The organism is Erysipelatoclostridium sp. MSK.23.31, assembly GCF_019125875.1.
GTDB classification, from domain to species: Bacteria; Bacillota_I; Bacilli_A; order Erysipelotrichales; family Coprobacillaceae; genus Thomasclavelia; species Thomasclavelia ramosa.
Genome location: NZ_JAHOCB010000029.1, coordinates 1 through 48,428 on the forward strand (window position 1 = coordinate 1; position 48,428 = coordinate 48,428).

General features: G+C 30.9%; 43 protein-coding genes and 1 pseudogene. 34 read left to right on the top strand and 10 right to left on the bottom strand.

Features of this window, described 5'->3' with window-relative positions; all coding sequences use genetic code 11:
• Positions 1 to 83 precede the first annotated feature (83 nt).
• Positions 84 to 2,000, bottom strand: a complete 1,917-nt coding sequence (locus KSU54_RS12545) for a BglG family transcription antiterminator (RefSeq protein ID WP_217746685.1) — start codon at positions 1,998 to 2,000, stop codon at positions 84 to 86.
• A gap of 194 nt (positions 2,001 to 2,194) precedes the next feature.
• Between KSU54_RS12545 and KSU54_RS12550 the strand changes: the two genes are divergently transcribed.
• From KSU54_RS12550 to KSU54_RS12570, 5 genes are all read left to right on the top strand, one after another.
• Positions 2,195 to 2,518, top strand: coding sequence for a PTS lactose transporter subunit IIB (locus KSU54_RS12550; protein WP_008792651.1), 324 nt, complete (start codon positions 2,195 to 2,197; stop codon positions 2,516 to 2,518).
• A gap of 23 nt (positions 2,519 to 2,541) precedes the next feature.
• Positions 2,542 to 3,828: a PTS sugar transporter subunit IIC gene (locus KSU54_RS12555; RefSeq protein WP_003539405.1), complete on the top strand. Its 1,287-nt coding sequence runs from the start codon at positions 2,542 to 2,544 to the stop codon at positions 3,826 to 3,828.
• 41 nt (positions 3,829 to 3,869) lie between these two features.
• Positions 3,870 to 4,211: a PTS lactose/cellobiose transporter subunit IIA gene (locus KSU54_RS12560; RefSeq protein ID WP_003539406.1), complete on the top strand. Its 342-nt coding sequence runs from the start codon at positions 3,870 to 3,872 to the stop codon at positions 4,209 to 4,211.
• Positions 4,212 to 4,213: 2 nt separating this feature from the next.
• Entirely contained in the window at positions 4,214 to 5,665 is a 1,452-nt protein-coding gene (locus KSU54_RS12565) for a glycoside hydrolase family 1 protein (RefSeq protein WP_008792654.1), read from the top strand.
• A gap of 1,052 nt (positions 5,666 to 6,717) precedes the next feature.
• On the top strand, positions 6,718 to 6,993 hold the full coding sequence (locus tag KSU54_RS12570) for a PTS glucose transporter subunit IIA (RefSeq protein ID WP_009008885.1): 276 nt from the start codon (positions 6,718 to 6,720) through the stop codon (positions 6,991 to 6,993).
• A 33-nt stretch (positions 6,994 to 7,026) separates the two neighbouring features.
• Here KSU54_RS12570 and KSU54_RS12575 read toward each other — a convergent pair whose 3' ends face one another.
• Positions 7,027 to 7,764 carry a NifB/NifX family molybdenum-iron cluster-binding protein gene (locus KSU54_RS12575; RefSeq protein WP_008792656.1) on the bottom strand — a complete coding sequence of 246 codons (738 nt, stop codon included), beginning with the start codon at positions 7,762 to 7,764 and terminating at the stop codon, positions 7,027 to 7,029.
• Positions 7,765 to 7,909: 145 nt separating this feature from the next.
• On the opposite strand from KSU54_RS12575, the gene KSU54_RS12580 reads away from it, so the two are divergent.
• The 3 genes from KSU54_RS12580 to KSU54_RS12590 are packed head-to-tail and all read left to right on the top strand — an operon-like array spanning position 7,910 to position 10,625.
• On the top strand, positions 7,910 to 8,401 hold the full coding sequence (locus KSU54_RS12580) for a GNAT family N-acetyltransferase (RefSeq protein WP_117792620.1): 492 nt from the start codon (positions 7,910 to 7,912) through the stop codon (positions 8,399 to 8,401).
• Positions 8,394 to 8,939: an RNA 2'-phosphotransferase gene (locus tag KSU54_RS12585; RefSeq protein ID WP_003539419.1), complete on the top strand. Its 546-nt coding sequence runs from the start codon at positions 8,394 to 8,396 to the stop codon at positions 8,937 to 8,939. Before KSU54_RS12580 ends, KSU54_RS12585 begins: the two co-directional genes overlap by 8 nt.
• A 60-nt stretch (positions 8,940 to 8,999) precedes the next feature.
• A complete protein-coding gene (locus tag KSU54_RS12590; protein ID WP_008792657.1) occupies positions 9,000 to 10,625 on the top strand; it encodes a family 1 glycosylhydrolase in 1,626 nt (541 codons plus the stop codon).
• A 36-nt stretch (positions 10,626 to 10,661) separates the two neighbouring features.
• On the opposite strand, the pseudogene KSU54_RS12595 reads toward KSU54_RS12590, so the two are convergent.
• Positions 10,662 to 11,039: pseudogene (locus tag KSU54_RS12595) on the bottom strand (flavin reductase); the annotation flags it as partial.
• 21 nt (positions 11,040 to 11,060) lie between these two features.
• Positions 11,061 to 11,198 carry a hypothetical protein gene (locus KSU54_RS12600; RefSeq protein ID WP_199414800.1) on the bottom strand — a complete coding sequence of 46 codons (138 nt, stop codon included), beginning with the start codon at positions 11,196 to 11,198 and terminating at the stop codon, positions 11,061 to 11,063.
• A 104-nt stretch (positions 11,199 to 11,302) separates the two neighbouring features.
• On the opposite strand from KSU54_RS12600, the gene KSU54_RS12605 reads away from it, so the two are divergent.
• The 14 genes from KSU54_RS12605 (at position 11,303) to KSU54_RS12670 (ending at position 24,937) form a co-directional block, all read left to right on the top strand.
• On the top strand, positions 11,303 to 11,635 hold the full coding sequence (locus KSU54_RS12605; protein WP_003539425.1) for a winged helix-turn-helix transcriptional regulator: 333 nt from the start codon (positions 11,303 to 11,305) through the stop codon (positions 11,633 to 11,635).
• A complete protein-coding gene (locus tag KSU54_RS12610) occupies positions 11,628 to 12,446 on the top strand; it encodes a MerR family transcriptional regulator (protein WP_008792658.1) in 819 nt (272 codons plus the stop codon). The genes KSU54_RS12605 and KSU54_RS12610 overlap by 8 nt, the downstream gene beginning before the upstream one ends.
• Positions 12,447 to 12,490: 44 nt before the next feature.
• Positions 12,491 to 12,946: a hypothetical protein gene (locus KSU54_RS12615; protein WP_003539427.1), complete on the top strand. Its 456-nt coding sequence runs from the start codon at positions 12,491 to 12,493 to the stop codon at positions 12,944 to 12,946.
• A gap of 99 nt (positions 12,947 to 13,045) precedes the next feature.
• Positions 13,046 to 15,160 carry a glycerophosphodiester phosphodiesterase family protein gene (locus KSU54_RS12620; RefSeq protein ID WP_003539428.1) on the top strand — a complete coding sequence of 705 codons (2,115 nt, stop codon included), beginning with the start codon at positions 13,046 to 13,048 and terminating at the stop codon, positions 15,158 to 15,160.
• Between the two features lie 105 nt (positions 15,161 to 15,265).
• A complete protein-coding gene (locus tag KSU54_RS12625; protein WP_003539430.1) occupies positions 15,266 to 15,937 on the top strand; it encodes a response regulator transcription factor in 672 nt (223 codons plus the stop codon).
• Complete coding sequence (locus KSU54_RS12630; RefSeq protein WP_117792618.1) at positions 15,930 to 16,928, top strand: sensor histidine kinase; 999 nt, start codon at positions 15,930 to 15,932, stop codon at positions 16,926 to 16,928. Before KSU54_RS12625 ends, KSU54_RS12630 begins: the two co-directional genes overlap by 8 nt.
• A gap of 94 nt (positions 16,929 to 17,022) precedes the next feature.
• Positions 17,023 to 17,778, top strand: a complete 756-nt coding sequence (locus tag KSU54_RS12635; RefSeq protein ID WP_117792616.1) for an ABC transporter ATP-binding protein — start codon at positions 17,023 to 17,025, stop codon at positions 17,776 to 17,778.
• Positions 17,779 to 17,902: 124 nt separating this feature from the next.
• Complete coding sequence (locus KSU54_RS12640) at positions 17,903 to 19,681, top strand: FtsX-like permease family protein (protein ID WP_226814498.1); 1,779 nt, start codon at positions 17,903 to 17,905, stop codon at positions 19,679 to 19,681.
• A gap of 240 nt (positions 19,682 to 19,921) precedes the next feature.
• Positions 19,922 to 20,374, top strand: a complete 453-nt coding sequence (gene mscL, locus KSU54_RS12645) for a large conductance mechanosensitive channel protein MscL (protein WP_008792661.1) — start codon at positions 19,922 to 19,924, stop codon at positions 20,372 to 20,374.
• 12 nt (positions 20,375 to 20,386) lie between these two features.
• Positions 20,387 to 22,783 (top strand): ATP-binding cassette domain-containing protein, encoded by a 2,397-nt coding sequence (locus KSU54_RS12650; protein ID WP_117792614.1) that lies wholly within the window; start codon positions 20,387 to 20,389, stop codon positions 22,781 to 22,783.
• A gap of 104 nt (positions 22,784 to 22,887) precedes the next feature.
• The gene (locus tag KSU54_RS12655) at positions 22,888 to 23,400 is read left to right on the top strand and encodes a TetR/AcrR family transcriptional regulator (protein WP_003539436.1); all 513 of its coding nucleotides are present in this window, start codon (positions 22,888 to 22,890) and stop codon (positions 23,398 to 23,400) included.
• 1 nt (position 23,401) lies between these two features.
• Positions 23,402 to 24,175, top strand: coding sequence for a ZIP family metal transporter (locus KSU54_RS12660; protein WP_217751464.1), 774 nt, complete (start codon positions 23,402 to 23,404; stop codon positions 24,173 to 24,175).
• A 77-nt stretch (positions 24,176 to 24,252) separates the two neighbouring features.
• A complete protein-coding gene (locus KSU54_RS12665; protein ID WP_003539438.1) occupies positions 24,253 to 24,429 on the top strand; it encodes a hypothetical protein in 177 nt (58 codons plus the stop codon).
• 334 nt (positions 24,430 to 24,763) lie between these two features.
• A complete protein-coding gene (locus tag KSU54_RS12670) occupies positions 24,764 to 24,937 on the top strand; it encodes a hypothetical protein (protein WP_003539439.1) in 174 nt (57 codons plus the stop codon).
• A 27-nt stretch (positions 24,938 to 24,964) separates the two neighbouring features.
• Here the strand turns inward: KSU54_RS12670 and KSU54_RS12675 are convergent, their stop codons facing one another.
• Positions 24,965 to 26,131 (bottom strand): O-antigen ligase family protein, encoded by a 1,167-nt coding sequence (locus KSU54_RS12675; RefSeq protein WP_003539441.1) that lies wholly within the window; start codon positions 26,129 to 26,131, stop codon positions 24,965 to 24,967.
• Between the two features lie 64 nt (positions 26,132 to 26,195).
• On the opposite strand from KSU54_RS12675, the gene KSU54_RS12680 reads away from it, so the two are divergent.
• Positions 26,196 to 27,131: a TRM11 family SAM-dependent methyltransferase gene (locus tag KSU54_RS12680; RefSeq protein WP_003539443.1), complete on the top strand. Its 936-nt coding sequence runs from the start codon at positions 26,196 to 26,198 to the stop codon at positions 27,129 to 27,131.
• Positions 27,132 to 27,153: 22 nt separating this feature from the next.
• On the opposite strand, the gene KSU54_RS12685 is transcribed toward KSU54_RS12680, so the two are convergent.
• The gene (locus KSU54_RS12685; RefSeq protein ID WP_003539445.1) at positions 27,154 to 28,737 is read right to left on the bottom strand and encodes a putative polysaccharide biosynthesis protein; all 1,584 of its coding nucleotides are present in this window, start codon (positions 28,735 to 28,737) and stop codon (positions 27,154 to 27,156) included.
• 244 nt (positions 28,738 to 28,981) lie between these two features.
• Here KSU54_RS12685 and KSU54_RS12690 point away from each other — a divergent pair, with 244 nt between their 5' ends.
• The 9 genes from KSU54_RS12690 (at position 28,982) to KSU54_RS12730 (ending at position 42,279) form a co-directional block, all read left to right on the top strand.
• Positions 28,982 to 29,809, top strand: coding sequence for a MerR family transcriptional regulator (locus KSU54_RS12690; protein WP_003539447.1), 828 nt, complete (start codon positions 28,982 to 28,984; stop codon positions 29,807 to 29,809).
• 85 nt (positions 29,810 to 29,894) lie between these two features.
• Positions 29,895 to 31,613, top strand: coding sequence for an ABC transporter ATP-binding protein (locus KSU54_RS12695; protein ID WP_003539449.1), 1,719 nt, complete (start codon positions 29,895 to 29,897; stop codon positions 31,611 to 31,613).
• A complete protein-coding gene (locus tag KSU54_RS12700; protein WP_003539453.1) occupies positions 31,606 to 33,342 on the top strand; it encodes an ABC transporter ATP-binding protein in 1,737 nt (578 codons plus the stop codon). The genes KSU54_RS12695 and KSU54_RS12700 overlap by 8 nt, the downstream gene beginning before the upstream one ends.
• A 357-nt stretch (positions 33,343 to 33,699) precedes the next feature.
• Positions 33,700 to 36,333 carry a PRD domain-containing protein gene (locus tag KSU54_RS12705; protein ID WP_040434434.1) on the top strand — a complete coding sequence of 878 codons (2,634 nt, stop codon included), beginning with the start codon at positions 33,700 to 33,702 and terminating at the stop codon, positions 36,331 to 36,333.
• Between the two features lie 19 nt (positions 36,334 to 36,352).
• Complete coding sequence (locus KSU54_RS12710) at positions 36,353 to 36,661, top strand: PTS lactose/cellobiose transporter subunit IIA (protein WP_003539455.1); 309 nt, start codon at positions 36,353 to 36,355, stop codon at positions 36,659 to 36,661.
• Between the two features lie 21 nt (positions 36,662 to 36,682).
• Entirely contained in the window at positions 36,683 to 38,329 is a 1,647-nt protein-coding gene (locus KSU54_RS12715; protein ID WP_003539457.1) for a lactose-specific PTS transporter subunit EIIC, read from the top strand.
• Positions 38,330 to 38,331: 2 nt separating this feature from the next.
• Positions 38,332 to 39,744 carry a 6-phospho-beta-galactosidase gene (gene lacG / locus KSU54_RS12720; RefSeq protein WP_003539459.1) on the top strand — a complete coding sequence of 471 codons (1,413 nt, stop codon included), beginning with the start codon at positions 38,332 to 38,334 and terminating at the stop codon, positions 39,742 to 39,744.
• Positions 39,734 to 40,396 carry an HAD family hydrolase gene (locus KSU54_RS12725; protein ID WP_003539461.1) on the top strand — a complete coding sequence of 221 codons (663 nt, stop codon included), beginning with the start codon at positions 39,734 to 39,736 and terminating at the stop codon, positions 40,394 to 40,396. The genes lacG and KSU54_RS12725 overlap by 11 nt, the downstream gene beginning before the upstream one ends.
• 173 nt (positions 40,397 to 40,569) lie before the next feature.
• Positions 40,570 to 42,279: a carbon starvation CstA family protein gene (locus tag KSU54_RS12730; protein ID WP_003539465.1), complete on the top strand. Its 1,710-nt coding sequence runs from the start codon at positions 40,570 to 40,572 to the stop codon at positions 42,277 to 42,279.
• A gap of 35 nt (positions 42,280 to 42,314) precedes the next feature.
• Here the strand turns inward: KSU54_RS12730 and KSU54_RS12735 are convergent, their stop codons facing one another.
• The 4 genes from KSU54_RS12735 to KSU54_RS12750 form a co-directional block, all read right to left on the bottom strand.
• Positions 42,315 to 44,201 (bottom strand): alpha/beta hydrolase family esterase, encoded by a 1,887-nt coding sequence (locus tag KSU54_RS12735; protein WP_003539466.1) that lies wholly within the window; start codon positions 44,199 to 44,201, stop codon positions 42,315 to 42,317.
• Positions 44,202 to 44,334: 133 nt separating this feature from the next.
• Positions 44,335 to 45,129, bottom strand: a complete 795-nt coding sequence (locus KSU54_RS12740) for a MurR/RpiR family transcriptional regulator (RefSeq protein ID WP_003539475.1) — start codon at positions 45,127 to 45,129, stop codon at positions 44,335 to 44,337.
• Between the two features lie 503 nt (positions 45,130 to 45,632).
• Complete coding sequence (locus KSU54_RS12745; protein WP_003539479.1) at positions 45,633 to 46,106, bottom strand: phosphatase PAP2 family protein; 474 nt, start codon at positions 46,104 to 46,106, stop codon at positions 45,633 to 45,635.
• A gap of 9 nt (positions 46,107 to 46,115) precedes the next feature.
• Complete coding sequence (locus KSU54_RS12750) at positions 46,116 to 46,340, bottom strand: Smr/MutS family protein (protein ID WP_003539481.1); 225 nt, start codon at positions 46,338 to 46,340, stop codon at positions 46,116 to 46,118.
• A 117-nt stretch (positions 46,341 to 46,457) separates the two neighbouring features.
• On the opposite strand from KSU54_RS12750, the gene ychF reads away from it, so the two are divergent.
• Both ychF and srtB read left to right on the top strand, forming a co-directional pair.
• The gene (ychF, locus tag KSU54_RS12755) at positions 46,458 to 47,558 is read left to right on the top strand and encodes a redox-regulated ATPase YchF (protein ID WP_003539483.1); all 1,101 of its coding nucleotides are present in this window, start codon (positions 46,458 to 46,460) and stop codon (positions 47,556 to 47,558) included.
• On the top strand, positions 47,558 to 48,361 hold the full coding sequence (gene srtB, locus KSU54_RS12760; RefSeq protein WP_003539485.1) for a class B sortase: 804 nt from the start codon (positions 47,558 to 47,560) through the stop codon (positions 48,359 to 48,361). Before ychF ends, srtB begins: the two co-directional genes overlap by 1 nt.
• Positions 48,362 to 48,428 lie beyond the last annotated feature (67 nt).

Consider the following 48,428-nt stretch of genomic DNA (forward strand, 5'->3'; position numbering starts at 1 on the left):
CGAATAAAGATTTCTGGCCTGAATTGAAATAAGATGTTAAAACTATTTAAAAAGATACTAGTGTGTTGATACTGGTATCTTTTTTATCGTTCATTGAATTTTAAATAGTTTTTTATAACGATATCTTTAAAATCATTAAAGTTCTTACATTTTTTTATTTCTGATATTACAATTGGTTCATTAAATAATAATACTAGAGATTCATACAATGCATGAAAATGTTTGTTATCTATTTTATTAAAAGCAATCATAAAAACTACATTGACAAAATGCTGGTTTCCCCAGTCAATTCCTTTATGACTAATTACCACTCCTATACTAGTTTTATAAGCGCTCATTTTCATAGGATGTGGAATGGCAATATTCATAAAAGCTGTAGAACTTGCTGTTTCTCTTTTCCATATCTCTTCTTTAAAGTTTTCTTCTACATAGCCTAGATTAATCATTCGTTCTGCTAGTTCGTTAATAACAGCGGATTTACTAATATCTTCATTCATTGAATAAAAAAGTTTTTCATTAAAATAAAAATTAAGATTATTAGTAAGAATTTGACTTTTTTTAGTGTTCTCTATTCTAATGATTGCATCTAAAATCTTATTTTTCTCATAGCTCATTGGGAATGGTGGTAATAATACGGTAAAGTAGTTTGTAGATTCTAAAACAGGAACAGTAGTGATAAGAAGATCAAAATTATTCCCTAGGATCTCATTTTCAAATGAAATTGATTTTTGAATAGTTAATTGATCTCCAAAATCCATCATAATTTTTTTGTGTAAAGTACTAGTGATATTTAAATATTCAGGACATAATAGGAGACAGGATACTTTTGTTTCTTCTTTTTTTTGTCTTTCTATCTCTGTTCCTACATGTAAAGCAATGAAGGCTATTTCATCCTCATTGACGTTTTCATGAAATGATAATGTCAGCTGATAAGCAATAAACGTTGAGATATCATATATAGTTGGGCATGATATTTTAATAGAATCAAGCATTGGATTTTTAAGAAGATTGTTTTTTATTAATCTATTTTTAAGGTTTTTTAGATGTAGCATAAAAGGAGTTATAAAATTATCGGAGTCAAGATTAATAAAGAAAAGTTCATCAACATTTTTTATGATATTTTTGGTAATTTGAATAATTTCATCTGATACTAATAAAGAAACATTTTCGTTTTCATTATTTATATAATTTGCATTATTTTTAAAGAGAATATAGATTTCAAGTATTTCTGATGAATTAAAAGAGACATTAAAGACTTGTTCTAAGGCTAGGCATAGTTCTTTAGCTATTTTTTCATCATTTTTATTAGTAACTTGAATTAATTCATTATTGTTGATAATGTGATTACCATGGTTGATTCGACTAACCATAATAGTTACATGCAAAATAAAATTAACACAAGAAAAATCGTTAAGATAGTAGTGATGCTGTTTGCAAATATCTTTGATTAGGGTGCAGGCATCATCAAGATCATAATCTGGGAAACTTTCTTGTAGCAAAGTTAAGACAAGAAAATTTCCGCTTACTTCTTCTGACATCACATGGCTAATTAGTTTACGTTTATTTTGTTCAGAACCTCCAACATGAAGTTTATTATTTTCACTAGAAAAAGTAATTTTAAAATTTGCAAATGAAGTATTCATTTTATAAATATCTTTTTTTAAAGTACTATAGCTAATGAATAATTCCTCACATAAATCAAAAATATCAATATAGTCCTGCTTTTCTAAAAGCGTCTTTTTTATGATATAAATACATCTGCTTTCATAGTCCTGAGGAATATCGTCTTTATATTGAAGTAGTGAGTTAGCTTTTACTTTATCGATGACATAACCACGATTGCTAGAAGAAATCAAGCTAGGATAATTCATGTTTAATTCGGCAATATATGATTTAATTGTTCGAATAGAGAGATTTAATGCTTTTGAAAGAATATTTGCTGTAACTTTTTCATTATGAGTATATAAATAATTGATCAATTCTTCTTGCTTCCTTCTCATGCTCTCATCCTTCCCTAGTTGTTGTTTTCTATATTATAATAGTTTTAATTTTTATTTAAAACTAGAATTTTGCACAGTGCAAAATACTTATTTGCACTGTGCAGAATGTTAGTTGAGTAGATATGAACAAAATGATTAAATATAAGCGTAAAGTTTAAGAACTTGCAGACAAATAAGAAATGGAGGAAATAAAAATGGCACAAGCACATATTTATCTTTGTTGTGGAGGAGGGCTCTCTTCAGGATTTTTAGCTCAAAAAGCTCGAGCAGCTGCAAAAAAAGGTAAAATAGATGCAACTATTGAAGCAAAGAGTGAAAGCGAAGTCACACAATATTTGCCAAAAATGGATATTCTTTGCATTGGACCGCATTATGAATTTAGGCTGAATGCTTTTAAAGATATGGCAGCCCCATATAATATTCCTGTAATTGTTATTCCTGAAGAAATTTATTCAATGTTAGATGGAAAAGCATTACTTGAATTAGCATTATTAGAAATAGAAGAGTTTTATAAATAAAATATATAACAGGAGAGAGAAAAATGAAAGGAATTATGAATTGGTTTACTAATAAATTAGCACCAGGGATGCAAAAAGTTTTCAGTAATCCTTGGATTGCAGCAGTGGCGAGCGCAATGCAGAAAATCTTGCCGTTTATTTTGGTAGGATCAGTTATTTCAATTTACAATGTATTTGTACGTTACATTCCATCACTACCGGACTTGAGTTTTGTTAATACATTTAGCTTTGGAATGATGTCATTGATAGTAGCTTTTATGGTTACTTATTTTGGGATGGTGGAACTGGATCATCCTAAATATACAATAACTGCAGGGTTAACTTCAGTGACTGTATTTTTAATGGCCTTATGTCCAACCATGGCAACCTTATTAAAAAATGCAACAACTGGGAAAACTGAACTTACTTTTACAGATATTAATTTTTTAGGTGGATCAGGTTTATTTATTGCGATTATTGTAGGATTAGTTGTAATGTTGATTTTCCATTTATATGCAAAGTTACATATTTTGGAAGATAGTGCTACAATGCCGGATTTTGTTTGTGAATGGATAAATAATATTGTTCCAATGACAATTATCTATTTAATATTTGGAGTAACTGTATTTACAATAGGTTTTGATTTAGTAGAATTTATTAATTTAATATTCCAGCCGATTGTTAATTTAGGACAATCTTTACTGGGATTTGTTGTTATTTGTTTTTTATACGTATTGTTATATTCAGTAGGTATTTCAGCTTGGTCGTTAAATGCTATTGTTAAACCAATTTTAATGGCGGGAATTGCAGCCAATGCTGAGATGGCATTGGCTGGAGGAAGTCCAATTTATATTGTGACAACAGAAACGATTTTTACAACGGCCTTAATCGCAATGGGGGGCTTAGGTGGAACATTACCATTAAATTTTCTAATGTTATTTAAATGTAAATCTAAAAAATTAAAAACAATGGGGAAAATCTGTATTGGACCGTCAATATTTAATATTAATGAGCCACTTGTTTATGGGGCGCCAATTGTCTTTAACCCGTTACTAATGATTCCAATGTGGATAAATTCAATTATTGGTCCATTAATTATCTGGTTTGTAATGAAAGCTGGTATGCTAAATATTCCAGCCGGAGTTAATAATATTTCTCGTATTCCTGCGCCGATTTGCACCTGGTTAACTACTGATGATTTCCGAGCGTTTATATGGTTCCTTGTACTATTTATTATTTATGGATTGATCTGGTATCCATTTTTAATGAGATATGATAATCAGCTTGTTAAAGAAGAACATGAAAAAGAATTATTAAAGAAAGAATTTTGATTAACGTAACCAATTAGTCATATAGTGTGGAGGAATAATAAATGGATGAAAATAGTCTTTTAATACCAGTTGCGATGAAAATCATTATGAATTCAGGCAATGCAAGAACAAAAGCAAATGAAGCATTGGAGGCACTCAGTATCTTTGATTTTTCAAATGCACATAAGAAAATTGTGGAGGCAAGGGAGGATATAAAAAAAGCACATCAAGAACAAACAGAAATAATTCAAAAAGAGGCTGCAGGTGAACATTATAAAACATGTTTATTATTTACCCATGCTCAAGATACTCTTATGACAATCATGAGTGAGGTTAATTTGACAGAAAAAATGATAATATTATTTGAATCTTTTTACCAAATACAGGGTCATAAGGAGAATTAAATATGCTACTAACAGAAAAATACAAAAAACAAATATATTATCAATTTCCTAAAGATTTTTTATGGGGCGTGGCAATGAGCGCAAAACAGGCTGAGGGGGCTGATGATAGAGCATTGACAGTTGCTGATTTGCAAAATTATGATCCAAATGATAAAGCAAAGGTGAAAGGAGATTTATCTAAAGCGGAGATTTTAGACCGTCTCAATTATCCAGAAAGATATAATTTTCCTAAAAAAATAGGAATTGAATTTTATCATCGTTATAAAGAGGATTTGATATTGCTTAAGGAAATGGGGATTACTTGTTTTCGGTTTTCAATAAGTTGGGCAAGAGTATTTCCAAATGGAATAGATGGTGAACCTAGTGAGCAAGGATTAAAATATTATGATAAAATATTTAATTTGTTAAAAGAAATGGGGATAGTGCCTATTGTTACATTATATCATGATGATATGCCAATTGATTTAGCTTTAAAATATAATGGTTTTTTAAATGAAAAAGTTGTGACAGCATTCATAAAATATGCAACTTTGATTATGCAAAGATATAAGGATAAAGTAACATATTGGATACCTGTTAATCAGATTAATTTAACACGGGTAGGTCTCAGTTCGTTAGGAATTGTAAAAGATACAGTGACACAATTGGAACAAAAGAAATATCAAGCTATTCATAATAAATTTGTTGTCTGTGCAAAAATAAAAGAGATTGGAAGTAAAATAAATAATAACTTTAAATTTGGGTGTATGCTAGCTGATTTTTTAGTAACACCAATGACTTGTAAGCCTAAGGATGTTGTTTTTTCAACTGAAAAAAATCAAATGACAATGTATTTTTATGCAGATGTACAATTAAGGGGAGAATATCCTGGATATGCAATAAGTTATTTTAGTCATAATCATATCGCCGTAGAGATAAAAGAAACTGATCTAGTATTAATAAAAGAAAATACTTTAGATTTTTTAGCGATTAGTTATTATAATTCTAATGTTGTCAGTCATGAAAAGAATACTTTAGCTATTGGCGATTCCCAATTAAATCCTTATCTGGAGACTAATCCATGGGGATGGACAATTAATCCTCTTGGTCTATATGATTGTTTTCTTAAATATTGGGATCGTTATCAAAAACCATTAATGATTGCTGAAAATGGAATTGGTCAAATTGAAAGGTTAGATAATGATACAATACACGACGATTATCGAATTGATTATATTAGAGAACATATTATTGCTTTGAATAAAGCAATCACACGAGGTGTCAAGGTTTTTGCTTATTGTGCCTGGTCGCCAATTGATATGGTTTCTTCAGGAACAAGTGAAATGAAAAAAAGATATGGATTTATTTATAATGATCAAGATGATTATGGAGTAGGCAGTCATAAAAGATATAAAAAAGATTCATATATATGGTATCAAAATGTTATTAAAAGTAATGGTTTAAAATTAGAATAGTTTATATAAAACTATGGTTTTTTAAAGAAACTATAGTTTTATTTTGATAATTAATTTGAAAAAGATTCCATTGTAAGATGCAATTACTAAAGAGACAGGAGGCGATGATCAATGGATTTTATTTTTAATATCAATCTAAAAAAGAATTTATTAACTAAAATGAATTAAAGCCGTGTGAATTGATTTGTAAAGGTTTAACAAAGATTTAAAGATTATCGCTAACAGAAATATTAACTGAAGAAAGTTACTAAAACAATAATTTTGTTAAAAGTAGGATATTCAGGTTATGCAGAATTTAAATATGATTGCGTTAAATATGTAAATAGCTTAAATAATGCTAAAGATACCGTTAATAAAGAGAATAATAAGATTGAAAAAATATATTGATACAATCGAATTGATGCATTATACCTTAATGATAAAATGATGAGAAAGTTAGCCGTTTTAGTAAAATAAACAAGAAGAGTTCGCTGTGTTGGAGAGGTTAATAGCCCGATAACCTGTTTGCAATTGATTTAATTGCTAATAAAGAAGATCTATTTTTAATGATTTCAGTTACTGGTAAAAGCGATACAATAAGGTCTTTAAAAGGTTATCACAGTCTGCACAATATAATAAACCATGAAATATATTTTTATAAATCTTTCGTTTTCGTTTTGAACGAACTTCCTTGCTTTCTAATTTTGCTTGATAAATACAGAATATCTTTTCGTCTATAATTATTTCATGATGATGTTTAAAGATTTTTCATTTCTCTTTTGGAAGTTTTTGATACTCACCTCTAGTTTTGAAATATTCCCTTTTATGAAGAATTAAATTTCTAAGATAAGTTGCATTCATTAAAATTCTACACATATAGGGATTATTCCATACATCAGTATACTTACTTTTATCATCTATTTCATTCTTTAAACTAAATTCATGTAAAGAAAGAGATGGTGTTGGAATGTTTCTCTTGTTAAAGTGTGAGCAATTTGTAAGGTACCATAGCCATCTCCATCAATTTGAAAGGTATGTTTTACAACATTAGCATTAACTGGATTAGTCACTAATTGAGCGCTTTTTTCACTTTACGGTACCCCAAAGGTGGTGTTGAATTATTAATTTACGTGGGAATTAATGCAGTTCAATTAAATGGCGAGGGCTTTATTGCACGTATTGGTCAAGGACAATTACTATTGGAATTTGACATGGATAAGATCAAGGCTGCGGGATATTCATTAGAAACACCTGTCTTAATAACAAATCATACTGATTTAAAAGAGATAAAAAATACTAATGAAGCGGTGGTTTCTAATGATGTAGAATTAATTAAAGTTGAATTTTAAAAAGATGAGACTATAGTTTTTAGTCTCATCTTTTTAATGACAACATTTATTATCGTGTTCATGACAAGCGTGATGACCATCATCATGGTGATTACAGGCTGTGTTAGGATCGTAATGCAACTCACCCTTTAGATAGTCGATTACTGCTTCATCACTACTGCCAATGACCCCAGGAATGATTTCGATTCCTAATGATGTGAGGATATTTCGTGCACCTCCGCCAATTCCACCACAAATCAATACATCAATGTTAAGATTTTTTAGAATTTCTGCTAAGGCTGAATGACCCTGACCGTTAGTACTTTCTATTTGACTAGAGATAATTTCTTGATTCTCAATGTCGTATACTTTAAACTCTTTACTCTTTCCAAAATGTTGAAAAATATTACCATCTTCATAAGTTACTGCTATTTTCATTCTGTTATCCTCCATTTTTCTTTTATTTTTAATTGTACAAGATGAAGTGCAATTGACTAAGTGAGCTTTGTCACAAAGAGAGTAGTTACCACCTTCAATTTTTAAAGAATAGCCCCGGACAATGCTTTGAGCAAGCTTATAACGTGCTTGTTCATAAATACTCTGAACGGTTGTTCGGGCAACATCCATTTGTTTAGCACATTCTTGTTGTGTGAGTCCTTCAAGATCCATTAATCTAATTGTTTCATATTCGTCGATTGATAGGACTACTGTTTTTGTAGCTGACGGGTTTGGACCAAAATATGCATATCTAGGTAATCTGCATACTTTTCTTTTTCGACATGGTCTTGGCATAGCTTCACCACCTTTATTATTGACATATGTCAATAACATTATAAGCTAATATTATAAAAATAGCAATAATTAACCACTATCCAATGATTCTTTATTAATTTTATAATAAGTGATATACTCTAAACGAGTAAAGGAGGTTTTAACAATGATAATACGTAAAGCAACAATTAAAGATTTAAAAGCAATTACAGCTGTTGAAGCCACTTGTTTTCCACCTGCAGAAGCAGCTAGTCGGAGTAATTTAAAAAAACGTTTGAAAACTTATCCGAATCATTTTTGGCTATTGGAAGATGAAGGAAAATTGATTAGTTTTATTAACGGAATGGTAACAAATGAAACAACGATCAATGATATTATGTTTGAAGATGCTAGCTTACATGATGAAGCAGGAGAATGGCAGGCAATTTTTGGAGTAAATACAATTCCTGAATATCGTCAACAAGGGTTAGCTGCCAAAGTCATGCAGGTGGTAATTGATGATGCCCGTATGGCAGGACGAAAAGGATGTATTCTTACTTGCAAGGATAAATTATTGCATTATTATGAGAAGTTTGGATTTAAAAATTGTGGGATTTCTCAGTCAATGCATGGTGGTGCTATCTGGTATGATATGCGTTTAGAGTTTGAACATGAATGATTTAGTAAATCTTGGTAAGTTTATTAGTTTGATTTTACGACATAAACCGGAACTAATTGGATTAAAGCTAGATTATCATGGATGGGCAAAGGTTGATGAGTTGTTGTTAGGAATTAATAATAGTGGTCGTTTTATTAATCGAACATTATTAGATGAGATTGTCATGACAAATAATAAACAGCGATATCAATATAATGAAGATCATACAAAAATTCGAGCTAACCAAGGTCATTCAATCAAAGTAGATATTGAATTAATTGAAAAGATTCCACCAGAATATCTTTATCATGGAACGGCATTTAAATATTTGAATAAGATAGAGCAAGAAGGGATTAAAAAAATGAAACGTTTATATGTTCATTTATCGAAAGATATTGAAACAGCATTTAAAGTCGGAAGTAGACATGGTAAAGCAATTGTTTTAGTTATTGATACAAAGGCAATGTGTGAAGATGGCTGTAAATTTTATTATTCCCAAAATGGTGTGTGGTTAACTGAGGACATTGATTATAAATATGTAATGGAAGTAATTAAGTGATGGTTAATACCATTGCTTTTTATTTTCTATGTTATAATAATAAGTATGAGGTGGAAAACGATGAAAGAAAACTTTTTATGGGGTGGTGCTTTGGCTGCGAGTCAGTGCGAAGGTGCGTATAATCTCGATGGTAAGGGATTAAGTGTTAGTGATGTAATGCTTGCAGGAAGTAAGACTAAAAAACGAAAACGGACTGATGGGATTGTTGCTGGAGAATATTATCCAAGTCATGAAGCAATTAATTTTTATCATTACTATAAAGATGATTTACAATATTTTAAAGAAATGGGCTTTAATTGTTTGCGAGTGTCAATTGCTTGGTCACGTATCTATCCTAATGGTGATGAGCTAGAGCCGAATGAAAAAGGGTTGCAGTTTTATGATCAATTATTTGATGAGATGTTGAAACTAGATATTGAACCAGTGGTCACATTATCGCATTATGAAATGCCTTATTATTTAAGCAGGCAGTACAATGGCTTTTTTGATCGGCGGTGTGTTGATTATTTTGAACGTTTTGCTATTACATGTTTCAAAAGATATTCTGCTAAAGTCAAATATTGGCTAACTTTTAACGAGATTAATGGAATGATCACCAATCCTTATACTGGAGGTGGTGTGATTGCAAAAATTGATAATAATTATTTACAAACCGTTTTGACTGCATGTCATCATATGTTCTTAGCAGGAGCAAAAGCGGTTAAAGCTTGTCATGAGATTATTCCTTCTGCTCAAATTGGCTGTATGATTGCCTTCTTATGTGGTTATAGCGCTACATGTAAACCCGATGATGTAATGTTTAATCATAATTTTATGGATGTAAATATGTTTTTTACCGATGTTCAGGTACGAGGGAGATATTCAAATAAAGCATTGACATGGATGTCACGTTATGGAATTGAATTACCAGTCATAGATGGTGATGAAAAAATCTTAGAACAAGGAAAAGTTGATTATATTGGTTTTAGTTATTACCAGAGTATTACGATGTCAAGTGATATTTTAGATAATCTTGGAAGTGGCGGAAATCTTTTTAGTGGAGCTAAAAACTCATATATTAAAGTAAGCGAATGGGGCTGGCCGATTGATCCTAAGGGACTTAGAGTTTCTTTGAATTACTTATATGATCGTTATCAAATTCCGTTATTTATCGTAGAAAATGGACTAGGAGCAGTCGATGAAATTAGTGACGATCATCAAATTCATGATAATTACCGAATTGATTATTTGACGCAACATGTTCGAGAAATGAAAAAAGCAGTAGACTTAGATGGAGTTGAGTTGCTTGGGTACACTTGGTGGAGTCCGATTGATATTGTAAGCTATTCAACTGGCGAAATGAAAAAACGTTATGGATTTATTTACGTAGATAAAGATAATGATGGAAATGGTACTTTAAAACGTTATATTAAAGATTCATTTTATGTATATCAGGAAATTATAAGAACAAATGGTGAGTGTGTTGATGAAAAAAAACGTTATACTTTAAATAGTCAATTAAAGGATGTTTTGGAAATAAAAGGGCTTAGAGAAATTATTAAATTAGTTAGTGAAGGAAAAGTTACTGACCTTCAATTAAAACTAGGGGGACGCTTAAAAATAAATCAATTACTTGATAAATTTGATGTTAATGATAATAATCAAAGATTGATTATAGATTTACTGAATCGTTTAGAGGCTAAATAATGAAAATGTCCGGAATAATTAACCGGACTTTTCTATTTATTCAATAATATAAGCATTAATGATTTGGCCATAATAAGCCGTGTGTAAATCTTTATTTGCTCCATAGAATGAACTATCAACATCTTGAGGATAAAAACGTTCTAAATTGTTTGGAGTAATTGCATTTTTATCTTGTACTTGTTGATAGACAATTTTACACTCAAGTGTCAAAGGAAGTTCTTTAATACCTGGAACTGATATTTTATCAGGATCTTCTAAAGTAGGCCCAAGTTCTTTAACTTTATCAATATCTCTTCCTGATTTCGTACCGCAAACCCCTAAGATTTTCTTATCAAAAGCACCTAAAGGAATATTGATTGTAAATTCAGGATTTTTTTCTATCTGTTCTTTAGTGAAACGATGTTCTCTTACAAAAACAGTAAATAATTCTGTTGCTCATTCAATTCCTAAGGTTCCCCAGGAAATTGTAATACTATTGACTTTATCATCAACTTTAGCTGTTAAAAGAACGCCAGTTTGAACAGCTTCCATAATTTCTTTAGCATAATCAAATACATTTATTTGTTTTTTCATCTAATTAGCCTCCTTGTTATTTTAATAACTATATGATAAATTAGAACTAAATTAATAACAAGTATACACTTTTAAGTAAGATACTATCTAAAAGGAGAGTAAAAATGAACGATGAAGTAAATGTAAGACCATTTGCATATGCAATGTCTTTGATCGATGGCAAATGGAAAATGCACATATTATTTTGGTTATGGAAAAAACAAGTACTACGATATAGTGAGTTAAAACGTGCATTAGGAACAATTACACATAAAATGCTAAGCACTCAGTTAAAAGAATTGGAAAAGGACGACTTGATCATTCGCAATGAGTATCCGCAAGTCCCGCCTAAAGTTGAATATTCATTGTCTCCACGTGGTTTAACATTGATGCCGGTGTTAGAATGTTTATGCAAGTGGGGACATGAACACATTAATGATGGAGATAATCATGGATAAAGAATATTATTCGATAGGTGAGATTGCAGAAATTTGTAATATTCCGATACGGACCTTACGTTACTATGATGAAATCGGGCTATTAGTCCCTGAAAAAAGGGATATTGAATCAAGCTATCGTTATTACGCTAGACATCAGATATTACAAGCTAATATTATTAATCAATTTAAGATTCAGGGGTATTCAATTAAAGAGATTAAACATCAGCTTGCAAATAATTCCGTTTCTTTGAGTGAAGAAACCTTGAATCAAAAACATGCTGAATTAAAAAAAACAATAGCTGAATTAAATAAATTAGAGAAACGTTTAGGATTCTTTTTGGAGTGTCTAAAGTATCAAGATCATCAGTTGCATTTACAATTAAAGGAAATACCGGAAATTTATATTGCTTATGTTCGTCAACAAGGTTTAGCAGACCAAGAAGCCTTTATGCGTCGATTTAGTGAATTAAATACTTTATGTCGTAAGAATAATTTAGAGCCGATAGGAAATATAATGGCGCGTTATTATGACGATTATCAACAATATGATCCCGATTGTGCTGATGTTGAAGTTTCTATTCAAATTGATTTAAATCATGAAATTGGTGGAGTAGTTAGAAAAGAACCTGGTTATTTATGTGTTTCTGCTCTTCATTATGGGCCTTATCGAGATGAATATAAGACTTATACTCTTATGATGGAATGGATGAAAAAAAATAATTTAGTAATGTGTGGACCAGCATTAGAATATTATTTAATAGATCCTATCTTTACTAATGATGAAAATGAATTTGTGACTGAATTAAGAATTCCTGTAAAAAGCATTTGACTCTCTAGTTACTAGAGGCTTTATAATAAATTTGAGGTGATTAGATGATACATTTAGTATATTTAGACAATAAAGAAAAAGTCTTAGAAAAGATTATGAGTGGCAAAAAAACAATGATAATTCGAGGAGCAGCAGGACGCAAGATTCCTCATAGTAGAGTATTCAATGACGAAGTATTATATTTCATGGAAAAAGGAACTAAAAAAATAACAGCAAAAGCAAGAGTAGTTAACGTTTTAAATTTTATTAAATTAAGTGAAGATGAAATAAATGAAATATTATTAAAGTATCAAGATAAATTAGATTTAACGCCAAAACAACAAGTTCGCTGGCATAAAAAATGTTTGTGTTTAGTTGAATTTACAGATGTAGAAGCAATTAAACCACTAGATTTTGATCATCAGGGGAATATGGATGATTGGTTGATTCTTGATAGAATTGAAGATGTTGTAGTAGGAACGAGTATCCCCTACAACTATAATAATGCTAGATTTAAGTAAACTGCCGGAAGGGTAGTTTTTTTTAAGAAAATTTTTAAGGATTATTAATAACAATAAATTGGTAATAATGATAGAATAAGTCATATTGGGGGTGTAAAAATGAAAGATAAATTAAAAAACTTTAAACATCTCTTTTTTAAAATCCTAAAATTTGAGATTTTCTATAAATTTGCAATATTCCTAATTATCAGTCCATTGATTAATAAAATTCTTCAAATATATTTAAATAATAATTCCAGCGGAGCTGCATTTAACCAATACATATTATTTAATTTCTTAAATCTTGAAGGGATTACAGTTGTTTTAATTATTATGATGATGGCAGTAATTGCAATTGGATATGAATTTAGTGTACTGATCAATATGATTACTTTAAATAAGCAAAATAAAGATTTTCGAATTTATGAGGTAATGAAAACCTCGTTATTAAATTTGAGTTGTTTAAAGCATCCTAGTAGTATTTTAACAGGAATATTCTTTTTATTTATTTTACCATTAGTGCATCTTGGTTATATAAACTCATTGATACCAAGTTTAAAAATTCCTAATTTTATTTTTGGAGAATTGAGCTTAACTTTTCAAGGGAATATTTTAATATGTTTAATCTATGGATTGTATTTTGGAATTTATGGATTAATGTTTTTTGTACCGGTTTTAATGATTTTAAAAAAAGAAAATATTATTAAAGCCTTTAAAGAAAATATAAAGTTCCATAAATTATTGACATTAAAAGAACGTATTTCATTAATTGGAATAATGGGTATTTGGATCGTTCTTGAGAATGGATTAATTCAAATATTACCAGATGCTTTAATAAAAAATGCGGATTTTAATCGTTATTTTTTAAAGAATTTAATTATTTCTTCGAGATTTAGAATTTATTTATTGGAATACATCATATATACATTAATAATCATGGTTTTGATGATTGTTTTCTATCAATATTTAATAGGTGTTATGGGTAAGCACGAGCCTGAACTATTGAAAGTAAAGGTGGATTTAGAATTTAATCGCTTATTTGACCGAACTTTATTAAAAGCACAAATTCATGGTAATCGTTTTTTTCAAAGCTTGGATAAATATTTTTTTGAAACACATTTTTATCAAAAGTATCGTGGGATGATCAACCTTGTTTTTTGGCCCTGTATGTTTATCTTGATTACTTATCTTTTTCCTAATTCAATATATATTTTATCAGCTATCTTAATTGTTGTTTTGTTGATGTATTTTGCTGCTAGTATTATTATTCGTTATGAAAAAAGAAAAAATGGTCAGGAATTTGAAGATGATAGTGGTTTGCTGTTTTTGCCTTATCGCTTAATTAAACGAACTTTAAATAATTCTCGCTTATATAATCATCATCCTAGAATGGTTACAGCACTCTTAGCTTTTATTTCTGTTTGTCTAGTAGGAATGTATTTAGAACAACCGTTGATGCTCCATCATCCATGGGTAATCGGTCATCGTGGTTCAATTTACGGGGTTGAAAATACAGATGGAGCTATCATGACAGCAGCTGATAAAGGAGCGGATTATGCAGAAATTGATGTGCAATTATCTAAAGACGGGGTTCCTGTTGTGATTCATGATGCAGATTTGTCGCGATTGGCACATAAAGATGAAAAAGTAAAAAATATGACTGCTAAACAATTAAGTGAAACCTTGGTTTATCATAACGAATACACTGATAAAATTCCGACGCTAGATCATTTGATTAAAAAGTTAAAAAAGAATAGCACTAAAATGGGACTTTTGATTGAGTTAAAAGTTGAGGGCGGTAATGGAGAAAAACTAGCTAAAAAAATTATTGATGTTATAGAGAAAAATGATTATCAAAAGCAGGCTATCTACATGTCGCTTGATTTAGATACTGTTCAATATCTTCAAAGTCAGCGTCCTGAATGGTGGATTGGATATTGTATTTATGGTAGTGCTGGAGATATTGAAGGATCATTATGGAACCAAGGTATCGACTTTTTGGCGATAGAAGAAAATCGAGCTACAGTGAGTTTTGTAGAAAAGGCTAATCGTAATTGGGTTCCTGTTTATGTATGGACAGTAGATGATGAAAGTAGGATGATACAGTATCTTGAACTTGGGGTTAGTGGAATCATTACTAATTATCCTAATCGGGGGAGAAAAGCAGTCGATAAATTCAAAGAGAATAATTATCAGTATTATTATCATCATGGGTCAGGATATCCTGATAGTTAAAACTAGATTGCGATCTAGTTTTTTTCTAACAGTTTTGTAAGGTTGGTTAAATTACTAGGCTATCTTAAGAGGCGATAGTATAATGAATAAAAGGAGTTGAAGAGAATGAAAATCATGATAGTTGAAGATGATTTGATCTTGGCGCGTGAATTGCAATTATTATGTGTTAAGTGGAATTTTCAGGCAAAGTATCTTGAGGATTTTAAGCATGTAGATCAAGTATATTGTACATATCAGCCGGATTTGATTTTATTAGATATTAATTTGCCTTTTTATGATGGTTTTTACTGGTGTCAAAAGATAAGGGAAAATTCCACAGTACCAATATTATTTATTTCTAGTCGAGAGCAAAATGCTGATAAAATTCTGGCACTGTCAGCTGGAGGCGATGATTATATTGAAAAACCATTTGATTTAGAATTGCTGTTGGTGAAAATAAAAGCAATATTGAGAAGAACTTATGAATATAAACATTTGGAAAAAGAATATCTTGATGAGGATACCTCTTATGATATTGTGAGGGGGCGATTTGTATATCAAAATAAAGTTTTAGAATTGACTAAATCAGAAGGTAAGATAATGTCGACACTATTAGGGCAACGAGGCAACTGGGTAACCAGGGAACAGTTGATGATGACATTGTGGAATACTGATGAATTTGTTACTGATGCGACTTTATCGGTTCATATTTCACGTCTACGAAATAAATTAAAGGAATTAACGAATGGAAAAGATATTATTAAGACGAAAAAGGGAGTAGGTTATTATATTGATTAATTATTTAAAAGAGAAATTACGGCCTATTGTAGGTGGAATGTTAGTTTTAGTATTTATTAATATTTATTTTTTATATTTGTGTGGTAGTCGCTTATATTTAAGTGATCTGGTTTATTTGGATGTTATTTTAATTTTTATTGGGATTACGATCTTTATTTATGGAAATGTGAAATACCGAGCAGTTGAAAAAATAATGAAAACTAATAATTTTTTGACCACAAAGGAATTAAAAAGCTATTTATCGTTGCAAGCACTTAGTGTTATTGAGCAAAACGATTTATATTATCATGAAGAAATTAATCACTTAAGTACTCAAATACAAGAATTATCGGATTATATTTCTAGATGGTCACATGAAGCTAAGTTGCCGATTGCTTCAATGCGCTTAATGAATGAACGTAATCAAGATCTAGTTTTAAAAAAACAAATGCGTTTAACTATTGAACAAATTCAATTATTATTAAATACAATGTTAATGTCTAGTAAGCTTAGAAATCCTGTGAATGATATTAAAATAGAGAAAGTTTTTTTATCTCAAGTTATTAAGGAAGCGATAAAACATCAATCTTATTTCTTAATTAATGATCATTTTAAAATTAATTTAAAGGTAGAGAATGAGTATGTTTATAGTGATCGGCGCTGGTTAACATATATGCTGGACCAGTTCATTACCAACTCGATTAAATATAAACAAACAGAACCAAATTTGACTTTTTATATTAGAGAAGATCATGATGGATTAGAACTTATTGTTGAAGATAATGGAATCGGAATTGCACCGGAAGATGTTCCGTATATATTTGACCGTGGCTTTATCGGTCATAATCTTCGTGATGGAGACTATCGCTCAACGGGAATGGGTTTATATTTTGTTAAAGAGATAGCAGAGAAGTTAGGTATTAAAGTTATCTATGATAATACTTTTTGCTCAGGAAGCCGCTTTAAATTACAATTTGAAGATAATGCAGAATATTTCATGCTAGATTACTAAAATGTAAGATTATAGAGCTAACTGTTAGATAAGCGTTAGGATTTTTTCTTGATTAGTTGGTAAACTTTAGTTGTAATCTAAGGAGGAATTAAAAATGAGAAAGATTGTAGAAATAAAAAATCTCGTTAAAAGTTATGGTGGTAAAGATTATCATACTAAAGTATTAAAAAATATTAATTTAGACATTTATGAAAATGATTTTATTGCAATTATGGGACCTTCTGGAGCAGGTAAATCGACTTTATTAAATATGTTATCAACTTTAGATAAACCAACTCGTGGTGAAATCATTATTGATGGTGAGGATATTACAAAGGTTAATAATAAGCGGTTGTCGAAAATTAGACAGGAGAAAATTGGTTTTATTTTTCAAGATTATAATTTATTAGATAATATGACTTTACAGGATAATATTGCTTTACCGTTGAGTTTAAATGGAAAGAGAAGCCGTGAAATTATTGAAAAGACTAAACAGATGGCCTCTTTATTTGGATTAAGTGAACATTTAAATAAATATCCTTATCAATTATCAGGGGGACAAAAGCAGCGTGGTGCCAGTGCACGAGCATTGATTACTAATCCACGGATTATTTTTGCTGATGAACCGACAGGAGCATTAGATTCTAAGTCAAGTAAAGATTTATTAATTTCTTTGAAAAAAGCGAATGAGTCAGGCAATGCAACGATTTTAATGGTAACTCATGATGCTTATAGTGCCAGCTATGCTAAACAGGTTTATATGCTTAGTGATGGAGCAATTAAATGTCGCTTAAATCATAGTGGTGAGCGACAAAAGTTTTATGATGAAATTTTAAGCTTACTAGCTTCGATGGGAAGTGAACAAGAATGAGTTTATTTAAATTAGCTTATTCAAATTTTAAACGCAGTGTCAAAAATTATGTTGCTTTGATTATTTCTTTATCGTTTTCAATTTTTACGTTTTTTAATTTTCAAAATATTGTTTTTCTAATGCGATGGATGTTTTAAAAGAAAAAAACAGTGATTATATTGCAATTATTATTCAAGTTATTTCTATTGTTTTAATAATTTTTGTCTTCTTTTTTATCTGGTATGCGACAAATGTTTTTTTATCACAGCGTAAAAAAGAAATTGGAATTTTTACTTTTATGGGACTGGATAATGTAAAAATTGGTAAGATGTATGTAATTGAAGTTGCGATGATTGGACTTTTATCATTAATTATTGGCCTAGGGAGTGGAGCGCTTTTTTCTAAACTTTTTACAATGTTGTTATTACGCTTATCAGATATAAGCGTGGATGTTTCATTTAGTTTTAGTATTATTCCTGTATTACTGACAATCGCTTTATTTGTCACGATTTTTGCTATTATGATTATTAAAGGCTATATTAACATTTTAAGAAGCAGTGTTTTAGATATGTTATCAGCATCAAAACAAAATGAATTACGTGAAGAAAAAATAATTATTACTTTATTAAAAGTGGTAATTGGGGTAGTTTTGATTTGTGGTGGCTATTATGCTGCGATGATGGTTGGTGATATGTCTTCGTTTATCTATATATTTTATGCAGTAGTTTTGGTTGTTGCTGGAATCTATTTTCTATATAATGGGGTAATTCCGTTTGTAATTAAAAAGTTAGCTCAAAACAAAAGTTATCTATATCAAAAAGAACGCTCATTGTGGGTCAATAATTTAGCATTTCGTTTAAAAAAGAATTATCGTGCTTATGCAATGGTAACGATTTTAATGATTTGTTCGGTTACCGTTTTAGCAACCTCATTTGCAATGAAACAACGCTACGATAATATCAGTCATTTTAGAGGTACTTATACTTATACTGTGATGGCAAATAAAGCTCTTGATGGCAAACAAATTGCTCAAAAAATCAGTAGTAATAATGAGCTCAACTATCATAATAGTCTAAACTATATTGCCTTAAATGCAGATATGGTTAAAAGTAAATATCTATATAATCAGTATGGTGTAGTTTCATATAGCCAGTTAAAAAAAGCCGCAAAAGAGGCTAAAATTAAATTTGATATACCAAAATTAGATGATCAGCAAGTAGTTAATTTGACGAGATTATATTTACTTGATATCTCAGATCCTGAAATTAATCCGGTGATAGAAATTGCAGGTGAAAAATATCAAATTGTTGATGAAACTGCAACATCATATTTAGGATTATTGCAAGAAAATATTAGTACCTATATTGTTAGTGATAACACATATGAAAAGTTAAGAAATTTTGGACAAGAGTTTTATATGTATAACTATCAAATAAAAGATCCTAATAATTATCAAGCATCGATTGATTATTTAAATAGTTTGGTAAAAGATGGACCTGTAGATTATGTGAGTTATTTAGCCAATGATCCTAATGGTGGGGATATTGCTTGGGTTCGAGTAATGTACTCTATTTGTATTTTCTTGTTTTTAGTATTCATTTTAGCTAGTGGAAGTATCATTTTTATGAAATTGAGTAATGAGGCTTTTGAGGATCGAGAGAGATATAATGTTCTAAAAAAACTAGGAATCAGTAAACGAACATTGAGTAGGTCAATTAGAAATGAGATACGTTTTGCTTATTATTGTCCTTTTGTTTTGATGGTACTGTCCTCATATTTTTCTGTTCATGCGCTAGCTAATGTTATGAAGACAGAACTATACACTGTAAATATTGTTAGTGCTATCGTTATTTTAGTAATCTTTTATATAATCTATACTATTTCAGTATTAATGTTTAAAAAGAAAGTATTGAGTGATCATTAAATAAAAGCAGGATGAAGTTTAATTTGTCCTGTTATTTTTTACTAATAAAGCACTTGCAGCAAGCAAGAAAAGAAGATACAAGTAAATTATATTTGGCTATTGAATTGTAGAAATAAAACTAGGGGTTTAATTACATAATTATTATATTTAATAATTATGTTGATAAGCTATTAAGAAAAAACGTTGAAATAATAGAAATATGGTATAATTAAACATATTAACTTGTTAGGAGGTTAAATGATGAAAAAAAAATCAGGTATTATTGAGGAATTTAAGAAGTTTATAACTCGAGGAAATGTTATGGACATGGCTGTAGGGGTCATTGTTGGTGGTGCTTTTACAACAATCGTAACTTCACTTAATAATGATATTATTTCACCGATTTTAGGGATTTTTGGCGGAGTTGATTTTTCTGATTTAAAACTTGTCATGGGGAGTGGTGAAAATGCTCCAGTTTTAAAGTATGGAAGTTTTTTAACGGCGGTGATTAATTTCTTAATTATAGCAATGATTATTTTCTTAATTGTTCGTGCAATGAATAAAATTAATGAAAGTATCAAAGCTAAATTGACTGACAAGGAAGAAGTGCTGGTTGAAACAACAAAAGTATGCCCTTATTGTAGAGAAAAAGTTGCGAAAGAGGCAACCCGCTGTCCTCATTGTACTTCTATTCTAGAAGAAAAAGTTGATTAAGCAGGAGTTGACATGAAAGATATTATAATTAAAAATGCGTATCATGGTAATTTAAAGAATCTTGATTTGACGATTCCTCGGAATAAATTAGTCGTAATCACTGGTTTATCCGGGTCAGGTAAATCAACTTTAGCAATTGATGTTCTTTATCAAGAATGTCAGCGACAGTATTTAGAAGCAATTTCTTTTCAAGGAATTAATAAACCAGGAGTCGAAGTAATAAGAAATGTTTCACCAGCAGTTGTAATTACACAGGATGAAAAAAATAATAATCCTCGTTCTTCACTGGGAACAGTAACAGATATTTACACTGATATTCGAATGATTTATGAAAAGCTAGGAGTTCGTAAATGTCCCCACTGTGGTAAAATGATTGATGCATCATACTGTCATGAAGAATTAGTTCGAGCTGATAATGATTTTACTGTTTATATGTACTGTAATTATTGTCATTATAAGATGGAAAAATTAACAAGATCACATTTTTCTTTTAATAGTGAAAAAGGTGCCTGTCCAACTTGCTTTGGATTAGGTAAAACATTAATACTTAATTTAGATAAAGTACTTGAGCCAAACTTATCTCTTCGCGAGGGTGCAGTTGCATTTTGGCATCATCGTTATAAAGAATATCAAATCGAACAATTAGAAAAAGTATATCGAGAACTGGGGCTTTCAGTGACTCCGGAAACAAAAGTGATTGATTTTAATCAGCAGCAAAGAGTGATCTTATTATATGGAACTGAATCAAAACAGTTTAAGGAACTTTTTGGTAAAATAAAAATAAGTAAGTTTGAAGGAATTATAACTAATTTATGGCGTCGGGTTGAAGAAAAGAAAAATCAAAGTAAAGAAATAAGCAGTTATTTCGATGAACAGGTATGTTCTGATTGTCATGGTGAAAAGCTTAATTCATTAAGTCGTCAAATTACAGTGAATAAAACAGTTATTACAGCAACAACAAAAATGCCTTTGACGGAATTACTACATTGGCTTGAGCAGCTGGAAGCTACTGTTTCAGGACTACAAAAAGAAGCTGTCCAACAATATATAATTGATTTAAAAACAAAAATTCAAAGAATCATTAATGTTGGTTTAGGATATTTGCATTTAGATCGTCAAACAATGACTTTATCTGGCGGTGAGAAACAAAGAATTAAATTGGCAGCGGCTTTACAAAGTCAGTTAACGGGGATAATTTATATTTTTGATGAACCAACAATGGGATTACATCCTAAAGATACAGCAGGAATTATTAATGTTTTAAAGGAATTGCGAGATCAAGAGAATACGGTGATTGTAATTGAACATGATTTAGATGTAATTAAAGCAGCAGATTATTTAATTGACCTTGGACCTGGTGCAGGAAAGCATGGTGGTCAAATTCTTGCATTAGGAACTTATCACGAGTTGCAAAATAATCCTAGTTCAATAACTGGACAATATTTTGTTAATAAAAAGAAATGTAAAAGAGTATATCGAACAAGTAATCGATATTTTGAGGTGAAAAATGCTCATGTTCATAATTTGAAAAATATTGATGTAACTTTTTTAGTTGATTGTTTAAATGTTGTTACCGGTGTATCAGGGTCTGGTAAAAGTACTTTGGTGTTTGCTGTATTAGCTAAACAGCATTATCGATATTTTGATGATATTATTGCTGTCAGACAAGAAAGTATTACGACGACAAGGCGCTCTAATATTGCTACATATACAGGAATTTATGATGAAATTAGAAAGCTTTTTGGAAGTTTAGAAGCAACTAAAGAAATGGGTTTTACGGCTAAACATTTTTCTTTTAACAGCCAAGGAGGACGTTGTGAAAATTGTGAAGGATTAGGAACTGTTACTAGCAACATGTTATTTTTTAAAGATGTTGAGGTTGTCTGTCCAGTTTGTCAAGGAAAACGTTTCATTCCTGAAATCCTTGCATTAAAATATCATGAACATTCAATTGATGATGTGCTTCATTTATCAGTTGATGAAGGGGTCGGTTTTTTTAGTGATTGTCCCAAAATAATTAAAACTTTAAAAATGCTGCAAGATGTTGGTTTAGGGTATTTAGAATTAGGACAAGTTTTAACAACGCTGTCGGGTGGTGAAAAACAGCGTTTAAAATTGGCAACGACATTACTAACAAACATAAATAAACATAATCTTTATTTAATTGATGAACCAACAATTGGCTTACATCCTCTGGATATTGAGCATTTGCTACTTTTGCTTGATCGTATTGTTGATAGTGGTAATACAGTAGTAATCGTTGAACATAATCAGCAGATTATCAATGCTGCTGACTGGATCGTTGATCTGGGGCCAGCGGGAGGAAATGATGGTGGTTATGTAATTGCTGCTGGGACACCAAATGATATAAAGGGTAATGAGAATTCAATAATTGGTGAATTTTTGTAAGAACTTCTACGAAGTTCTTATTTTTATGCATATTATTTGCTTATGCAATAGCTCTGAGGTAGAATAATGTCGAAATATAACAGTGTTATATTTTGGAGGTGACTATGACTACACAAGAAAAAATTATAAATGTTGCGACTCAGGAGTTTTTAAATAGTGGGTATCTTGGTGCATCGCTAAGAAAAATTGCCAAAGCGGCTCATGTAACAACTGGAGCAATGTATGGATATTATAAAAATAAAGAGGCACTTTTTAATGATATTGTTGAAGAAGTGTCTGAGGAATTTAAAAATGATTATTTGGTTGAGGGAATTAATCTTGAGACGATTGATTACATTTATCAAAATTTTGAAGTTTTTAAATTAATCATTTGCTGTAGTAAAGGAACTCGTTATGAAGAATATTTAGATTGTTTAGTAAATGAAAAAACGAAGCAATTTAATGAACATGGTTTTGATGATAAATTATCACATATTATTAATCATTCATATTTATTTGGTGTTTTTGAAATTGTCCGTCATCAAATGACTGAGAAACAAGCTGAGGATTTTGTCAGTGATTTACAAGAATTTTATCAGGCGGGCTGGAATAAGTTATTAGAAAGAAAGGAAATATAATATGGAAACATTAATTGGAATATTGATTCCGTTTATTGGAACGACGGCAGGGGCAGCGTGTGTCTATTTTATGAAAAATAAAATGAACGATTTAGTTCAGAAAGTATTATTAGGATTTGCTTCGGGAGTAATGATTGCAGCTTCTGTTTGGTCACTATTGATTCCGGCGATGGATATGTCAAGTGATTTGGGAAAAATGGCGTTTGTTCCTGCAGCAGTAGGTTTTCTATTAGGAATAGCTTTTTTGCTTTTACTTGATCGTAATGTACCTCATATGCATTTGGATAATGAAGAAGAGGGTCCTAAAAGTCAATTGAAAAAATCAACAATGTTAGTCTTAGCATTAACTTTGCATAACATCCCAGAAGGAATGGCAGTTGGAGTTATTTTTGCGGGATTGGCATCTGGAAGTCAGGGAGTAACTTATGCGGGAGCTTTAGCTTTATCGCTGGGAATTGCAATTCAAAACTTTCCTGAAGGAGCAATTATTTCAATGCCGTTAAAAAGTTCTGGGTTATCAAAGAACAAATCATTTATATATGGGATGCTATCAGGTATTGTTGAACCGATTGGTGCAGGATTAACTATTTTGATGGCTTCATTAGTAGTACCGATTTTACCATATCTATTAGCATTTGCGGCAGGAGCCATGGTTTATGTAGTTGTTGAGGAACTTATTCCGGAGGCTTCACAAGGGCATCATAGTAATATTGCAACTATTGGTTTTGCTATTGGGTTTGTCGTGATGATGATGTTAGATGTCGCCTTAGGTTAATCTTTACATAATCTTAAGCACAGTTGTATAGTTTCGTTTCTGTAATTAAGTAAAATGAGGTTAAAGAGGTGACAGAAATGAAAAAGAGATTAGGGTTAGGTTTGGGAATGTTTTTAATAACAATTTTATCTAATTTGTCAGGAGTTATGGCTTATAGTGGTAATAGTAATTTACCGGGAAGTGCAATAATTATTGTTTTTGTACCGGTAATGTTAGGAATTATCTATTTAGCTAGTAAGGGTGAGGTTAAATAACTAAAACTTTACATAGAATTAAAGCAGGGATGATATAATTTTAAATGAGAATATTAGATAATTTAGCTATGGTATAGATGGATTGGTTATAAAATAATGCTAAGTCCTTTATGCACACTATAAAATTTTGATTAAAAGACTAATCATATCTTATACCTGCTCTATTTGAATAACTTTCCCTATGTATATGAAAGATGAGGCAATAGCCTCATTTTTCATATTTCATAAATTCCAAAATTTAACATTTTGTTAACAAATTGATGATATTATTAGTCTACAAAATAAGTATTATAAAGATAAGGATAAACATATATTTAGTAAGGAGGCGGTTTTAATGAACAAATTAGCTTTAGTTGCGATAAGTTTATTTGTAGTTGTAGAAATTCTAGTTGGAGATTGCGTAGTCCAGGGAATTCCTCTTTGGGTAGTTGGTTTAATTGGTTTTAGCCTAATTTGGATGGGAATAATTTGTGTAAAAGAAAAAGTCCAAATCAAAGACTGGTATTAAAAAAAGGAAATTATGATTTCCTTTTTTTTATTTATGTTTAAACATTTCAAATGATGAAGCAATTAATAAAAATAGCATACCTGTGTGTACCCAGAAAATTGTATAATCAAGAACACCATGTAATAGAATAACTGCAATGCATGAAATTACAAGGGCGACATAACGGAGATTTAGCTTTTCTTGATAGACCTTAAATAATCTTTTACAATTATCAAACATATAAGGAACAAGAGTAGCAACGCCAACGACACCAAATGATAAAATCGGATCAAGATAGACGCTGTGAGCATGTTGAGTGACATGACCACCATACTGTTTAAAAATCATCATATATGTCATTGGGCCTTGACCAAAGAGCGGATGGGCTTTGATTCCTTCAATTGCAGCATGCCAGATCTTTGTTCTTACAGTAAAGTTATCAACTAGTTTTTCAATTCTTGGGAACTGTTCAGGATTAAAGATAAAATAAATACCACCAATGATACAAAGTAGCCCAATTAAACTGCAAATCCGGTAATTTTTATTGATGATCAAGAATACTAACATTGCTCCAGCGGTTGCAACAAAAGCGGTACGACATCCAGTCATATATAATAAAAAGAAATTAAGGCAGGCAACGATAAAATAATAAAGCTGTTTTTTGACATTTTTAGTACCAAATATTTTATATCCAATCATCATGATGGTAAATTCAATCATCATGGCATAGTAATTAGCATTGAAGAAAACAGAATTAAGACGATTTTCACGTCTGCTAAATACTTTTAAAGTAAAATGATCATAACCTAAACGATCGAGAATTTGAATTTGTTCAAATAGTCCATAAATGGCCCATAGAATCGATAATGCAATTAACATATCTAAAATAAATTCAAAAGTATCTTCATTGATATATTGTCGATAATATAACATTAGTGAAACAAAGATAAAGATAAGTGCGACACATCCTACACCAATCCAATTTTGATAAATTAAAGAAATAGCTAATGTTAAAAGCATAAAAATTATTAAATATTTAGATTTTGGGGTACTTTTAAACGCATTTATAATTTTTTTAGTGTACAATAGGTATAATGTTTCAAGTAATAAAAAAGGTACACAAATATAAAATGGGGTAGATAAACTAAGGGCGGTAGCAATAATCATTAATTGTTCCTTAGTAAAACGTTCTTTTAATGAATTGATAAATTTCATAATAGACCTCCAAGTACTGTTACTATAGCATAAATATAAAATAGACACAAACAAAGGAGATATAATGAAAAAGTATTTATATGTTTTTAACTATCCCCCAGAAGATAAAGAATTATGTGCTTTAGAATTTAGAACATTATTTAAAGATGAATTTAAGAGTAAATATTATTTATCAAATAAAGATTATAGTGTCGATAAAAGTGTTTTTGTAAAAGCAAAGCTCGATCTTTGGGGAATAGATGCTGATTTTAATAAACTAATCGAAAAAGTGGCTGCGCTGCATAAAGATTACCAGAATTTTAAAGTAATATATTTAAAAAATGAAGTTACTCATGTTGACTATCAAGAAAGTTTACTTAGGTGTAAAGATATTTCTTGGGGTATTGCAGGAAGTGTTAATATGTCTAGACCGCAACATACTATCGCGATTACAAAATTAGAAGATCAATGGCTTTGCGGTTATTATCATCATGGTGTTCCGTCTTGGCAAAAACACGATGATAAACCTAATACTTTTTCTAATTCTTTAGATATCCGGTTAGCTCGAACTTTAGTTAATTTAGCAGCTGGAGATAATGATCAGGTAACGATCGTTGATCCTTGTTGTGGTATGGGGACAGTTGTTCTAGAAGGACTCGCTTTAGATTTAGATATTGAAGGATTCGATATTTCCAGGGAAATATCTTGGCAAGCACGTAAAAATTTAAAGTATTATGGTTATGATGAGTATTTGATTAATAAGGTGAGTATTCATGACTTACAAAAACATTACGATGTTGCAATCATGGATATCCCATATAATTTATATACTCCAATAACTTACGAAGAACAGTGTAGAATGATTCAGTCCTCGCGAAGAATTTGTGACAAAATGATTATGGTAACTTTTGAGGAAATGAGTAAAGAAATAAATCAAGCTGGCTTTTTGATCATTGACGGCTGCTTACGTAAAAAGACAGAATATGTTAAATTTGGACGCTATATTTATATTTGTATTTAATAAAAGCAACATTTAGTTGCTTTTATTTATGTTTTATGATTTTTTGAAGATAAGGTATTTGTGATAATTCTTCAACATTATCTTTATATAGAAAAAGCAATGTTCCAAAATATATAATGACTCCAATAACGATTGCAATAAATAGAGTGATAATCAAACGATCAATAACTTTAATTAAACCATAGTAGCATAGCGCGACTGTAAATGCCATAATTGCTGAACTAATCAATGGGTAGATGAAGGTGTGTAATTTCTCTTGATAATAAGTAGTAATATGTTTTAAAGCTCTTTGATTTGCGAAACAAAGCTGTAAACCATAAAGACAGTTACCGATCAATAGAGAATAAATATTTAAATTCGTTGCAAGTAAAAGAAATAGAGTAATAAAACAATGGATAATTAACGCATATATAGCATTTTTTAAAGGAATAGATGAATATCCTAAAGCTTGCAATAATCCATTGGTATAGGTAGAAAGACCATAGAAAACAATTGCTGGACTCCCAAATGTTAAAAGGGTGCTGGCTAGAACAACCGTTTCTTTTTGCGGAAAAATTGCTTGAATAATCGGAACTGCAAGAATACTCATTCCAACGGCACTGGGAATAAGGATCAACATGATGACTTTTGTTCCTTGAGCAATTTGTTTTTTAACTTCAGCAGTATCTTTAAATAGCCATGCTGATGAAATATTGGGAATTGAAGCTGTTGACATTGCTGAGGCAAGAGCTACAGGAACGTTTTGTAAAATAATATACTCACCCCCATAAGCCCCAAAGGCACTGATGGATTTGGCACCATCACCACAAACTAGATAAAACATATACATATCAATAGTTGAGATAAGGTTGTAAACGCAAGTAGCCAAAATTATTGGAGTAACAATATTTGAAATCATTTTAAAGATATCTTTAAACGAATCTGTATGGGGATCGGCTGCTTCGATATTTGGAGGATTTAAATAACTTTGTTTAGTTCTTTTGAACATGAACAACATATAACATAAGCTGATTAGAACTCCGGCGCCAGTGCCTAAGGCACTACCAGTTGCCCCGTGACTAGCAACTAGACTTTGATTATTAAGGTATGGTTGAATAAATAGATAAGCAGCTCCAATTGAAACACCGGCATTAAATACTTGTTCGATTATTTGTGAAATTCCAGTAAAGGCAGTAGTTTTAAAGGCTTGAAAATAACCCCTAAAAATCCCCAATAGTCCAGAAAGAAAGATCGTTGGACAAAGAATTCGCAAAGCTGAAACAGCTTTATCAGGAACAATATAGGGTGCAATTACAAATGCGATAATTGCTGCTCCTCCACCAACTGCAACAATATAAATAAATGAGCAAAGAAGAATCTTTTTAACATTATTATATTGATTAACGGCCAGTTTTTCAGATAACAACTTAGAAATAGCAGTTGGAATACTGTAAGAAGAAACTAAAAGAATTAGTGCATATACATTATAAGCAGTAGAATAGTAACCCATTCCTTGTGAACCAATCAGTTTAGTTAATGGACTTCGATATAACAGACCAATAATTCTTACTAATATTCCAGCAGCAGCTAAAAAAGCAGCCTGTTTAAAAATTGAATTCTTTTTCATAAAATAAACTCCTTATGGATAATAATGTCATATTATATTAACCATACCATTTATTGAAGGATAAATGTATGAAAATTTTAATTATTAATAAGATTCTTGTTTTAATTATTTTATTTTATCATAAAAAGATAATTAGTTCTTTATTGTCGGTAGTTTAAATAAAAAAGATAAAATATGTTAGAATAGGGTGATTAGAAAATTAATTTTATATTTGCTTGACTCTCCGGTAAGGGGAGCTTATACGATGTTTATGGAAGGTGATAAGATGTTTTCGATTGGTGAGTTTTCAAAAATGGCTAAAACGACTGTAAAGACTTTGCGACATTATGATGAGATTGGATTGCTGGCGCCGGCATATGTAGATACTTATAGTAAATATCGTTTTTATACGAGTAATCAATTAGTAATAATTCATCAAATTCAGTCATTAAGACAAATAGGTTTATCATTAGATGAAATACAGATGATTATTAATGGTGTTGATGGTGTTGCAATTCTAGAAAGTCGGAAAAAAGCAATAAAAGAAAGCATTAGTGAAGCAGAAGATCAACTTTCACGCATTGAGTTTATTTTATCTGGCAAAGAGGAGGATACATTTATGAATTATCAAGCAAGTATTAAAGAATTACCAGCATGTACCGTATATTCGAAAAGAATGGTAGTCCCTGGGTATGACAGTTATTTTGAATTGATTCCTGCAATAGGTCAAAAAGTGATGAATAAGTACCCGGACTTAAAATGTACAGTTCCAGAATATTGTTTTATTATTTATCGAGATGGTGAATATAAAGAAAAAGATATTGATATTGAATTTTGTGAGGCGGTTGATCAAGTGAAGGTAGATTTTGATGATATCAAGTTTAAAAAGATGCCGGCGGTTAAAGCAGTATCTATAATGCATAAAGGTGATTATGCGGGATTACCTAAAGCATATGCGTATGCTTTTAAATGGATTGAAGAAAATGGATATCAGGTACTTGATAATCCCCGTGAGAGCTATATTGATGGAATCTGGAATAAAGAAAGTAAGGATGAATGGCTAACAGAATTACAAATACCGGTGACTAAATAGCGGATTGGGAATTAGATTAAATTCTAATTCCTTTTATTTTTGTGGAAAGATAGGGTATAATAAATCCAGATTTGGGGGTTAGACAATGAAATTATTAAAATATGTTAAAGAGTATCGATTTCCCGCGATAATTGGATTTGTTTTCAAAATTGCCGAAGCAGCCTTAGAATTAATGGTTCCATTGGTAATGGCTGATATTATTGATGTAGGAATTAAAAACAATGATCAAAATTATATTTTAGTAAGGGGGTTATTTTTGGTAGGATTAGCGGTGGCTGGTTATTTATTTGCGTTAGTATGTCAATATTATGCATCACTTACATCACAAAGTGTTGGAACAAAATTGCGTGAAGATATGTATCATCAAATTAATCGTTATGATCATCATAATTTGGATAAATTAAGTGCGCCTACCTTAGTAACTAGATTGATTAATGATGTTGTACAAATTCAATTGGCAGTAGCAATGACGATCCGGTTAACTTCACGGGCACCGTTTATTATGATTGGTTCCTTGTTTTTAGCGTTTTTGATTAGCGGGCCGCTGGTTTCTATTTTTGTAGTTGGGGCTATCGTTTTAGCAATTGTTATGTTGATGATTACAATAATTTCAATGCCGTATTTTAATAATGTTCAAAAAAAGCTTGATAAAATTAGTTTGATCGTTCGTGAAAACTTAAATGGAATTAGAGTAATTCGAGCATTTGCTTCACAAGATAAAGAAATTAATAAGTTTAAAACAGAAACTCGGCAACAAAAAGATATCCAAGTAAAAGTAGGGAGAATTCAAGCATTATTAAATCCATTTACATATCTGATTGTTAATGTGGCTATTGTTTTAATAGTTTATTTTGGTGGAACTGAAGTAAATGTTGGGGGATTATCGCAAGGGGAAGTTATTGCTCTAGTTAATTATATGAATTCTATTTTATTAGCCTTGATTGTTTTTGCTAATGTGTTATCGATCTACAATAAAGCAGGTGCTAGTTATACAAGGATTTTTGAGGTTTTGGAAACAGAACCGGCAGTAGTTAATGATGGACAAATACAAATATATCGAGAAAGTGAAGATTGTATTGAATTTAGACATGTTAGCTTTGCTTATGAACAAAAAAATGTTTTAAATGATTTAAATTTTACGATAAAACGTGGTCAAACAATTGGAATTATTGGTGGAACAGGAGCTGGAAAAACTTCTTTAGTAAATTTAATTGGGCGTTTTTATGATGTTAGCAGTGGCGAGATTTTAATTAATGGAGAAGCGATTAAAAATTATGATCTTCATGCTTTACGTTCTTTTATTGGATTTGTACCACAATATGCAGCTCTTATTTCAGGAACGATTAGAGAAAATTTACAGTTAGGAAATCAAACAGCCAATGATCAACAATTGCTCAAGGCCTTGGAAATTGCTCAGGGAAAGGAAATGCTCGAAGATAAAGCGGCTGGATTAGATACAGTAATTGAACAAGGCGGAAAGAATTTATCTGGGGGTCAAAAACAACGTTTAACGATTGCCAGAGCATTAGTTAAACAGCCGGAAATCTTAATTCTTGATGATAGTTCAAGTGCACTTGATTATGCAACTGATTTTAAATTGAGACAAGCATTGAAACAACTTAATATGACAAAAATTATTATCTCACAACGAACAGCTTCAATTGAACAGGCAGATAAGATAATGGTTTTATATCATGGTGACTTGGTTGGCTTTGATAGTCATGAACAGTTAATGAAAGATTGTAAGATCTATCAAGAAATCTATGCTTCACAACATAGTAAGGATGGTGACGATCATGAATAGTAAGACGATAAAGCGGTTATTGACATATTGTCGACCATATCGTGTGATTTTAGGTTTAATATTTATCTTATCTTTTATTAGTGTCTGTTTGACATTAATTACGCCAATCTTATTTGGACAAGCAATCGATCTATTAATAGGAATAGGACTGGTTGATTTTAGTCGTTTGTTTTGGCAGCTTCTAGTGATTGTAGGAGTTGTGCTTGCGGGAGCATTAGTCCAATGGATCTTGGGGCAATTAACTAATAAGATTACTTATAATATAACGAACGATCTTCGTGATCGCGTCTTTGAAAAGATTCATTTATTACCATTAAAATATATTGATAGTACGCCACATGGTGATATTATTGGTCGAGTAATTAATGATATTGATTTGATTGCAGCGGGTTTATTGCAAAGTTTTACTAGTTTATTTACTGGTGTTGCAACGATTGTTGGAACAATTATTATAATGTGTTTGATTAATTTATCAATTGCAATCGTAGTGATTGTTTTAACCCCGTTATCATTACTAGTCGCTTCACTAATCGTTAAAAGGACCCATATCTATTTTAAAGAACAGCTTGAACTTCGAGGTGAAATGAATGGCTATATTGAAGAAATGATAGGGAATCAACGAATCATTAAAGCCTTTAATTATGAACAAATGAATGAAGAACGTTTTAAAGAAGTAAACCAACGAATGCATGTAAGTGGTGTAAAGTCACAATTTTATGGAGCTTTGATCAATCCGACGACAAGGATTGTTAATAGTCTGGTGTATGGTGCGGTTGGAGTATTTGGTGCAATTAGCGTGTTAAATGGTAGCTTTACGGTTGGTTTATTATCTAGCTTTTTAACTTATGCAAACCAATATACCAAACCTTTTAATGAAATTTCGTCAGTAATGACAGAAATGCAAACAGCTTTAGCAGCTAGTCAGAGAGTATTTAATTTATTAGACGAACCTGTTGAAAAACCAGTCAGTAATCCTCAAAACGTTGAAATAATGGAAGGTAATGTTTCTTTAAAAAATGTATACTTTAGCTATGACCCTAAAGTATCATTAATAGAAAATCTTAGTTTAGAGGCATTACCAGGTCAAACAATTGCAATTGTTGGTAAAACTGGTTGTGGAAAAACAACTCTAATTAATTTATTAATGCGCTTTTATGATCAAAATAGTGGAAGTATTATGGTTGATAATGTTAGTACATTAGATATGGAGCGAGATTATTTACGTCGTATGTACGGAATGGTATTGCAAGAGTCATGGATATTTAAAGGAACTATTAAAGAAAATATAGCTTATGGAAAAAGCGATGCTACAGATGAACAGATTATTGCTGCTGCTAAAAAAGCCCGGGTTCATAAATTTATTATGAAACAACCTGAAGGTTATGATACTATGATTGATGAAGATGGAGGAAATATTTCTCAAGGGCAAAAGCAATTGATTTGTATTGCCCGAATTATGTTAACAAAACCTCCAATGCTGATTCTTGATGAAGCAACAAGCTCAATTGATACACGTACAGAATTACAAATCCAGGAAGCTTTCGAAACGATGATGAAAGGTCGAACGACATTTATTGTGGCTCATCGTTTATCGACGATCAAAAATGCCGATATGATCTTAGTAATGGATAAAGGACATATTCTTGAACAGGGAACGCATCAAGAATTGTTAGAGAAACAAGGTTATTATTATAATCTTCATAATAGCCAATTTAATTTAGCTAAGTGATAGATATTTAATAAAAAAGATACAATAAGCTAAAATGATTATAAACTATAAAGGTAAAGATAACTGCTGGAGGTAAACTTTAGCAGTTTTTATTATTTTAAAGGAAATTATTCAAAAAGTATTTTGTGTATAAAAGAAGAAATAGGGACATAAATATTTTATACACTAAAATAAAAATATATGATTATTATAGTTTAGTGTATAATTGAACTTGTAAAAATTAAAAGAAAGCGTATACACTACTTATAAAATATGCTCTAGTGTATTAAAAAATGATGATTTATCAAGTTTGCGAGAAATAATTGATTATTTTATAGTTGTAATTGGCTAGAGCAAGTAGTGTCAAAGGAGTTAGCTATGAAATCAAACAAAGTAAAAGTATTTGAGTTCATTAAAGAATATTCAATTACTCAAAGTACAGATGAATATCCTAAATTGACAACTCAGTATCTATCCGAAAAATTAGACATGCAAAGAACTAATCTAAGCAGTATTTTGAATCAATTGGTTAAAGAAGGAAAAATTACTAAAACAACTACACGTCCAGTACTGTATCAATTAGCAAATTTCCAATTGACTAATCAAAAAGACTTTGAGAATTTAATTGGTTATAACCAAAGTTTGAATGAAGCAGTGATGCTAGCAAAAGCTGCCATTCTTTATCCTCAAGGAAGTCCTCATATTCTCTTAACTGCAGAAAGTGGAAGTGGGGTTAAATATTTTGCTAAAAACGTTTATGACTTTGCAGTTAAATCTAAAGTATTAAAAAATAATGCACCATTTACAGTTTTCGACTGTAAAACATTCATTGAAAATCCTACGATTATTAATGAAATGCTTTATGGTGATGAAGTGAATACTGGACTAGTACATCAGACTAATCAAGGCATGCTGTTGATTAAACATGTTGAACTTTTATCAGGGTATCAAAGAACAATGTTATTTTCAATCATTACAAGTAATAAGATGCCCTCTAATCAATATGTAGAATTACCGCGTAATTATAAATGTATCATGCTTTGTGCAATAGCCAGTGATGCCAGTAAGGATCTTTATGATCTCTATCGTAATAAAATGGATTTTGTTATTGAACTTTTGCCATTAAGTCAAAGACCCTTAAAAGAACGATTTGCTCTTTTAGAATTGTTTTTAAAACAAGAAGCCAGAAAACTTGATCGGGTTCTAGAAGTAAGCACTAATATATTACACTCCTTATTATTATATGAAGTGAAGGACAATATCCGTGGTTTAAAAAATGATATTCATACAGGAGTAGCTAATTGTTATGTAAGAGAACATGATGTTCATCATCACCATATTGAGTTATTGTTATCAGATTTTCCTAATTATGTTCGCAAAGGAATGATTTACTATAAAACATTTAAAGAAGAAATTGATGAGATTATTCCTGGAGATTGTAAATTTGCATTTACTAAAAATGAGGTATTAAAAAATAGAGCAAAGGAAAATAATGCTAATATTTATCGAACGATTGATGTTCGTAAAAAAGAGTTAAAAAAACAAAGTGTTAGTGAGGAACAAATTAATACATTAGTTTCATTACAGCTTCATCAAGATTTTCAAGAATATTTAAATGAATTGAGTAATCGTGTAAGTGATAAAGAGCAATTAAGTAAAATTGTTTCAATGAAATTAATTAGTTTAGTTGAACGTTTCATTACTCGTGTAAGCAGTGAACTAGCAATAAATTATCAAGAAAATATTCTTTATGGGTTATGTCTGCATATTAATGCTTCACTAATTAAAGTAAGCAGTAAACAGCGTCTTGCAAATGAAGAAATTAAGCGGATGATTGATCTTTATCCTAAACATTATCATCTTGCTAAAGAATTCGTTCATGAAATTGAAGAAGAATTTAGGGTAAAGATGAATATTGATGAAATAATCTTTACAATGCTGTTTATTTTAAATGAGAGTAAGCCTGTAACTAATAAACATGTTGTTACTTTGATTGCGATGCATGGTGACAGTTCGGCTAGTTCGATTGTTAACGTTGTTAACGCTTTAGCAATGCATAACAATACTTATGCCTATGATTTGCCTTTAGATAAAAGCATGGATGATGCCTATGAAGATTTGAAAGAGCAAATTATAAAGGTTGATCAGGGTAAAGGGATTATTCTTATTTATGACATGGGTTCAATTCGAACTATGGCTGAATCAATTGCTTTTGAAACAAAAATAGAAATTAAATATTTAGAAATGCCAGTTACTTTAATTGGTGTCACTAGCAGTAATAAAGCCAGTAATAATGATTCAGTCGATGAAATTTATGAATATCTTCAAACAAAGTTTAAAGATATAAAATATTTTAGAAAACAAAGTGATAAGAAGATCTTAGTAATAATTTCAAAAGAGCAGTCAGAAGTTACAAGGTTAAAGAGTTATTTAAATGAACATTTTGATTTAAGTAATGTTACTGTTCATGTAATTGAAAATAGTGAAGCTAATCATCTATACAATGAAATCAATATTATTGCTAATGAAGGAAAAATTATCGGAATTATTGGTAATAATAGACCAAATTTAGCTCAATATCCTTTTGCTGAAGTGAGATGGCTAGAACAAAAGAATGCTAAAACTTTAGAAGAGATATTCATTGAGGAAGATGAAGCACGTGATGATATTAATGAAATATTTGAATATTTAAAGGATCAGTTCAATGAGGTAGATGTTGATGGAATAAAAGATTATCTATTGGATTTTACTAAGAGTTTAGAAGTTACACTAGATGCAACTTTAGATGAGGATCAGCAAATCGGTTTAATAGTACACTTGGTTTGTTTGATTGATCGAATCAGTAGACATCAAGCACCGATTGTTAATTTTATTGCATCAAACATAATTTTAAATCATGGAATGTTAGTTAGTAAGGTCAAGGAACTTTTAGTTCCTTTAGAGATGGCTTTAAATATATCAATCAGTGACGCTGAAATTGCAACGATTATTTCAATCGTTAAAAAGAGATAAATAGAAAGAAGGATTAAATATGACTAAAGAAGAAGCAACAATGGTTGCCTTTGAAATCGTAGCTTACTCAGGGGATGCTCGTTCAAAATTATTAATGGCTGTAGAGAAAGCTAAAGCAGGTGACTTAGTGACTGCTGATAGATTAGTAGCAGAAGCTAATGAATGTTTAGTAGATGCTCATAAAGCTCAAACAGATTTATTGCAACAAGAAGCTCGAGGGGATAATGTTGAGGTTGGTTTTATCATGGTTCATGGTCAAGATCATCTGATGACAACATTATTATTAAAGGATATTGTTGGGACTTTAATGGATGTATATAAAAAATAAAAATTTAACGGGGGATCGTATATGAATAAATTAGTTTCAAATATAGAGAAATTAAAACCTTTCTTTGAAAAAGTTTCACGTAACCGCTATTTACGAGCGATTCGTGATGGTTTCATTTCGGCCATGCCGATTGTATTATTTTCAAGTATTTTTATGTTACTTGCATATGTACCAAATATCTTTGGTTTTTACTGGTCTAAAGAAATAGAAGCAATGATCTTAAAACCATATAATTACTCAATGGGGATTTTAGCTCTTGTTGTTGCAGGTACTACGGCTAAGAATTTAGCAGATAATTTTAATCGTGATATGCCGGTTAATCGTCAAATCAATAATATTTCTGCGTTAATGGCAGCAATTGTTGGTTTCTTGATTGTTGGGGTCGATTCGATCGAAGGCGGGTTTGCAAATGGCTATATGGGGTCAAAAGGGTTATTAACAGCCTTTTTAGTTGCCTTTGTCGTTTGTAATGTTTATCGTTTTTGTGTAAAACGAAATGTAACTATTAAAATGCCAGATGCAGTACCACCAAATATTTCTCAAACCTTTGCTGATGTTATACCGTTTGCGGTTTCAGCAATCATCTTTACTATTTTTGATATTATTTTTAGGAATGTAACTGGAATATGTTTTGCTCAAGGTGTAATTGAATTTTTTCAACCACTATTTACTGCAGCAGATGGGTATATCGGGTTGGCTATTATTTATGGGGCAATGTCATTATTCTGGTTTGTGGGAATTCAAGGTCCATCAATCGTGGAACCGGCAGTTTCGGCAATCTATTATGTAAATATAGCAAACAATTTAGATTTATTCCAAGCGGGACAACATGCTAATAATATATTAACACCAGGAGTTCAACAATTTGTTGCAACAATTGGTGGGACTGGTGCAACTCTTGTAATTACATTGATGTTTGCATTTATGTCAAAATCAAAAGAATTAAAAGCAATTGGCCGTGCTAGTTCGATTCCGGTAATCTTTGGGGTTAATGAACCAATTTTATTTGGGGCACCGCTTATCTTAAATCCAATTTTCTTTATTCCATTTATTTTCGCTCCGATTTTAAATGTTTGGTTATTTAAAGCTTTTGTAGATTTCTTAGGCATGAATAGTTTTATGTATGTATTACCTTGGACAACACCAGGACCAATTGGGATTGTTTTAGGATGCGGTTTAGGTTTATTAACAATTCTTTTTGCTGCAGTTATTCTACTAGTTGATTTTGCTATTTATTATCCATTTTTTAAAGTTTATGATAATGAAAAGTGTGAAGAAGAAAAGAATAAGAACTTAGATGCAGTTGAAAAAGAAGAAGAAATGATTGAAGTAGATGGAAATACTTTAAAATCAAAACGAATCTTGGTTTTATGTGCTGGTGGTGGAACAAGTGGTTTATTAGCAAATGCTCTAGCTAAAGGCGCTAAAGAACAAAATATTCCATTGATTACAGCTGCCGGTTCTTATGGAGCACATATGGATATTATGAAAGATTATGATTTAGTTGTATTGGCACCACAAGTAGCTAATTATTATGAAGATTTGAAAAAAGATACAGATCGTTTAGGAATTAAATGTGTTGCTTGTGAAGGTAAACAATATATCAATCTAACAAGAGATCCTGATGGGGCCTTGAAATTTGTGTTTAAAATTATGGAGGGAGAATAAAAATGAAATTTCCTGATAATTTTGTATTTGGTGGTGCTACAGCTGCTTACCAATGTGAAGGAAGTACTTTGAAATATGGAAAAGGTAAAGTTGCCTGGGATGATTATTTAAAAAAAGAAGGACGTTTTTCTGGTGATCCGGCGAGTGATTTTTATCATCAATATCCGATAGATTTAAAATTATGCCGTGATTATGGAATCAAAGGGATTAGAATCTCGATTGCCTGGTCAAGAATTTTTCCTAATGGTGTTGGTCAAATTAATCAAGAAGGGGTAGATTTTTATCATCGTGTTTTTCAAGAATGTAAAAAGCAGGGTGTTGAACCATATGTTACATTACATCATTTTGATACTCCTGATGCTTTGCATAAAATTGGTGATTTTTTAAATCATGAAATCATCGATCAATATACTAATTATGCAAAATTTTGTTTTCAAGAATATCATGATGAAGTAAAATATTGGTTCACCTTTAATGAAGTATGGCCAATTGCAGTAAATCAATACATTGTAGGAAGTTTTCCACCAGCAATTAAATATGATATTCCTAAAGCAGTTTATTCAATGCATCATATGATGGTTGCCCATGCGAAAGCAGTATTGGCATTTAAAGAGGGAAAATATCCAGGCCAAATTGGAATTATTCACTCTTTAGAAACAAAATATCCTTATAATGATAATGAAGCTGATTATCAGGCAACAAAAAATGAAGATGTATTAGCTAACCAGTTTGTTTTAGATGCAACTTTCTTAGGTGAATACACTGATGAAACTCTTACGATAATTAAACGATTAGTCGCTTTAAATAATGGAACTTTTAGAGTTGATCTAGAAGATTTGGAAATCATGAAAAAAGCTGCTAAGTTAAATGATTATCTAGGAATTAATTATTATCAAAGCCACTTTATTCAAGCTTACGATGGTGAGAATGATATCTTCCATAATGGAACGGGGGATAAAGGTACTTCACGTTTTAGACTGAAGGGTGTTGGTGAACGGATGTTTAAGGAAGGAATCGAAAGAACTGACTGGGACTGGTTGATTTATCCTCAAGGACTTTATGATATGATCATGCGAATTAAAAATCAATATCCTAACTATAAAGCAATTTATATCACAGAAAATGGAATGGGATATAAGGATGAATTTGTTGGAGGTAAGATCGATGATACTCCAAGGATTGATTATATTAGAAAGCACTTATCATGGATTTTAAAAGCAATTGATGATGGTGCGGATGTTAAAGGATATTTTGTTTGGTCGTTAATGGATGTATTTTCTTGGTCTAATGGTTATAATAAGCGTTATGGACTATTCTATGTTGATTATGACAGTCAAGTTAGATATCCAAAAAAATCAGCTAGCTGGTTCAAGCAAATTAGTGAAACAAAGGAGTTAGATAAGATTGAATTATAAAGCAATTATCTTTGATTTTAATGGAACATTATTCTTTGACAATGATAAACATGTTTTAGCTTGGGGAAAAATCTCCAAGCTGATTCGCGGTAGGGGGATCAGTGACGAGGAGTTGCATGAGCAGTTTAATGGAACACCGAATGCTAAAAATATTCAGTATATGATGAATAATCAAGCAACGAGTGAAGAGCTTAAAAAATATTCATTATTAAAAGAAGAATATTATCGTGAATTTTGTAAGCAAGATAAAGCATCTTTTCATTTGGTAGATGGAGCAGTAGCTTTTTTTGATAAATTAAAAGAACTGGGAATTCCTTTTACGATTGCTAGTGCTTCAATTAAAGAAAATATTGATTTTTTTGTTGAATCATTTAATCTAGATAAGTGGATTGACCCTGAAATGATTATCTATGATGATGGTTCCTATTCAAATAAAGTTAATATGTTTAAAGATGCAGCACAAAAATTAAAACATAATGTTAAAGATATTTTAGTGTTTGAAGATTCTTTTTCAGGAATTGCGAATGCATATAAAGCGGGAATTGAAAAAATCGTAGTAATCTGTCCTCAGGAAAAAGAAAGTGAGTATCGGGATTTACCTGGCGTTATCATGACGATACAAGACTTCAGTGATTTTAATAAATTAATCTAGGATTGGCTATAAAAGTCAATCTTTTTGTTTTTTAAACAATTATATGTATATTTATTATCTAAAATCCTAAAAATAATTAAAATAAAAAAATTATTATCTTGACAAACAATAATCATAAGAGTATTCTATATAAAACATTGTATAGGTATATACATTAAAGGGGGAAATAAAAAATGAATGGATTATTATTACTGGCGCTTTCGATGGTTGCATTGGCAGCAGCTTATGTAATTTATGGTCGCTATTTGGAGAAAACTTGGGGAATCGACCCTAAGGCTAAGACACCAGCGGTTGCTAATGAAGATGGGGTTGATTTTGTTCCTAGTAGCAAATGGGAAGTATTTGCACATCAGTTTTCATCAATCGCTGGAGCAGGACCTGTAACGGGACCGGTTATGGCATTGATGTTTGGTTGGGTACCTACAGTTTTATGGATTATTGTTGGGGGAATTTTCTTTGGTGCTGTCCAAGATTTTGGAGCACTTTATGCATCAGTAAAATCAAACGGTAAATCAATGGGTGGTATCATTGAAGAATATATTGGTAAAACTGGGAAGAAATTATTTTTCTTGTTTTGCTGGTTATTTACACTTTTGGTAATTGCTGCTTTTGCTGATATGGTAGCAGGAACATTTAATGGTTTTTCAGCTGTTGATGGTTCTAAATTACAGCCAAATGCTGCAGCTGCATCAATTTCAATGTTGTATATCGTTGTAGCGATTGCTTTTGGTTTCTTTTTAAAGAAACGGCATGTAAGTGGCAAAGTGCAAGCAATGCTAGGAATTGGCTTAATTGTTTTGATGTTAATTGGAGGGATTGCTTTTCCAATTTATTTCAGTAAAACAACTTGGCTATATGTCGTCTTTGTCTATATTTTCTTTGCTTCTGTTACACCAATGTGGTTATTGAAACAACCTCGTGATTATTTAACTACGTTTTTATTTGTTGGAATGATCGTGGCTGCAGTAGTCGGCGTACTATTCTATAACCCAACTATTTCACTACCAGCATTTACTGGTTTTACAAGTGAGACAGGCAGCTACATGTTCCCAACTTTGTTTATCACGATTGCTTGTGGAGCTGTTTCTGGTTTTCATTCACTGGTTTCATCAGAAACAAGTAGTAAACAAATCAAAAATGAAAAAGATATGTTACAAGTTGGTTATGGTTCAATGTTATTGGAATCACTATTAGCAATCTTAGTTGTTGTCGTAGTTGGTTCTTTAACTCAATTAGTTAGTGACGGTGTTTTAACTGATCAGCTAGCTTCATTAGTTACTGCTGAAGGAGCTACTCCATTTACTAAATTCTCAGTAGGGGTAACGGCTTTTGTTTCTAAACTAGGATTACCTCAAGAATGGGGAATTTGCATTATGACAATGTTCGTTTCAGCATTAGCTCTTACATCATTGGATGCTGTTGCAAGAATTGGACGTTTATCATTCCAAGAATTATTTGAAGTAGAAAATTCTCAAGAAGCTTCAGGGTTGAATAAAATTCTTACAAATAAGTATTTTGCAACATTAATTACCTTGTTCTTTGGTTATTTATTATCATTAGGTGGTTACAATAATATCTGGCCGTTATTCGGTTCAGCAAATCAATTGTTAGCAGCTATGGTATTGATTTCATTATCTGTTTTCCTAAAGGTGACTGGTCGAAAAGGATTTATGTTATACATTCCAATGTGTACAATGCTGGTAGTAACTTTAAGTTCACTTGGTCTTTCTGTATATAACATCGTAAATGCATGGATGACAACAGGAACTTTTGATTTCTTGACATCAGGACTACAATTGATTTTTGCAATTTTATTAATTGCTTTGGGAGTATTAGTTGCTTTCTTTGATTTTAGAAAATTATTTAAGACAAAAAAAGTGTAAAAAACATTGAGTAATTTAATTACTCAATGTTTTTATTATGCTATTTTCTTTTTAAAATAGATAAAAGTAGTTATCGTAATAACAGATAGAATACCTAGATATTCAAATTCAACTTCATCTCCTGTTTTTACAGAAGTTGTCAAATCATCTTTTTTATCAATAACTGTTGTAGTATTGCTACCATTGTTGACAAAAATCAGTTCACCAGTTAGTAGATCACGTTGGTAGTTTTTAAAGAAATTCCAAATATATTGAGCTTCTGGTTTATAGTTCCAGTGAGCATGATCTTTAATTGCAGCAAGTTCCATTACTACACCGTTATTGTTAGACAAAGTTCCTGTATACATGTCTTTTTCACCAAGTTTTGTCCATTGCTGATTATCTAATTTAATGCCATAATAAGGGTTTAAATCCATATTCATATCCGTCACGGTTAAGTCATTGATTTTTTGATATGCTTGTAGGGCACTATATATATGTGTATTACTGTCTTCAGCCCAAATACTAAAACCATATAATTGTGAAGTACCGTATTGACTTGAACCATCAACAGGAATCATTTGAAAGAAATCATGATCACCACAAATATATAATAAAGGTGTTTCATGTCCTTTATAATCATTGGTTAATTCAGTGATTGCTTCACTATAAAGATTGACACCAGAAACAGCCCCAACCCCTGCAAAAGTTTCACTATTCTTGACCCCTAATAATAATGACTCGGCACCGCCTGCTGATAAGCCGGTAACATATACTCGTGATCTGTCGATTTGTGGATATTTAATTTTCAAATCATCAATTAAGTTAATAATTCCTTCATCCCCTAAACCATCGCATTTTGAAAAATTGACACTAGCATCCTGCCATTCTGGGGATACAACGATAAAGTTCTCTTTTGTAGCTAATTCAATCCAACCAGAAGAATCGGCTTGAACCCGAGGATCATTACCGTTTCCATGAAGCGTAAGAACTAAAGGAACTGAATCTTTCTTAGTATCAATTACTTGATTAGGTAAATATTCAAACCAAGTGTATTTTCCAGGCATATTTGAGACAGTTTGATTAATCTCTTGATTATGAATGATTCCAAGGCGATCAAAAATTGGCGTTTCAATTAGTTTATACGGTTGCTCAGCATTAGCTAAATTTGTATCAGTAACAGGCATATTATAGAACTCGGTTGTTTCATTATGCTGACGATAGTTTTTAGAAAAAACTGTTTCCCAGGCATTATCGAATGCATTTTTTAATGTTTCATCTGTTTTTGAATTTACCACGATTTGTAATGGATTTGTAGAATTTTGATAGATCGTGTAGTTGTTAAATGATTGAGATTGGTCAGTTTGATTAGCTTGTTTGTAATAACTAACAGCTGATGTTGCTGTTGAACTTAAATATGCTGGTATAGGAACGTTATAAGTTAAATCGCTATTCATTGTACCGCCATATACCATCATTCCAGCAATAAAGTAACAATTTTGACTAATATAATTATTGACGAAAGTGGCACCCTCATCAATTCCGATCACTTTAATGTTGCTGACACCAGTGCCGGCTAATTTTTTGAAGGCTGTGACATCATCATTGTTATATTGCGTTGATATAGGATTAATAATATATACTTTCCCTGCCCATTCATGAACATTATCGAGAAGACCAATTTCTTCAATTAATTTATCAGCGCTAGTAAGATCTTGTTTTCCCGCAAAAATGTAATAAATAGGTGTTAAGATATTACTACGTTCTGAGGTGTAGCCATCTGCTTCACTATCATATTCGTAGTAAGTATAATTATTGATTGTGTCACTAGTTACTTCAGTTAAAATGTTTTCATTTGCATATAATTGATTAACTGAAATTGGAGCTGCTAACATTAATAGTGACAATGTTAGTGCTAATAATGCTTTTGTTATTTTTTTCATTGTTCCACCCCTGATTTTATATTTATAACTTTTAAGTTACATTAAAATTATACAAGCGCTTATAATAATAAAACATAATTATCTTTGAACGATCAATTCAAAATAAAACTAGTTTATTCAAAAACTGAATGAACTAGTCGATGTAACGAATATACATATTTCTAAAGATTGGAATAAAATAAGTAAGCTGGATATAACCGCTAATTTCATCATTACGCTGATTGCCAAATTTATAGATATAATCAAACTTTGCTTCATCAGTATGCTGTGTAATGCAGGTAAGAAGAATTTTAGGGTTATTAAGACTGAATAAGATATCTCTAATTTCCTTAGTTGAAGGAGCATTGTACCATTGACCACTGGTACTGATACAAATAATTAGGGTATCTTCTTTCAAAGACCTAAGATTTTCTGCCATAATAATGGGATCGTTATAACTATAAGCATTGATACCATATTGAACCATTTCTAATTGAACTAGATAAATATTAGCCAATGAAAATTCAGAACCAATAAAAAGAACCTGTTTATAATTATTGATTATTTTAACTAATCTTTCAAGTGCTGTCATATCAAGCTTATCAATATCATTAAAAGCATTTTGTAATGATTGTTTTACATCATTTTTAATTTCTTCGTTATTTTTACTAATAATCACTTTTTTATTATTAAAAGCATTAAGTCGCAGCATTTGTTGTCCAGCAATGAAATCCCAACGATACTCATTGATATTTTTATAACCCTGATTTTTTATAAACCGGCTAACCGAAGCTTGAGACAAGTAATTGTCACCGGCTAGTTTTTCAAGACTGATTTCATTGATTTTATCACGATTAGTAAAGATTGCTTTAGCAACCTGAGTATTAGTTGCATTATTAGTAGTTTTATTAAGATATTGAATTAAACCATGAATACCTTCTCTTTTCATTTTTATCACCAATAAAAGTATAGCATAAAAATGAAATATTTAATTGTTTTTGAATAAACATTATTAACTAGGTAATATTTTGGGTCAATAATTATTTTGAATCAACTTGATTATTACCAGTTCACAAGAGATAGTAATTTCAAAAGAAGAGTTTTTAATGGTCTGTTAAAATTATTTCAAGTGTTGATGGAAGCCCATCATCACGTTCGACGAGGAGCTTATAGTTAGATTAATGTATTTAGAGAGCTTTTGATATAATTGTTTGATAAGAGCATCATTTGAGCTATCATAAATCATATAGAACAGATATTTATAGTTCAATTCATTTTTAAACAATTCAAATAAATGACGTTTTTAATCAATTTCTTTTATCCATGATTTATTATTTATATAAACGAGAACTTGTTTGGTTAAAATAGATTGATTTAACGGATTATCTAAATTAGTATCAACAGGTAATTGAAATAGCATAGGCACCATCTTTTATATATATGCATATACGCTTAGAGGAAACTGATGATTAAAGCAATGATTACGGCACTTAGAACATCACTGATATAATGAACACCACTTAAGATTCGTGAACAGCTAACGACAAATGCTAGAATTAACATGATCGTCCCAAGCAGTGAATTTACCTGAAGACAAGCTAATGCAATTGCAAAAGCACTGACCGTATGTCGTGAAGGGAAAGATTCACCTTGCTTATGTTCTATTAAAGGATCAATAGCCATAGCTTCATAAGGGCGTTTACGATTAATTACTTTGCGCAAAAGTGTTACAATTAAAAATGAAGCAAGTGGCTTATAAAGTGTTTTAGCTAATAATGTATTTTGAGTATAAAGTAAATAAACGAGCAAAATTGAATAAACAATAAAAGTAATAATAGGGATATAGCGGGTAAAGCCCATAATGATTTTTTGCAGCAAGGGATGTTTACGAATATTAGATAACATTGTTTGATAAAATTTTTCCATAAAAACTCCTTATTTTAATTGAATGATCGTTTCGCCTGCATTCATTGTTAAGATGCGCCGACCAGCACGTTTATGTTTATATTGCTTCCGAATAAATTGTTGTAGTATTTTACTTGAATAGCCGTGAACTACAGTAATTTCTTTCGTATTGGGGGATAATGAATTTAGATAGTTATCCAGCCGGATTTTAGCTTCAATCGTAGTACAGCCGTGAATATCGATTTGATTAAACATAATAGTCTCCTTAAATTAAAGTTTAGTTAATTATACTAGATACTTTAAAATTAAACAAACTTGCAATTTACCTGGATATTAAGTAGAATATAAGAGCATATGAATGGAGTGATATAAATGGCACTGACAGCCGGAATTGTAGGATTGCCAAATGTTGGGAAGTCAACATTGTTTAATGCAATAACAAATGCCCAAGTTGAGGCAGCAAACTATCCGTTTGCAACAATCGACCCTAATGTTGGGGTTGTAGAAGTACCTGATTATCGTTTAGATAAGTTAACAGAATTAGTTGAACCTAAAAAAACTGTTCCAACTACTTTCGGTTTTACTGATATTGCTGGTCTTGTTAAAGGGGCGAGTCGTGGTGAGGGTTTAGGAAATAAATTTTTAGGGAATATTCGTGAAACTGATGCAATTTGTGAAGTTGTTCGCTGTTTTAGAGATAAGGATGTAACTCATGTTGATGGCGATGTCGATCCTATTAGAGATATTGAAACAATTAATTTAGAGTTGATTTTTGCTGATTTAGATACTGTAGAAAAAAGAATTGGACGAATTGGTAAAAAAGCACAATCAGGAGACAAAGAAGCGAAGTTAGAAGTCGCTATTTTAGAAAAATTAAAAAGTACGCTAGAAGCCAATAAACCAGCTCGAGTGATCGAGTTTAGTAAAGAAGAAATGGATGTTGTTAAACAATATACTTTATTAACAATGAAACCAATCATTTATGTGGCAAATCTAGGTGAAGAAGACTTAGAAGATCCAACTACTAATCCACATTATAATAAAGTCGTTGAATTTGCAGCTGGTGAAGGGGCTGATGTTGTCCCTATTTGTGCAAAAATTGAAAGTGAATTAGTTGGAATGGATAAAGAAGAAAAAGATTTATTTTTACAAGATTTAGGAATTGAAGAAAGCGGTCTTGATAAATTGATCAAAGAAGCCTATAAACTATTAGGACTTCGTACATACTTTACTGCCGGGGTACAAGAAGTACGAGCTTGGACTTTTAAAGAAGGTATGACAGCCCCAGAAATGGCGGGAATTATTCATAGTGATTTCCAGAGAGGTTTTATTAAAGCAGAAACATATAGTTTTGATGATTTAGTCGAATATGGCAGTGAACATGCTTTAAAAGAAGCTGGTAAGATTCGTCAGGAAGGAAAACAATATGTTGGTCAAGATGGTGACATCATGTTGTTTAAATTTAATGTCTAATGGCAAAAACAAAAAAGAGTTTTATTGAGAGAATAAAACCGACTGGAGCTAAAGATTTAATTAGAAAAATTATTTTATTAGTTTGTATTTGTGTATTTTGTTATAGTGCGTATAATCTAGCCTCAATTTTTCTTGAATATAAGAGCATGGATGATAGTAATAAAGAAGTAGAAGAAACATATGTTACTGAAAATACAGAACAAAAAAATTCATATAAGACAATTGATTTTGAAGCCTTATTAGCAAGAAATTCAGATGTTAAGGGATGGATCGATATTCCTGATACTAAAGTTAGTTATCCAATTGTTCAAGGAGAAACTAATGATACATATATTCATAGTGATATTGACAAAAAGGAATTTAGAGCCGGTTCAATTTTTATTGCAAGTGAAAATAAAAACCCTTTTACTGATTTAAATACTGTTATTTATGGTCATAATATGAAAAATGGTTCAATGTTTAATAACATTAAATCATATACAGAACAAGATTTTGCAGATAAACACCCGTATGTTTATATTTATTTACCAGATGGGACAGTAAGTCGTTATAAAGTAGTAGCAGCACATATTATTCCAGAAGAGAGTTTATTATATAATACTGGAATTACTGATATTCAAGCTTTTTATCAAGAGATGTTAAAAACTAGTGATATTAAGGTTGATTTTGAACAAGCTGCAGGTAATCCGGTAATTACTTTATCAACATGTACTTCAGCTGGTAGTGAAAGCGGAAAACGTAATGTTGTTCATGCAGTCTTGGATAGAGCAGGAATTGATCCTAAAACGGAAACAATGGATTAATTTAGACTTGTGGGCTCCGTGTCAATAGTGGAGGGGCTTAAGAGATAGCGAAAGCTATCTCTTTTCT

Bases quoted from the DNA above. Each gene is read 5' to 3' on its own strand.
- KSU54_RS12615 (WP_003539427.1), top strand. From the start codon at position 12,491: ATGATACATTTAGTATATTTAGACAATAAAGAAAAAGTCTTAGAAAAG.
- KSU54_RS12585 (WP_003539419.1), top strand. From the start codon at position 8,394: ATGAATGATTTAGTAAATCTTGGTAAGTTTATTAGTTTGATTTTACGA.
- ychF (WP_003539483.1), top strand. From the start codon at position 46,458: ATGGCACTGACAGCCGGAATTGTAGGATTGCCAAATGTTGGGAAGTCA.
- KSU54_RS12700 (WP_003539453.1), top strand. From the start codon at position 31,606: ATGAATAGTAAGACGATAAAGCGGTTATTGACATATTGTCGACCATAT.
- KSU54_RS12545 (WP_217746685.1), bottom strand. From the start codon at position 2,000: ATGAGAAGGAAGCAAGAAGAATTGATCAATTATTTATATACTCATAAT.
- lacG (WP_003539459.1), top strand. From the start codon at position 38,332: ATGAAATTTCCTGATAATTTTGTATTTGGTGGTGCTACAGCTGCTTAC.
- KSU54_RS12715 (WP_003539457.1), top strand. From the start codon at position 36,683: ATGAATAAATTAGTTTCAAATATAGAGAAATTAAAACCTTTCTTTGAA.
- KSU54_RS12605 (WP_003539425.1), top strand. From the start codon at position 11,303: ATGAACGATGAAGTAAATGTAAGACCATTTGCATATGCAATGTCTTTG.
- KSU54_RS12610 (WP_008792658.1), top strand. From the start codon at position 11,628: ATGGATAAAGAATATTATTCGATAGGTGAGATTGCAGAAATTTGTAAT.
- KSU54_RS12625 (WP_003539430.1), top strand. From the start codon at position 15,266: ATGAAAATCATGATAGTTGAAGATGATTTGATCTTGGCGCGTGAATTG.
- KSU54_RS12680 (WP_003539443.1), top strand. From the start codon at position 26,196: ATGAAAAAGTATTTATATGTTTTTAACTATCCCCCAGAAGATAAAGAA.
- KSU54_RS12575 (WP_008792656.1), bottom strand. From the start codon at position 7,764: ATGCCAAGACCATGTCGAAAAAGAAAAGTATGCAGATTACCTAGATAT.
- KSU54_RS12710 (WP_003539455.1), top strand. From the start codon at position 36,353: ATGACTAAAGAAGAAGCAACAATGGTTGCCTTTGAAATCGTAGCTTAC.
- KSU54_RS12555 (WP_003539405.1), top strand. From the start codon at position 2,542: ATGAAAGGAATTATGAATTGGTTTACTAATAAATTAGCACCAGGGATG.
- KSU54_RS12705 (WP_040434434.1), top strand. From the start codon at position 33,700: ATGAAATCAAACAAAGTAAAAGTATTTGAGTTCATTAAAGAATATTCA.
- KSU54_RS12745 (WP_003539479.1), bottom strand. From the start codon at position 46,106: ATGGAAAAATTTTATCAAACAATGTTATCTAATATTCGTAAACATCCC.
- KSU54_RS12560 (WP_003539406.1), top strand. From the start codon at position 3,870: ATGGATGAAAATAGTCTTTTAATACCAGTTGCGATGAAAATCATTATG.
- KSU54_RS12670 (WP_003539439.1), top strand. From the start codon at position 24,764: ATGAACAAATTAGCTTTAGTTGCGATAAGTTTATTTGTAGTTGTAGAA.
- mscL (WP_008792661.1), top strand. From the start codon at position 19,922: ATGAAAAAAAAATCAGGTATTATTGAGGAATTTAAGAAGTTTATAACT.
- KSU54_RS12580 (WP_117792620.1), top strand. From the start codon at position 7,910: ATGATAATACGTAAAGCAACAATTAAAGATTTAAAAGCAATTACAGCT.
- KSU54_RS12600 (WP_199414800.1), bottom strand. From the start codon at position 11,198: ATGAAAAAACAAATAAATGTATTTGATTATGCTAAAGAAATTATGGAA.
- KSU54_RS12750 (WP_003539481.1), bottom strand. From the start codon at position 46,340: ATGTTTAATCAAATCGATATTCACGGCTGTACTACGATTGAAGCTAAA.
- KSU54_RS12675 (WP_003539441.1), bottom strand. From the start codon at position 26,131: ATGAAATTTATCAATTCATTAAAAGAACGTTTTACTAAGGAACAATTA.
- KSU54_RS12730 (WP_003539465.1), top strand. From the start codon at position 40,570: ATGAATGGATTATTATTACTGGCGCTTTCGATGGTTGCATTGGCAGCA.
- KSU54_RS12550 (WP_008792651.1), top strand. From the start codon at position 2,195: ATGGCACAAGCACATATTTATCTTTGTTGTGGAGGAGGGCTCTCTTCA.
- KSU54_RS12695 (WP_003539449.1), top strand. From the start codon at position 29,895: ATGAAATTATTAAAATATGTTAAAGAGTATCGATTTCCCGCGATAATT.
- KSU54_RS12590 (WP_008792657.1), top strand. From the start codon at position 9,000: ATGAAAGAAAACTTTTTATGGGGTGGTGCTTTGGCTGCGAGTCAGTGC.
- KSU54_RS12650 (WP_117792614.1), top strand. From the start codon at position 20,387: ATGAAAGATATTATAATTAAAAATGCGTATCATGGTAATTTAAAGAAT.
- KSU54_RS12620 (WP_003539428.1), top strand. From the start codon at position 13,046: ATGAAAGATAAATTAAAAAACTTTAAACATCTCTTTTTTAAAATCCTA.
- srtB (WP_003539485.1), top strand. From the start codon at position 47,558: ATGGCAAAAACAAAAAAGAGTTTTATTGAGAGAATAAAACCGACTGGA.
- KSU54_RS12655 (WP_003539436.1), top strand. From the start codon at position 22,888: ATGACTACACAAGAAAAAATTATAAATGTTGCGACTCAGGAGTTTTTA.
- KSU54_RS12635 (WP_117792616.1), top strand. From the start codon at position 17,023: ATGAGAAAGATTGTAGAAATAAAAAATCTCGTTAAAAGTTATGGTGGT.
- KSU54_RS12690 (WP_003539447.1), top strand. From the start codon at position 28,982: ATGTTTATGGAAGGTGATAAGATGTTTTCGATTGGTGAGTTTTCAAAA.
- KSU54_RS12740 (WP_003539475.1), bottom strand. From the start codon at position 45,129: ATGAAAAGAGAAGGTATTCATGGTTTAATTCAATATCTTAATAAAACT.
- KSU54_RS12640 (WP_226814498.1), top strand. From the start codon at position 17,903: ATGGATGTTTTAAAAGAAAAAAACAGTGATTATATTGCAATTATTATT.
- KSU54_RS12660 (WP_217751464.1), top strand. From the start codon at position 23,402: ATGGAAACATTAATTGGAATATTGATTCCGTTTATTGGAACGACGGCA.
- KSU54_RS12665 (WP_003539438.1), top strand. From the start codon at position 24,253: ATGAAAAAGAGATTAGGGTTAGGTTTGGGAATGTTTTTAATAACAATT.
- KSU54_RS12735 (WP_003539466.1), bottom strand. From the start codon at position 44,201: ATGAAAAAAATAACAAAAGCATTATTAGCACTAACATTGTCACTATTA.
- KSU54_RS12685 (WP_003539445.1), bottom strand. From the start codon at position 28,737: ATGAAAAAGAATTCAATTTTTAAACAGGCTGCTTTTTTAGCTGCTGCT.
- KSU54_RS12565 (WP_008792654.1), top strand. From the start codon at position 4,214: ATGCTACTAACAGAAAAATACAAAAAACAAATATATTATCAATTTCCT.